Raw genomic sequence first — 54,134 nt, forward strand, 5'->3', positions numbered from 1 at the left:
CGGCACCGCGGAGCGCCTCGAGCGGCGAGACCGCGAGCACGTCCCGGGTCGCGAGCCATGCCGAGAGCACGGCGGCCGCTGCGACGGCGAGCGCGGGCACGGTCGCCCAGGGCTCGACCATCGGCATGTCCCGCAGGTCGAAGCGCTCGCCCAGGAGCGAGATGAGCTCGCCAGCGCCTCGCGCCGCGAGCAGGCCGAGCAGCCAGCCGACCAGCGCGCCCGCGAGTCCGACGACGACGAAGCCGCGCAGCACGCGTCGCCGCTCGGTGCGGGACGAGGCGCCGAGGAGGCGGCGCAGGGCGATCTCACCCCGCAGATCCTCGACCGCGCCGGTGAAGGCCTGCCGGGCGACGATGGCGCCGACGACGACCGAGACACCGATGAGCAGCAGGGCCGCGATCGCGAGCATGATGCGCGCGGTCGCGCTGCCGGCGATCATCGCCTCGCCGTAGAGCGCGAGGGCGGCGTGCTCCATGAGCGTCGCGAGGGCCGTGCCGAACGCGGCGGCGAGGATGGACACGGCCAGCGCGAGGCCGAGGCCGGTGCGGGAGGCGCCATCGGTGCGGTGCCGGGGCGAGGTGGCAGCGGCTGCGCCGGCTGCGGGCGGGGCGGCGGCGCTCGTCGACGGCGCGCTCATCGGGCTGCCGCCGCGAGCATGCGCTGAGCGATCGTCGCCGCGTCGGTCGCGGGGAGGTCGCCGTCGATGTGGCCGTCGCGCAGCAGCACCACGCGCTCGGCGCGCGCGGCGACTGCAGGATCGTGGGTCACGACGACGATCGCCTGTCCGGCGGCCGCCTGGCGCACGAGGATCTCCTGCACCTCGATCGACGTGACGGTGTCGAGCGCTCCCGTCGGCTCGTCGGCGAGCACGACGGCCGGTCGCTGCGCGAGCGCGCGGGCGATGGCGAAGCGCTGCTGCTGACCGCCGGAGAGCTCGTGTGGGCGTCGTCGCTCGAGCCCGTCGACACCGAGGTCGCGCAGCAGCTCGCCGATGCGGGCGCTGTCGGGCCGGCGGCCGGCGAGCAGCGAGGGCAGCTCGACGTTCTCGAGCGCGGTCAGGCTCGGCACCAGGTTGAAGGACTGGAACACGACGCCGACGCGGTCTCGCCGCAGCGACGTCAGCGCGTCGTCGTCGAGACCGACGACGGAGGTGCCGCCGATCACGACGTCACCGGAGCTCGGCACGTCGAGGCCAGCGGCGAGGTGCAGCAGGGTCGACTTGCCGGAGCCGGAGGGCCCCATGATCGCGGTGAGGGTGCCCGGAGCGATCTCCAGGTCGATGCCGTCGAGCGCGGTGACGGCGGCGCCGCCCGAGCCGTAGCGCTTGGTGGCGCCGCGGAGCGCCAGCGCTGGAGTCGTGAGCGCCGGGGCCGATGCGGCGTGCGGAGGCAGTGCGTTGGTGTGCATGCTCCCAGTCAACGGATGCGCGGCCTCGCGATCGTCACGCTGCGGTCGGAACGGCGTCATCCGAGCGGATGAGCCGGACCGGAGCCGCCGTCGCGCGCAGCCAGTCGCTGCTCGAGGATCAGGGCGAGCAGCCCTGGCTGCTGCAACGGCAGCCCATGGCCGACGCCGTCCACTCGCAGCAGCTCACTGCCCGCGCGGCTGCCATGCAGCACCGTCGCGGAATCGCGCATGACGGCGCGCTCCTCGCTCCCCACGACCACCAGCGCGGTCGGCGGCGCATCGGCGGCCTCCGGCGCGCGAGCCCACCCCTCCGGCACCCTGAAGCGCAGGTTCTCGCCCACGCTCGCCACGAGCGTCGCCCTCGAGATGGCAGCGCTGCCCTCGAGGTAGTCCGCCAGCAGCTCGTCGGGCACGAACAGCTCCTTGGCCTGGAGCCGCGCGAAGCGTCGCCACTTCGCGAGCGGCGCAGCCGCGGCGAGCATCGCGAGCGTCACCTGCGGCATCGCGATGCTCTTCGCCTGGGCGCTCACCACGACCGCGTCGGTGACCAGCTCCGGTCGCCGAGCGGTCAGCAGCACCGCCAGCTGCGCACCGAGGGAGAAGCCGAGCACGGTCGCTCCACCGGGCGCGCGCTCCTCGAGCACGCGCTCGAGCGCGTCGGCGGCGCCCTCGTGCGACGCGTAGTCGGTGGATGCGCTGCCCCCATGACCGGGCAAGTCCGGCACGATCGCACGAACGCGGTTCCCGAGGCGCTCGAGCAGGGGCTGCCACATCCACCCGGCGACTCCGCCGCCGTGCAAGAGCAGCAGCGGCGGCGCGTCGGCGGGGCCGGACTCGAGGACCTGCATGGCTCGAGCGATCAGGCGCGCTCGCCCGTGAGCCCGTGCTCGTAGGCGAACACGACCAGCTGCACGCGGTCGCGCAGCCCCAGCTTCGTCAGGATCCGCGAGATGTGCGTCTTCACCGTCGCCTCGGAGACGAACTCGGCGCGCGCGATCTCGGTGTTGGAGAGCCCCTTCGCGGCGAGCCCGAAGATCTGCCGCTCGCGGTCGGTGAGCTCGGCGAACGCGAGCGGTGCGGCGCGACGCTGGGCGCCGAAGGCCTTGAACAGCTCTCGCGTCGCGCTCGCCGCGATCACCTCGTTGCCGGCGTGCACCGTCCGGATCGACGCCAGCACGAGCTCAGGCTCCGCGTCCTTCAGGATGAAGCCGGATGCGCCGGCGCGGATCGCGCGCGCGGCCGCCTCGTCGAGGTCGAAGGTCGTCAGCACGACGACGCGGCTGCGCGGCTGCGCGGCGACGATGCGCGCCGTCGCGCCGATCCCGTCGAGCACAGGCATGCGCACGTCCATCAGCACCACGTCGGGCTGCTGCTCCTGCGCGAGCCGCACGGCCTGCGCCCCGTCGGCCGCCTCGCCGACGCACGTCATGTCCGCCTGCGACTCCACGAGCATCCGGATGCCGCCGCGGAACAGCGCTTGGTCGTCGACGATGAGCACCCGGATCATGCGGCGCCCGCCGGGAAGGAGGCGCGCACGCGGAACCAGCCGTCCTCGATGCCCGTCCACGCGTCACCACCGGCGAGCCGCGCGCGCTCGTGCATGCCGCGCACGCCGTGGCCGGGGTCGCCCGGGGCGGCCTGGAGTCGATTGTGCACGTCGACCACGATGCCACCGACGCCACCTGGGAGGGTGACGCCGCGCAGGCGCACGAGCACGGGCTGCGCGCGGTCGCCGTGCCGGAGGGCGTTGGTGAGCGCCTCCTGCAGGATCCGGTAGGCGGCGATGTCGGCCGTGCGCGGCAGCGGTGCCGCGGTGCCCTCGTGCGTGACGCGGACGTCGAGGCCGCTGCCGCGCATCCGCTCGATCAACGAGTCGACGTCGGACATCGATGCGACGGGGTCGGGCGCCTCGGAGTGGCGCAGCTGCGCCAGCAGCAGCCGGACGTCGCCGAGCGCGGCCTTCGCCGTGCCGGCGATCGATTCGAGCGAGGCGTCCTTCGCCGCGGGATCCTGCGTGTAGCGCGCGCCGTTCGCCTGCGCGATGACGACCGCCAGCGAGTGCGCCACGACATCGTGCATGTCGCGGGCGAGGGCGGCGCGCTCCTCCTCCTGGTCGGCGCGCTGCAGCGAGACCTGCGCCACCTCGGTCGCGGCGGTGCTGCGGTCGACGGCGGCGACGCCCCAGCCGGTGAGGATCGCGACGCTGAACAGGAGCATCGGCGGGATCCAGAGGAAGACCATCACGTCGAGCGCACCGAGCACCGTGTCGACGCCCTGCGTGGAGGTCTCGACCGCGAGCCAGTAGGCCGCGAGCAGCGAGGCGACGAACGCGAGGCCGAAGCCGGCGAGCCTGCCGGGCCAGCGGCTGAAGCGGCCGACGGAGTAGAGCACGACGAGCACGCCGAACCAGACCGGGAACATCCACGCGTGAATGGCCACGTGCACGACGGCCAGCGCGGTCAGCGCGGCGAGCGCGAGCACCGGGCGCGTGCGACGCAGCAGGATCGCACCGGCGATCGCGACGGTCACGACGGTCGAGATCGCCCACTGCCCGCCCCCGTCGACCAGCACGACCATCAGCAGCAGCGTCGGGATGGCGAGCACGAGCAGCGTGACGCCCGCGAGGATGGCATCGGCGCGCAGGGCGCCCCGGTCGATCCACGGGCGGCGCGGAGGGCGCTCGCCGACGGGCTCGACGGTGTCGGTCGCGAGGTCGGGCATGCCTGTCAGGCTATGGGGCCGAGGCGCCATGGGATCGGGAACGCGGGGTGAATCATCCGCTGGATGGAGTGCACGCTGCGTGGGTCTCGTGACGCGTGCGCCTGCGGCGCGCGCTCCTCGACCAGCGGGGGTGCGCCTGCGGCGCGCGCTCCTCGACCAGCGGGCGTGCACCTGCGGCGCGCGCTCCTCGACCAGCGGGGGTGCACCTGCGGCGCGCGCTCCTCGACCAGCGGGGGTGCGCTCAGAAGCCGAAGCGGCCGAGCTGCTTCGGGTCGCCCTGCCACTCCTTCGCGACCTTCACGCGCAGGTCGAGGTGCACCTGCGTGCCGAGCACGCGCTCGATCTCGGCACGCGCATCCGCCCCGACCTGGCGCAGCCGCGAGCCACCCTTGCCGATGATGATGCCCTTCTGGCTGTCGCGCTCGACCCACAGGTTGGCGTAGACGTCGGTGAGGTCGCGGCCCTCGCGGGGCACGATGTCGTCGATCGTCACCATGATCGAGTGCGGCAGCTCGTCGCGCACGCCCTCGAGCGAAGCCTCGCGGATCAGCTCGGCGATGCGGACCGAGATCGACTCCTCTGTGGTCGTCTCGGCCTCGTAGAGCGGCGGCCCCACCGGGAGCAGCTCGATGAGCTGATCGACGAGCACGTCGAGCTGAGTGCCGGCGACCGAGGAGAGCGGCACGATCGCATCCCACTCGCGCAGCTCGGAGACCGCGAGCAGCTGCGTCGCGACCGCCTGCTTCGATGCCAGGTCGGTCTTCGTCACGACCGCGATCTTCTTGGCCCGCGGGAAGCCCTCGAGCTGCTGGTCGATGAAGCGGTCGCCGGTGCCCATCGCCTCGTTGGCGGGGATGCACAGGCAGATGACGTCGACGTCGCCGAGCGTCGCCTTGACGACGGAGTTCAGGCGCTGACCGAGCAGCGTGCGCGGCTTGTGCATGCCCGGGGTGTCGACGATCACGAGCTGCGCGTCGTCGCGGTGTACGACGCCGCGGATCGCGTGGCGCGTGGTCTGCGGCTTCGACGAGGTGATCGCGATCTTCTCGCCGACGATCGCGTTCATCAGCGTCGACTTGCCGGCGTTCGGGCGACCGACGAAGGTCACGAAGCCGCTGCGGTGCCGCTCGGCGCGCTCCGCGGCCTCCTGGGCGGCGCGGCCGCTGTCGTGCTGGTCGTCGTGCATCATGCTGCCCCCTCGGCATCGGCGAGCGCTGCCGGCTCTGCGATGCGCTGCACCGCCATCTCGCCCGCGTTGCGGCCACGGCCATCGATCGAGCGCACCTCGATGCGCAGCCCCTCGTGGGTGACGATGTCGCCCACCTCGGCGATGCGGCCGAGCTCCTTCTGCATGAGACCGCCGACCGTGTCGACATCCTCGTCGTCGAGGCTCAACCCGAACAGGTCGCCCAGCTCGTCGATCTGCAGGCGTGCGGAGACGTGCCAGACGCCGCCCCCCGCCTCGACGGCCGCGAGCGCACCGCGATCGTGCTCGTCGTGGATCTCGCCCACGAGCTCCTCCACGAGGTCCTCGAGCGTCACGAGCCCGGCGATGCCGCCGTACTCATCCACGACCATCGCCACGTGCACGCGCTCGGACTGCATGAGCGCGAGGGTGTCGTCGGCCTTCTTCGACTCGGGCACGAGGATCGCGGGCCGCGCGAGATCCGCAGCCGTCTCGCTCGCGTCCGGCCGCCAGGTGCTGCTGCGCACCACGTCGCGCAGGTAGAGGATGCCGTCGATCTCGTCGGTGGACTCCCCCACGACCGGCATGCGCGACAGTCCGTTGTCGAGGAACTGCCGCAGCGCATCCTTCGCGGTCGTCTCGCGCTCGACCACGATCATGTCGGGGCGCGGCACCATGACCTCGCGCACGAGTGTCGCGTTGAACTCGAAGATCGAGTGGATCAGCTCGCGGTCGTCGTCCTGGAGCACCGAGCTCTCGGCAGCGGCGTCGACCATCGACAGCAGCTGCGCCTCGGTGCCGAAGGCCGTCTCGCGCTGTCGACCCGGCGTCACCTTGTCGCCGACCGTGACGACGAGCGAGGCGATGGGGCCCGTGAGCACCCGCCAGAAGCGGATGAAGCCGGCGGATGCGCGGAGCAGGCCGATCGCGTGCGCCCGGCCCACGGCGCGAGGGCTCGAGCCGACCAGCACGAACGAGATGACGATCATCGCGCCGCCGGCGACGAGCAGGGTGATCCACCACTCGACCACGAGCGAGTCGACCGCGAGCGTGATGAGCACCGCCGCGACGGTCTCGCACATGATGCGGCCGAACTGCAGCGTCATGATGTGGCTGCGCAGGTCGTCGGCGATGGACAGCATCGCGCGGCCGCGGCGGGACTGCTTCGCCGCCTCCTGCAGCTCGGCGCGCGAGACGACTCCGAGCGCCGCGTCGCACGCGGCCAGCCAGGCGCCGAACGCGACGAGCAGCGCAGCGACGATGAAGAGGACGGTCTCGAACATCAGCGCGCCTCGGTGCCGCTGCCGCCGTGCGCCACGAAGGCGGCGAGCAGCTTGTCCTGCAGCGCGAACATCTCGTCGCGCTCGGCGGCCTCGGCGTGGTCGAAGCCCAGCAGGTGCAGCAGGCCGTGCGTCGTCAGCAGGCGGAGCTCGGTCATGACGTCGTGCCCAGCCTCGCGAGCCTGCTCTGCCGCGACCTCCGGGCACAGCACGATGTCGCCGAGCAGTCCGGCCGGCGCCATGCGATCGGGCGAGCCGGGGCGCAGCTCGTCCATCGGGAAGGAGAGCACGTCCGTCGGGCCGGGCTCATCCATCCACTGCACGTGCAGCTGCTCCATCGTCGCGACGTCGACGAGTGCGATCGACACCTCGGCGTCGGGGTGCACGAAGAGCTTCTCGAGGTCGAAGGCGACCAGGCGCAGGAGCTGCGCCTCGTCGACCTCGGCGCCCGACTCGTTCAGCAGGTCGATCGCCATCAGCTGCGCCGTCCGCGGCCGCTGCGCTGCTGCGGGTGCGGCTTTCGCGCCTCGCGGGCCATCTGCCGCTGGTCGTGCTCGGTGTAGGCGTCGACGATGGCGCCCACCAGCGTGTGGCGCACGACGTCGGCGCTCGTGAGGGTGGCGAAGTGGATGTCGTCGATGCGGCCGAGCACCTGGCTCGCCACCTGCAGGCCGGAGGTGCCCGCCGGCAGGTCGACCTGCGTCGAGTCCCCCGTCACGACCATCTTCGAACCGAAGCCGAGGCGGGTGAGGAACATCTTCATCTGCTCGGGGCTCGTGTTCTGCGCCTCGTCGAGCACGATGAAGGAGTCGTTGAGGGTGCGCCCGCGCATGTACGCGAGCGGCGCCACCTCGACGACGCCGGTCGCGAGCAGCTTCGGGAGCAGCTCGGGATCCATCATCTCGTTGAGCGCGTCGAAGAGCGGCCGCAGGTAGGGGTCGATCTTGTCGGTGAGCGTGCCGGGGAGGAAGCCCAGCCGCTCGCCCGCCTCCACCGCGGGCCTGGTGAGGATGATGCGGCTGACCTCCTTGCGGTGCAGCGCCTGCACTGCCTTCGCCATCGCCAGGTAGGTCTTGCCGGTGCCTGCCGGGCCGATGCCGAAGACGATCGTGTGCTCCTCGATCGCCTCGACGTAGGAGCGCTGCCCCTCGGTCTTGGCGCGGATCGACTTGCCCTTCGAGGTCAGGATCACCTCGCCGATCGCGTCGGCGAGGCTGCGCGAGGGGTCCTGGCGCAGGATGCGCGAGCCCTCTCCGACCTCGGAGCCGGTCAGGTCGGTGCCCTGCCGCACCAGGTCGACGAGCTCCTGCACGAGGCGCGTCGCGACCGCGACCTCCTCCTCCGGGCCCGTCAGGGTCACGAGGTTGCCGCGCACCGCCACCCGGACCTCCGGATGCTCGTGCTCGAGGCGCGTGAGCAGCCGATCCTGCGGCCCCAGCAGCCGCACCATCTCGATGCCGTCGATCTCGATCGACTGCGTGTCGTCAGGCAAGCGAACCCTCTCCGAGCGATCCCGCGAGCACGTGGGCGTGCGCGTGGAACACGGTCTGTCCGGCGAGCTCGCCGGTGTTGAACACGAGGCGGAAGTCGCCGTCGGCGCGCTCACGAGCGATCGCGCGCGCCGCCTGGACCATCTCGGCCAGCAGGTCCGGGTCGCCGGCGCTCAGCTCGACGACGTCGCGGTACTGCGGCGTCTTCGGCACCACCAGCACGTGCATGGGCGCCTGCGGGTGGATGTCGGTGAACGCGATGATGCGATCGTTCTCGAGCACGATCTCCGCAGGGATCTCGCGCGCGATGATCTTCTCGAACACTGTCGTGTCAGCCATGCCGCTCAGCCTACCTTCGCGCCGCTCGACGGCGGCTGCCGCGAGTGCCGGTCACCAGCGTCCGAGCCGCACCGAGAGCGCGGCGATACCCGCCGGGCCCGCGGTCGAGGTGCGCAGCACGTGGTCGCCCATCCGCACCTGCATGGCACCGGCGGCGGCGAGCGCCTCGAGCTCTGCCGCCTCGATGCCACCCTCCGGCCCGACGACCAGCAGCACGTCGCGCTCGACCGCGATCTCGGCGATGGTGACGGATGCGGCGGGATCGAGGACGACCAGCTGCCACTCCTCCGCCAGGGCCGCGAGCCCTGCGGCGTCGACGACGTCGCCCACCTCGGGCAGGTGGGGGCGGATCGCCTGCTTGCCGGCCTCGCGCACCACCTTGCGCCAGCGCTCGAGCGACTTCTCGCGCCGATCGGCCTTCCACTGCACGACGCTGCGCCGCGCCTGCCACGGCACGATCGCGTCGATGCCGAGCTCGGTCGACGCCTGCACGGCCAGCTCGGCGCGGTCACCCTTGGCGAGCGCCTGCGCGAGGCCGATGCGTGGCGTGGGCGCCGGCACCTCCTGCACGTGCTGCAGCACGACGTCGACCCCGTCGCGCTCTGCGCGGTCGATCACGCCCTCGGCGAGCACGCCCCTGCCGTCACTGACGAGGACTCGCTCCCCACGTCGCATCCGCGACACGACGGCCGCGTGGTGCGCCTCGTCGCCCGTGAGCGTCACGAGGTCGCCGGGGGTCGCGCCCTCGAGCGCGTCGTGCCAGTAGCAGTGCGCCATCAGAGGCGGAAGCGGTCGCGCATCTTGGCGAAGAGGCCCTGCTTGAACTGCGAGAGCTGAGGCCCGGGCGCCTTGGTGCGCTCGCGGAGCTCGCGCAGCAGCTCCTCGGTGCGGCGGTCGGTCTTCGTCGGCGTCAGCACCTGCACGCCGAGCTTCAGGTCGCCACGGCCGGCGCCGCGCAGCCGCGTGACGCCGCGCTCGCCGACGGTGATGACGTCGCCCGACTGCGTGCCGGCGCGCACCTCGACCTCGACGGGGCCGTCGATGCTCTCGACGGTCGCGCGGGCGCCGAGCGCCGCGTCCGGCATCGACACCTCGAGCGTGCCGAGGATGTCGTCACCATCGCGGCTGAAGACGTCGTGGTGCCGCACGTTCACCTCGAGGTAGAGCGTGCCAGCGGGGCCGCCGCCCTCGCCGACCTCGCCCTGACCGGGCAGCTGGATGCGCAGACCGGTGTCGACGCCGGCCGGGATGTCGACGGGGATGGTGCGCTCGGAGCGCACCCGGCCGTGGCCCGCGCACGTGTGGCAGGGCTGCGGGATGACGGTGCCGTAGCCCTGGCAGACGCCGCAGGGCTGGCTCGTGACGACGTTGCCGAGCAGCGAGCGCACCTGTCGCTGCACGTGGCCGGAGCCGCCGCACTGCAGGCAGCGCTCCGGGCTCGTGCCGGGCTCGGTGGCCGCGCCCTGGCAGGTCTGGCAGAGCACCGCGGTCTGCACGCGCAGCTCGCGGTGCACGCCGAAGACGACGTCGGCGAGGTCGAGGTCGACGCGCAGCAGGCTGTCCTGCCCGGGCTGCCTGCGCGAGCGCGGTCCGCTCGAGCGGCCGCCACCACCCCCGAAGAACTGCTCGAAGATGTCGCCGAACCCGAAGGCGCCGGCACCGGCCGCGGGTCCGCGGTCGTACTCCGCGCGCGACTGCGGGTCGCCGAGCACGTCGTAGGCGTGCGTGACGTCCTTGAAGCGCTCGGAGGCATCCTCGCTCGGATTCACATCCGGGTGCAGCTCGCGAGCCAGTCGGCGATAGGCCTTCTTGATCTCGTCCTGACCGGCGTCGCGCGCGACGCCGAGGGTCTCGTAGTGATCTGTCACTCAGTCCTCGCTCAGCAGCCGCGTGAGGTAGCGCGCCACTGCGCGCACCGCGGCCATGTTTCCTGCGTAGTCCATGCGGGTCGGGCCCAGCACGCCGATGTGGCCCTCGGAGCCTCCGGTGCTGTAGGTCGAGGCCACCACGGCCGTCTCCCCCAGCGGGCCGGTGAGCTCGCGGCCGATCCGGGTCGCGATCTCGCCCTCCACGCCCATCTCGTCGAAGAGGCGCAGCAGCGTCACCTGCTCCTCGATCGCGTCGAGCACCGGTGTCACCGTGCCGTGGAAGTCGCGCTCCTCGCGCACGAGGTGCGAGGCGCCCGCCATCACGATCCGGTCGCCGCCGCCGGCCTGCAGCATCTCGGTGAGCGCCTGCGCGACGGCACCGGTCGCTGCGCGCAGCGAGCCGGGGGCGGATCCGGTGGCACCGGCGAGGCGCTTGAGTGCGTCTGCGGGCGCGAGCTCGCCGATGGTCTCGGTGTAGGCACGGCCGAGCGCGGTGGCTTGGTCGGGGTCGATGCGCTGCTGCGCGTCGAGCACTCGCTGCTCGACCCGACCGGAGTCGAGGATCAGCACGGCGAGCAGCCGGTGCTCGGCGACCGCGACGAGCTCGACGCGGCGCACGACGGCGTGGCGGCGGATCGGCACCTGCACGAGGGCGACCTGGTTGGTCAGCTGCGAGAGCAGCCGCGCGGTGCGATCGAGCACGTCGTCGCGGTCGATCGAGTCATCGAGGAAGCGCGAGATCGCGACGCGCTGCGCGTGCGTCAGCGGCTGCATGCGCTGGAGGCGGTCGACGAAGACGCGGTAGCCCTTGTCGGTGGGGACCCGACCGGAGGACGTGTGCGGAGCCGCGATGAGCTCCTCCTCCTCGAGCAGGGCCATGTCGTTGCGGATGGTCGCCGCGGAGACGCCGAACGCGTGGCGCTCGACGATCGACTTCGAGCCCACCGGCTCGCGCATGGCGACGTAGTCCTGCACGATCGCGCGGAGGACCTCGAGGCCGCGATCCGAGACCATCCGCGCTCCTCTCCTCCGCAGGCGATCGGGGTCCCGATCCCCCTGGCACTCTCGACTGCTGACTGCCAATCCTACCGCTCGTCGTCACGATCATGCGATGCACAGCCGGATGGGCGCAGAATGGTGCCAGCAGCGCGACCCGGGTGCGCTGCGATGACCATCGATGAGAGGCACGCCATGTCTGATCCCAACGCCCCCCGCGCAGAGGGCAGCGATCCCGCTGAGCAGTCGAGCAACGCTGAGCTGTCGAGCAACGGTGAGCGGCCGGCCAGCACCGAGCCGCCCGTCGACGGCTTCGCCGTGACCGACGAGCAGCACGCGGCGCCGAGCGCACCCGCTGCGCCGGGCGTCGGTGAGCCCGCGCAGTCGTTCTCCTCCCCCGCCGTCGACCCGGCCGCGCCCGCGCAGTTCGGCTCGGCCGGCGATGCCGGGCCCACGGCGCCCGGCCAGCCCGCGTTCGGCTCGATCGATGGAGCGCAGTCGTGGCAGCGGCCCGCAGCCGGCCAGTTCGGTGCCGGCGAGCCCGGTTCGCCCGGCCAGGCGCCCGCCTCCGGCCAGGGCGGCAGCGCGCCCTCCTACGGCCAGCCGGGCAGCGCGCCCTCCTACGGCCAGCCGGGCAGCGCGCCCTCCTACGGCCAGCCCGGGCCTTCGGGCTACGCCCAGCCCGGTCACGGCGCTCCCGGCGCCGGTCCGCAGCAGCCCTTCGGCCAGCCTGGCCAGCCCGGCCAGCCCGGCCAGCCTGGCCAGCCTCCCTACGGCCAGCCCGGCCAGCAGCAGTACGGTCAGCCGCAGTACGGCGCTCCCGGTCAGCCGCAGTACCCCGCGTCGGTGCCGATGTCGCCCACCGACGAGAAGAACGCCGGCATGTGGGGGCACCTCTCCGGCCTGTCGACGATCGTCACCGGCGGCTACGGCGGCTGGATCGGCCCGCTGATCGTCTTCCTGATCTACAAGGACCGCAGCGCCTTCGCACGGCAGGAGTCCAAGGAGGCCCTGAACTTCGGCATCCTGATGACGATCGCGACGCTCGGCCTGCTCGTCCTCGGCACGATCCTCAGCATCGTCGGGATCGGGTTCATCCTGCTGGCGCTCTGGTGGGTGCCGGGCCTGCTGCAGGTGATCTTCTCGATCATCGGCGCCATGCGCGTCAACGCCGGCGGCTCCTACCGCTACCCGTTCAACTGGCGGATCGTGCAGTAGCCCTAGGGAAGCAGCCGGCGCACCACCGCGTCGGCGAGGAGCCGCCCTCGCAGCGTCGGGATCACCCGGCCGGCGAGGGCGGCTCTTCCGTCCACCAGGCCATCGGCGACGAGGCCGGCCACGGCGACGCGCCCCTCGCGCTCGAGCGCCTCGACCGGCAGCCCCTCGGCGATGCGCGACTCAAGCAGCACGCGCTCCACGCGGCGCGTCTCGTCGTCGAGCACCTCGCGCGCGAGCGCTGGCGATGCTCCGGCGATCAGGCGGTCGCGGTACGCCGCCGGATGCTTGACGTTCCACCAGCGCACGCCGCCGACGTGGCTGTGCGCGCCCGGACCGAAGCCCCACCAGTCGTGCCCGCGCCAGTAGGCGAGGTTGTGCCGCGCGACGCGGTCGCCGCGGGACCAGTTGGACACCTCGTACCAGGAGTAGCCCGCTCGGCCGAGCGTCGCATCCGCGGCCTCGTACATCGCCGCCTGCAGGTCGTCGTCGGGCATGGCCAGCTCACCGCGGCGGATGCGCCGGGCGAGCGCCGTGCCGTCCTCGACGATGAGGGCGTAGGCGGAGACGTGATCCGGCTGCATCGCCACCACGGCGTCGAGCGATCGCTGCCAGTCCCCGAGCGACTCCCCCGGAGCGCCGTAGATGAGGTCGAGGCTGACCTCGAGCCCGGCCTCGCGCGCCCACTCGACGACGAGCGGCACGCGCTCAGGATCGTGCGTGCGGTCGAGCGCCGCGAGCACGTGCGGCACCGCGGACTGCATGCCGAAGGAGACGCGCGTGATGCCGCCCTCGCGCAGCTGCCGCAGGCCCGCGGCGTCGATCGAGTCGGGGTTCGCCTCGGTGGTGACCTCCGCGCCCTCGGCCAGGCCGAAGGCATCCGTCACCGCGCCGAGCATGGCGACCAGGTCGCCCGCGGGCAGCAGCGTCGGGGTGCCGCCGCCGAAGAAGACCGTCTGCATCGGGCGCAGCGGCCCGAGCTCGCCGAGCACGCCGGCAGCGAGCGCGATCTCGGCGGCGACATCGGCCGGGTAGCCCGCCCTGGTCGCGCCGCGCAGCTCGTCGGCCGTGTAAGTGTTGAAGTCGCAGTAGCCGCAGCGCACCGAGCAGAACGGCACGTGGATGTAGGCGCCGAACGGCGCATCGCTCCGCGTGCCGGCCGGCAGGCGGCCGTCGGCGGGTGCGGCGTCGCCCTCAGGCAGCCGTCCCACGGTCAGCGGACGTCGATGGACCGGAGCGAATCCATGAACCGGTCGTGGTAGCGGCGCCGCAGCGCCCGCGCGAAGGGGGCGCCGAGCTTGGCCCACCAGGCGTCCTGCCGCACGATGGCCCGGAAGTGCAGGAAGACCGTCTCGTCCTCTGCGATCTCGACCGTGAAGCGCTCCTCGCCCGCGAGCGGGTGGCCGTCGAGCGAGCCGATGATCACGCCGTGCGTGCTCTCCTCCTCCTCGACCGCGATGACGCGCATCGGCGCGTGCACCTGGACGCCGGCGACCCGGATGCGCTGGTCGATCGAGTCGCCCGGCTGCAGGAAGGGCTCGCCGTCGGGGCCGAAGTCCTGCAGCGGCTCGATGCTCGCGGCCCTCGTGGCCTCCGTGCCCTCGAAGCCGACCGGGCGGTAGACCGTGCCCTCCTCGGTGCCGACCACGTCGACCTCGATGCCGGCGAGGCGCTGGATCTTCCAGGTGCGCAGCGCCGCGACCGCTGCGTCGTAGCGGGGCCGGCCGTGGCCGATGCGGCTGCGCAGCTGCACGACCTCGAAGCCCTTCGGCGGGAAGCGGTGGAAGTCGAAGTGCGCGGTCGCACCCACGGAGCCGTAGTTGGTCGCGCGGTCGCGCAGGGGCTTGGTCACTTCGCGTCCTTCTTCGTCTCGCCGCTCGAGAGGGCGGCGATGAACGCCTCCTGGGGCACTTCCACGCGGCCGACCATCTTCATGCGCTTCTTGCCCTCCTTCTGCTTCTCGAGCAGCTTGCGCTTGCGGGTGATGTCACCGCCGTAGCACTTGGCGAGCACATCCTTGCGGATCGCTCGGATCGTCTCTCGCGCGATGATGCGCGCGCCGATCGCGGCCTGGATGGGCACCTCGAACTGCTGGCGCGGGATGAGGTCCTTGAGCTTGCCGGCCATCAGCACCCCGTAGGCGTAGGCCTTCTCGCGGTGCACGATCGCGCTGAAGGCGTCGACCTGCTCGCCCTGCAGCAGGATGTCGACCTTCACCAGGTCGCCCTCCTCCTCGCCGTCGACCTCGTAGTCGAGGGAGGCGTAGCCCTGCGTGCGCGACTTCAGGTGGTCGAAGAAGTCGAAGACGATCTCGCCCAGCGGCAGCCGGTAGCGCAGCTCGACCCGATCCTCCGAGAGGTACTCCATGCCGTTGAGCGTGCCGCGCCGCGTCTGGCAGAGCTCCATGATCGCGCCGACGTAGTCTTTGGGCGCGAGGATCGTGGCGCGCACCATGGGCTCCACGATCGACGAGATCTTGCCGTCGGGGAACTCGCTCGGGTTCGTGACGATGTGCAGCGAGCGATCCTCGGTGCGCACCTGGTAGACCACGCTCGGCGCGGTGGCGATGAGGTCGAGGTCGAACTCGCGGCGCAGGCGCTCGCTGATGATCTCGAGGTGGAGCAGGCCGAGGAACCCGCAGCGGAAGCCGAAGCCGAGCGCCACCGAGGTCTCGGGCTCGTAGACGAGCGCGGCATCCGAGAGCTTGAGCTTGTCGAGCGCCTCGCGCAGCACCGGGTAGTCGCTGCCGTCGATCGGGTAGATCCCCGAGAAGACCATCGGCTTCGGGTCGGCGTAGCCCTGCAGCGCGGTGGTCGCTGGCCCCCGCACCGAGGTCACGGTGTCGCCGACCTTCGACAGGCGCACGTCCTTCACGCCCGTGATGAGGTAGCCCACCTCGCCGACCGCGAGGCCCTTGGAGGGCTTCGGCTCGGGGCTCGAGACGCCGATCTCCAGCGCCTCGTGCTTGGAGCCGGTCGACATCATCATGACCTGCTCGCGCGGCGACAGCTTGCCGTCGATCATGCGGACGTAGGTGACCACGCCGCGGTAGGAGTCGTAGACGGAGTCGAAGATCATCGCGCGGGCGGGGCCGTCGACGTCGCCGACCGGCGCGGGGACCGTGCGCACCACTCGGTCGAGCAGCGCATCCACGCCCTCGCCCGTCTTGCCGCTGACGCGCAGCACGTCAGCGGGGTCGCCGCCGATGAGGCCGGCGATCTCGGCCGCGTACTTCTCGGGGTCGGCTGCCGGCAGGTCGATCTTGTTGAGCACCGGGATGATCTCGAGGTCGTTCTCCATCGCCAGGTAGAGGTTGGCGAGGGTCTGGGCCTCGATGCCCTGCGCGGCGTCGACCAGCAGGATCGCGCCCTCGCAGGCGGCGAGCGAGCGGCTGACCTCGTAGGTGAAGTCGACGTGGCCGGGGGTGTCGATCATGTTCAGCGCGAAGGTCTCGCCGTCGAGCTCCCACGGCATGCGCACGGCCTGCGACTTGATCGTGATGCCGCGCTCGCGCTCGATGTCCATCCGGTCGAGGTACTGGGCGCGCATCGAGCGGTCATCGACGACGCCCGTCAGCTGCAGCATCCGGTCGGCCAGCGTCGACTTGCCGTGGTCGATGTGCGCGATGATGCAGAAGTTGCGGATCTGCGCCGGGTCGGTCGCGGCAGGCTCGAGTGCCTTGGTCGCTCGGGGGCTCACGGGTCCTTCTCATCTGGAGGCTCGGCGGGGCCGCGAAGTGCGCGCGGTGTGGAAGGTCCCATTCTTCCACAGCGGATGCGGTGGCTCGCGTTGCGAGGGGCGTCCGGGCGCTGGTAGCATCGTTCGTTGGCTTCCCCTTCTTCTGCGCGTCCTGCGCGCGAGGGCGGGTCGCGGCGGGCTCTGGTGAGCAGAAGCCGCCGCCAATCACTCGTACGAACCAGAACAGGACACCATGGCGAACATCAAGTCGCAGATCAAGCGCATTCTGACGAACCAGAAGGCCACCGACCGCAACCGCGCGATCAAGAGCGAGCTCCGCACCGCTGTGCGCGAGGCGAAGAAGGCCATCGCCGCTGGCGATGCAGCCGTGGCGCAGGAGAAGGTCTCGGTCGCCGCCCGCAAGCTCGACAAGGCCGTCTCCAAGGGCGTCATCCACAAGAAGCAGGCCGCGAACCGCAAGTCGGCCATCGCGAAGCAGGTCGCCGCGCTCTGATCTGAGCCGCGCGCGCTGAGGGGACCCCGCGAGGGGTCCCCTCTTCTGCGCTTCGCCCCGAGCGGCACCTTGCCTGCGCCCCCGATTGGCGCCTCCCGCAGGTGATTGGCGCCTCCCGCAGGTGAGTGGCGCCTCCCGCAGGTGAGTGGCGCCTCCCGCAGGTGAGTGGCGCCTCCCGCAGGTGAGCGGCGCCTCCCGCAGGTGAGCGGCGCCTCCCGCAGGTGAGCGGCGGCTCCGACACGTGGCCGGGCTCGCTAACTGCATGCGGACCGCCGCCCGATGCCGAGATGGCGTAGAGGCCCGTCCTCACGCGATGGTGACACTCGACGTCTCGAACCGCCTCTCGATGACGGGAGCCGCCACTCAGGCGCAGGAAGCGCCACTCAAGCGCGGGAAGCGCCACTCAGGCGCGGGAAGCGCCACTCAAGCGCCGGAAGCGCCACTCAAGCGCAGGAAGCGCCACTCAGGTGCGGGAAGCGCCACTCAGGTGCAGGAAGCGCCACTCAGGCGCAGGAAGCGCCACTCAGGTGCAGGAAACGCCACTCAGGCGTGGAGCGCGCCGCGCCGTGGTGGGAGACGGGGTGTCGGCGGCGAGCGGGGGTCGGCGGCGATCAGGCCGCGCTGCGCGACGCCACCTGGCGCACGAGGCGCTCGACCGCGTAGTGCGCGTCGCGCTCGGCGCCCTTCACCGCGTGGTCGGCGTGCGCGATCGCCTCGATCGCGTCGCACAGGCTCGCGTCGCTGAAGTGCTGCAGGTCGCGGCGGGCGTTCGTCAGCTGCCAGTCCTGCATGCCCAGCTGCCGCGCGGCCTGCGGCCCGCCGCCTGAGACGCCCGAGACCTTCGCCAGCTGCCGGAAGCGCATCGCGAACGCCGCGACGATCGGCACGGGATCCGCACCGGTGGCGATGGCCTGCCGCAGCGTCACGAGCGCCTTCGCCGTGTCGCGGGCGATCACCTCGTCGACCACCGCGAAGGCCGTCGTCTCGACGCGGCCCGCGTAGTAGGTGCGCACGACCTGCTCGGTCACCGGGCCCTCGGTGTCGAGCGCCACCTGCCGGATGGCGTTCGCGAGCTCGGCGACGTCGGAGTGGAAGGCGTCGACGAGCGCCGCGACGGCGCCCTGCGTCGCCTCGCGCTCGAGCAGGCGCAGCTCGTTGCGCGCGAAGGGCAGCATGTCTCCCCTGCCGAGCGGCTGGCAGATCACCTCGATCGCGCCGGGCATCGCCCGGATCGCGTCGAGCAGCTTCTTGCCGCGCACGGTCGAGCCGTCGTGGCGGATGACGAGGGTCGTGCCGTCGACGGGCTGCTGCAGGTAGCGGAGCGCATCGGCGATGAACGCATCCGTCGCCTTCACGGCGTTCTCGACGCGGACGAGCCGCGGCTCGTCGAACAGCGACGGGCTCGCGATCAGCTCGAGCGCGCCATCGGTGTACTGCCCGGCGTCGAGGTCGGAGACCTCGAGCTCTGGATCCTCCAAGACGAGGAGCGACCGCAGCCGCTGGAGGGCACGGTCGGCGAGGAACGACTCCTTGCCGAACACCAGCACGACGGGGGCAGGCGACACCTGCTCCCAGCTGATCTTCGGGATGCTCGCTGCCATGCCACCAGCCTAGGGCGGGCCGCCCACCCCGCCGGACTCCGCGGCAGACGATCCTGAGCGCTCCGACCACATCCGCACACCGTCCTCGTCGACGGCGAGCGCGATCGTGCCGCGCTCGTCGGTGCGCAGCGGCACACCGCCGGTCTCCTGCACGAGTCGCAGCGCCGCATCCGTGGGGTGGCCGTAGTCGTTCTCACCCACGCCGATGAGGCCGACCGAGGCGCCGATGCGCCGATAGAGCGCAGGCAGCTGATCGGCCGAGCCGTGGTGCGCCACGACGACCGCCGCCGCCGCAGGCACTCCCGCCCGCAGCAGCCGCGACTGCGACTGCGCACCCAGGTCGCCGAGCACCACGAGCTCGATCGCGTCGGCAGCACCCGCCTCGCCGGGCCAGTCGACCGAGACCGCGACGCTCGCGTCGTTGCCCGGCTCGGCCTCGCCCACGGGCCACAGCGCCTCGATGCGCATGCCGCCGACCTGCCAGGCGTCGCCGCGCCGCGCCTCGTGCGCCGAGGCGCCGGCTGCCACCAGCTCGTCGACCACCGGGCCGGCGCGGTCGTCGAGCGGTCCGTGCACGAGCAGCCCCGTACGACCGACCAGCGCGGGCGAGCCGCCCGCGTGATCCACGTCGAAGTGCGTCAGCACCAGCATGTCGACGCGCTGCACGCCCAGCATGCTTAGGCACCGCTGCACGAGCGCCGGGTCCTCGCCCGTGTCTATGAGCACGGTCGCACCCTCGTGCCGCACGAGCGTCGCGCTCCCCTGCCCGACGTCGCACTGCGCCACGCGCCAGTCGGCGAGCGAGCCGAGCCTGATGCCCGGCCACGCTGCTCCGAGCCCCACCGCGGCGCCGAGCACGAGCGCCGCCGCGATGCCGCGCGCGAGCCGTGCGCGTGCATGCCCGAGCGTGACGAGGGCGAGCATCGCGGATGCGGCGAGCACGCCCCAGGGCGGGCTCGGCCACGGGATCTGCGCGGCTGGGAGCTGCTGGGCGAGCATCGCGACCTCGGCGATCCACGCCGCGGGGATCCAGGCGACCCACGCGAGGCCGATCGCGACAGCGGGCGCGAGCGGCGCGGCCAGGCACGCGGCCAGGCCCACGATCGTGACGATGGGGGCCGCTGGGCCGGCCAGCAGGTTCGCGAGCACCGAGACCAGGCTGACCCGCGCATCGAGTCCGACGAGCACCGGCATGCACCACAGCTGCGCGGCGATGGGCACCGAGACGAGCGCCGCGATCGGCGTCGGCAGCGCCCGCGAGAGCACTGCGGCGATGGGCCGCGCGTGCACGATGAGGCCGCACGTCGCCAGGGCCGAGAGCGCGAAGCCGGCGCTGGTCGCGAGGTGCGGCTGCAGCAGCAGCACGACGAGCACCGCGAGCGAGAGCAGCGCAACCGCGCCGGCGCGGCGCCCGGTGACGATGCCGAGCAGCCCGATCGACGCCATCGCACCGGCGCGCACGACGGAGGGCTCCGGCGTCACGAGCACGACGAACGCGGCGAGCGCGACCGCCGCGACGAGCACCCGCACCGGGCGGCGCGCGCCGAGCGCCGCCGCACCCTGGAACGCCGCACCCACGACGATGACGCAGTTCGCACCCGAGACCGCGGTCAGGTGCGATAGCCCGGTGTCCAGCATCGCCGTGCGCAGCTGCGGGCTCACCCGCCGCTCGTCGCCGATCGAGAGGCCCGGCAGCAGCTCGCCGCCAACACCCGGCAGCTGTGCAGAGGCCTGCAGCAGCCCGTCGCGCAGCGGTCCTGCCCAGGCTGCCCACGCCGCCGGCTCGGTCAGCTCGAGCTCGCTGCAGGTGAGCAGCCAGCGGGAGCCGTCGAGCCAGGCGTCGCAGGGACCCCTCGCCGTGCCGCCGATCGTGAGCGGCGCATCCGGCCCCCGCAGCAGCATCGCGCTGCGCAGCGCGTGCCGCTCTGCACCATCGGCCGCGCACCCGGTCACCACCACCTCCGTCGGCGCCGCCTGACCGAGCAGCAGCAGCGTCAGCTCGTCGCACGCCTCGAAGCCGCTCGCCACGACGCCGTCGCCGGCGAAGAGCAGCGGGCACGCGAGGCCCATGCCGAGCGCGAGCGTGCGCAGGACGTCGACGGCGAAGCTCGGCAGCCGCCGGCGAGCGACGTGCGCGACCACCAAGCACGCCACCGCGGCTCCCCCGGTGACCGCGGCCGCGGCACCCAGCAGCGCGGCATGCGCGCTGAGGACGGCCAGCACGGCCCACGCGATCGCGACGGGCAGGGCGAGCCGCAGGTCGCGCATCAGCCGCGCCCGCCCGTCACAGCGTCACCAGCGGCGTGAGCGTCGCCAGCAGCGCGGGACCGATGCCCGAGACGTCGTCGAGCTGCGCGATGTCGGTGAAGGGACCCTGCTCGTCGCGGTGCGCGATGATCGCCATCGCGAGCGAGGGGCCCACCCGGGGCAGCGCTTCGAGCGCCGCCTGATCGGCGCGGTTGATCGAGACCAGACCGCCCGGCCCTGTCCCGACACCCGAGGTGCCGCCGCCCGCGGCAGCCGCCTCGGACGCCGCCGCCTGCTCGTCGAGCGTCGGCACGATGAGCTGCTCGCCGTCGACGAGCGTCCGCGCGAGGTTCAGCGCGCCGGCTGCCGCGTCGTCACCGGTGCCGCCAGCCCTCGCCAGCGCGTCCAGCACGCGCGAGCCCTGCGGCAGCCGATAGACGCCGGGCCGATCGACGGCGCCCTGCACGTCGACGACGAGGTCGGCGGTGGCGGTCGCGACGGGCGAGGGCAGCATCGCGTCGGGCTGCGCGTCCGCCACCATCCGCTGCGCGACACCGCCGGCGACCGCGCCGAGCACGAGCAGCACGGCGGCCCCGGCCCCCAGCCGCCAGCGCGCATCCGTTCCGGCCATCCGGGCACGGTAGGGCGGATGCGGCGGGCCGCGTCAGTGCGCCGGGCGCGCCTGTGGACGGCGGGCTTCGACACGGTCAGCGCTCGGAGGGCGCGGACCGGCTCAGCCGACAGGGACGCCCGGAGGGCGCGGACCGGCTCAGCCGACAGGGACGCCCGGAGGGCGCGGACCGGCGGATCCTGAGCCGGTGCGCGCCGCAGGCGCACACCGAGTCGAAGGGCAGCCGGCGGAAGTGGCTAGATGACGAGGTTGACGAGCCTCGGCGCGCGCACGATGACCGTGCGGATCTCGGCGTCGCCGACAGCTCGCTGCACGCCCGCGAGCTCGCGCGCCGCGGCCTCGAGCTCCGCATCCGTGATGTCTGCAGCCACGTCGATGCGGTCGCGCACCTTGCCGTTCACCTGCACGACTGCCGTGACCGTCTGCTCCTTGATGAGCGAGCGATCGGCCTCGCGCCACCCCGCGTTCGCGACCGAGGGCTCGTGGCCGAGGTTCGCCCACATGTCCTCCGCCGTGTACGGCGCGAAGAGCGAGAGGCCGAGCGCGATCGTCTCGACCGCCTCTCGCACCGCGGGGTCCGCGGCACCGGGACCCGAGTCGACCGCCTTGCGGGTCGCGTTCGTCAGCTCCATCAGGCGAGCGACGACGACGTTGAACTTCAGCGCCTCGACGAGGCCCGGCGCATCCGCCAAGAACTTGTGCGTCTCGCGCCGCAGTGCACGGTCGCCGGGCTTCGGGTCGGTCCCGGGCTTCGCGAGCTGCTCGATCGAGAGCCGCCACGCGCGCGCCAGGAACTTCTGCGAGCCGGTCGGGCTGACGTCCTTCCAGTCGATGTCGTCCTCCGGCGGGCCGGCGAACGACATCGTCAAGCGCACCGCGTCCACGCCGAACTGCTCGAGCTCCTCCGAGAGCGTGACGAGGTTGCCCTTCGACTTCGACATCTTCGAGCCGTCGAGGATCACCATGCCCTGGTTGAGCAGCGACTCGAAGGGCTCGGTGAAGGGCACGTGCCCCAGGTCGAAGAGCACCTTCGTGATGAAGCGCGCGTAGAGCAGGTGCAGGATCGCGTGCTCGACGCCGCCCACGTAGCGGTCGACGGGGGCCCAGCGCTCGACCTGCGCGCGGTCGAACGGCTGCGTGTCGTCGGTCGGGTTGAGGAACCGCAGGTAGTACCAGGACGAGTCGACGAAGGTGTCCATCGTGTCGGCGTCGCGCTTGGCGGGGCTGCCGTCGATCGGCGAGGGCACGTTCACCCAGTCCTCGGCCGCGCCGAGCGGGCTCGTGCCCTTCGGCTTCAGGTCGAGCCCGTCGGAGTCGGGCAGCGTGACGGGCAGCTGCTCGAGCGGCACCGGCACCTCCTGCCCGTCTGCGGTGTGGATGATCGGGATGGGCGTGCCCCAGTAGCGCTGACGGCTCACGAGCCAGTCGCGCAGGCGGTAGGTCTTCGCGGCGCGACCGACACCGCGCTGCTCGAGCAGCTGCACCATCCGGCTGATGGCGTGCGCCTTCGACATGCCGTCGAGCTCACCCGAGTTGATCATGCGGCCGTCACCGGTGAGCGCCTCACCGGTCGACTTCGGGTCGAGCGGCGGCTGCTCCTCCGGCCAGACGGCGTTGCCCTCGTCGTCGAGCGGGATCTGCGGCATGACGCCCGTGACGGGGGCGTTCGTGTCGACGACGACGCGCACCGGCAGGTCGAAGGCGCGCGCGAAGTCGAGGTCGCGCTGGTCGTGCGCGGGCACGCCCATGACCGCGCCGTGGCCGTAGTCGGCCAGCACGTAGTCGGCGGCCCACACGGGCATCCGCTCGCCCGTCAGCGGATGGGTCGCGAAGCGCCCGAGGTCGACGCCCGTCTTGACGCGCTCGGTGCTCTGGCGGTCGATCTCCGTCATCCGGCCGACGTCGTCCAGGTAGGCCTGGAAGCGCATCCGCACCGCCGGGTCAGCACCCGCAGCCAGCTCTGCCGCTAGGTCGGAGTCGGGCGCGACGACCAGGAAGGTGGCGCCGTAGAGCGTGTCGGGCCGGGTCGTGAAGACGGGCACGCGACCCGCGTGGCCCTCGATCTCGAACTCGACCTCAGCGCCCTCGGAGCGCCCGATCCAGTTGCGCTGCATGCGCAGCACCTTCTCGGGCCAGCGGCCCTCGAGCTGGTTCAGGTCGTCGAGCAGGCGGTCGGCGTAGTCGGTGATCTTGAAGTACCACTGCGTCAGCTTCTTCTTGACGACGGGGGTGCCGCAGCGCTCGCAGGCACCGTCGACGACCTGCTCGTTCGCGAGCACCGTCTGATCCTTCGGGCACCAGTTGACGTTGGAGGGCTTGCGATACGCGAGGCCGGCCTTGTAGAGCTCGAGGAACAGCCACTGGTTCCATTTGTAGTACTGGGGGTCGCTGGTGTGCAGGATGCGGTCCCAGTCGAACGCCGTCGCGTACTTGCGCATCGAGCGCTTGTGCTGCTCGATGTTCGCCGCTGTCCAGGCCTTCGGGTCGATGCCGCGCTGGATCGCCGCGTTCTCGGCGGGGAGGCCGAAGGAGTCCCATCCGATCGGGTGCAGCACGTTGAAGCCCTGCTGTCGCCAGTAGCGCGCGAGCACGTCGCCGTAGGCGTAGGACTCGGCGTGACCCATGTGGAGGTCGCCCGAGGGGTACGGGAACATGTCGAGCACGTACTTGCGCGGGCGCGCGTCGGTCTCGTCGTCCGTGGCGAAGGGTCGCAGGGCCTCCCACACGGGCAGCCAGCGCTGCTCGATGCGGGCGAAGTCGTAGGTCTCGTCGGTCACTGATGCTCCTGGGTGGGGTCAGCCGTCGGCGGCTGCACCGGCTCTCCAGTCTAGGCGCGACCAGCCAGGCGCGCGTCGTGCCACAATCGTCGAGGAGCGTCGAGGAGGTGTGCGTGCCGGAGTTCGAGAACCCGCCTGCGACGGTCGACGTACCCGCATCGCGCGTGACGCGCATCGTCTCGGTGGATGCGCCGGTCGCGACCGTGTGGCGATGCCTGGTGGAGCCAGACCTGCTCGCGCAGTGGCTCGGCGACATCGCCGCCTTCCCCGAAGGCGTCGCTCCCGGCGCGCTCGGCCGCTTCGCCTGGACGGGCGAGGTCGTGCTCGCCGCCCGCGTCCTCGACGTCGAGCCCCAGCGGCGCTTCGCCTTCGAGTGGGCCGAGGGCATCCTCTCGGGCCGTGCCTCGTCGGTCGAGATCACGCTCGCGGAGATCGACGGGTGCGCGCAGGTGCACCTGGTGGAGTCGGGCTTCCCGCTCGAGGGCGACGACTCGACGCGCCGGGAGGCGCTGCGCTCCCTCGCCGCCGGCTGGACGGTCGAGCTCGACGAGCTCGTCGAGCTCGCGGAGGGCCTGCAGGCCTGATCCTGCCGCGCCACCGCGCGGTGGTGGGCGATGCACTCGCCGGCGCTCAGCGCGGCACGAGCGCGGCGAGCACGGCTGCGGCCTTCACGTGCAGCTCCTCCACCTCGAACGTCGCATCCGACAGCGCCGTCACGCCGCCGCCGACCCCGATGTGCGTGCCGTGCCCGTCGGCGACGACGCTCCTGATGACCATCGCTAGGTGGCACGTGTCCCCCGCGACCAGTCCGAAGCATCCGCTGTAGACGCCCCGCGGCGCGCCCTCGAGCGCCCGCAGCAGCTCGACCGTGCGGCGCTTCGGCGCCCCCGTCATCGAACCGGCGGGGAACAGCGCCCGCACGGCGTCGAGCGGGCCGAGACCCGGCAGGAGTCGCCCGCGCACGGTCGACACGAGCTGATGCACCGTGGGGTAGGTCTCAACCTCGAGCAGGCTCGTCACCTCGACCGAGCCGGGCTCGCTCACGCGCTGCAGGTCGTTGCGGCACAGGTCGACGATCATGACGTTCTCGGCGCGCTCCTTCTCGCTCTCGAAGAGCTCGAGCGCGAGCGCCGCGTCATCGGCGCCGCCGACCACGCCGGCCGCGTCGCCCCGGCGCCGCGTGCCCTTGATGGGGCGGGTGGTCGCCACGCCTCCCTCGACGTGCAGGAAGGTCTCGGGGCTCGCGCTCGAGACCGTGACGCCGGCGATCCGCAGCAGGCCGCCGTGGTGCACGGGGCTGGCGGCCCGCAGCCTCGCGTGCGTCGCGATCGCGTCGATCGGCGGCCCCTCGATCGCGGTCGTCAGGCACAGGACGTAGGAGTCGCCCTCGCGGATGTGCTCGCGGCAGCGCTCGACCTTCTCGGCGTACGCGGCATCCTCGTCGCGCCAGCGCAGCAGCTCGGCGTCGATGCGGTCCTCGGCCCGCAGCTCCCCGCGCACCGTGGCCTCCGGCGCACGCGCGAGCTCCCAGGGCTGTCCCTCGCGCGACTGCAGCTGCGCGCTGCCGTCCACCGACACCACCCAGCGATCGAGCAGCAGCCACGCCGCCTCGGGGAACCGACCCGCTCCCGCGTCGTCCGGCTCGGCCGCGACCCCCAGCATCCGCACCCCCGACTCGTAGCCGAACCAGCCCACCCAAGCGCCCGGAAGCCGCGTGCGGGCGTGCTCGAGCGCGGCCACGGCGTCACCCTCGACCGGCTCGCCGTCGAGCGTCGCGCGGCCGCCGCGCACCACGAGCGAGTGCGCGCCGACGCCGATGACGTGCGCGCCGCTCGACGAGGAGTCGAGCCAGACGACGTCGCCGCCGCGGGCCTCGAGCGCGGCGAAGGCAGCCTCGGGGGTGGCCTCGACCGGCGTCGCCCAGCGGGCGCCGAGGTGCGGCAGGAGCAGCACAGAGGTCGCTGGCATAGGGTCGATCCTATGAGCGGGACCGAGGCTGTGCGGGACCGGGGGCGGCCCGCTCCGCCGGCGCTCGCGGCCGCTGAGGCACCCGTCTCGCTCGCGTGGACGCCGTCGGGGTTCTCGCCCAGTGCAGCGCCCATCGCCGCGACCTCGGCGGCCGACTCCTGGCTCGTCGACGACGGCCGGGTGCTCGCCCTCGAGCGGCACCATCGGCGGTTCGCGGATGCCGTGGCAGCGGCAGGCGGCGACGGTCACGACGCCCTGGTGGCGGCCGCGGCCGCGGCACAGCACGTGCCGGCGCTCGGCCGCTGGTCTCCGCGACTCGACCTCGCTCCGGACGGCATCCGACTGCGGATCAGGACGCCTCCTGCACCGTCGATGCGCGTCACCGCCGTGACAGCGGGGCGTGACCCGCGCACGCTGCCGCAGCGGAAGGGCCCGGACCTCGTCGCGCTCGCCGCTCTGCAGGCCGAGGAGGTGGCCCGCATCGGCCTCGAGGCGGAGCCGATCATCACCGTCGGCGGGCTCGTCGCCGAGGGCACCTGGTCGGCGCTGCTGTGGTGGCGTGGCGACGTGCTGTGCGTGCCCGCCGGCAGCGTCCCGCTGCTGCCGTCGGTGACGGCGGCTGTGCTCATCGAGATCGCTGCCAGCGAGGGCATCGAGGTGCGCGAGGAGCGCGCGACGCCCGCTGAGCTGGAGGGGTGCGAGGTCTGGCTCGCGAACGCGCTTCGGGGCATCCGTGCCGTCACGAGCTGGATCGACGGCCCGCGACTCGCGCTCCCCACCCGCGCCGAGCAGTGGCAGCGCGAGCTCGACGAGAGGCGCGCGGCGCCGAGCGTGAGCCAGCGGTGATCGACGACATCATCGGCGGCTTCCTCGACGCCGTCGCCTCGATCGATCCGCTGCTGCGCACCATCGTCGCCGGGATCGCGATGATGCTCGAGACGAGCGTGCTGCTCGGGCTCGTCGTGCCCGGCGACACGATCGTGATCGTCGCGGCGCTCGCAGTGGAGGCCTGGCCCTGGTGGCTCGCGCTCATCGGCGCCGTGGTGGTGGGCGCCCTGGCCGGCGAGTCGATCGGCTTCGCCATCGGGCACTGGCTCGGGCCGAAGATCGACACCTGGCTCGCGCGACGGTGGCCGAAGGCATCCGCGCAGTGGCGTCGCACGGAGCGCTATCTGGCGCGCCGCGGCGGACCAGCCATCTTCCTGTCGCGCTTCCTGCCGGTCGCGCACTCCCTCGTGCCGCTCATCGTCGGCGCCTCCGCGATGCCGTACCGACGGTTCCTCGCCTGGACGATCCCGGCATGCGTCGTGTGGGCGGCCGCCTACGCCTCCGCCGGGTGGCTCGCGGGCGGCACCTATCGCGAGCTGGCCGATCAGCTGCATGGCGCCGGCTACATCATGGTCGCGGTCGTCGCCGCGTTCATCCTGCTGGTGTGGGCGGCCAAGCGCGTGATCGGGCGCTTCGAGGCGCGCCACATGGTCGACGACGATGACGAGGACGCCGCCAGCTGACGATCAGCGCTGGGCGGTCGCCGGTCGCTCGGTGGGGAAGAGCTCGCCGATCTGCGCCTGCGCGAGCTGCACGCCCATCTGGAGGTAGCGAGGATCGCCGTCTGCATCGTGCAGGAAGGCGTAGGTGACGAGCGCGTCGAGCCCGCCGATGCCGAGCTCGAGGCGCTGCCGCTGCTCGGCGTCGGTCTCGATCCCCCAGCGCTCCTGCAGGTACTCGACCATGTCGTCGACGAACAGCGGGGCCACGGCCTCGCGGTGCTGAGGCCCGAGGTCGAGCCCCTCGCCCGTGCGGAGCATGCGGAACGACGGCACCTCGCGGAACGTCTCCACCATCGCGCCGACGATCGCGTCCATCGCCTCCGGCCACGACGGGTGGTCGACGATGAGCACACGCTCGATCGCGAGCCGCATGCGCTCCAGGTTGCGCTCCGCGAGCGCCACGAGCACCGCGACCCGATCGGGGAAGTAGCGGTAGACCGTGCCGATCGAGGCGCCGGCACGCTCGGCGACCAGCGCGGTCGTGAGGTGCTCGATGCCGTGCTCGACCACGACGGCCGCAGCGGCATCCAGCAGGGCTTCGATCCGGTGGGCGGCGCGCGCCTGCACCGGCTCGTTCCGCACGGTCACCGAGGGCGCCGGGGAGCTTCGATCGTTCATGTCGCCATCCTGTCGCATCCGGCACCGATCGGTGGGAGCATCGCGGGTATGTGTGGACGGTACGTGATGGCGAGCCCTGCGAGCGACCTGGTCGCGCTGTTCGAGATCGATGAGACGGGCGCCGATCTGCCCGAGCCGAGCTGGAACATCCCACCGACCTCGTCGGTGCCGATCGTGGTGGAGCCGCAGCCGCGCGACGATGCACCGCCGACGCGGCGGCTCGAGGCTGCGCGCTGGGGCCTCGTGCCCGCCTGGGCCGACGACGTCTCGGTCGGCGCGCGCGCCTTCAACGCCCGGAGCGAGACGGCGGCGTCGAAGCCGATGTTCCGCGACGCCGTGCGCGAGCGGCGAGCCCTCGTGCCCGCCGACGGGTGGTTCGAGTGGCAGAAGCACGACGATGCGAAGACCCCGCACTACATCCACGGCGAGCAGCCGATCTCGTTCGCGGGCCTGTACGCCTGGTGGAAGCGGCCCGACGGCGCCTGGCTGCTGTCGACCTCGATCCTCACGACCGCGTCTGCAGGCGAGCTCTCCGCGATCCACGAGCGCATGCCGGTGGTCGTCTCGCCCGAGATGCGGGATGCGTGGCTCGACCCGACGGAGGACGGCGAGGCCGCCCTCGAGGCGGTCGTGGCCGAGGCCGCGGATGCGGTGGCGGGCCTCAGCGTGCACGTCGTCGGGTCGCGGGTCGGCAACGTGCGCGAGCAGGGCGTCGAGCTCATCGCGCCGCTCAACCCCGCATAGCGGACAGCCAGTAGGGTCGAGGGGCGTCCACGGCTCGGGAGGTCACGCATGGAGGAGCTCGATCCGCTCTCGCGCATCCCCGAACCCATCAAGCACACCGCTGCGCGCATCGAGGACTGGGTGCACGAGCACCGTGAGGCGAACGCGCTGCGCGCCGGCCGTCTGCCCGCGATCGTCGCCTACCCCGGGTACGGCGGCGACGGCTGGGTGCGGGTGCTCGCCCGCGTGCTGCTCGTGCAGCCCGGCAAGGAGCAGAGCGTGCACTACGAGAACGTGCGCGGCTGGCGCTCGTTCACCTCGATCGCGCTCAACCACATCGATGTGACCCTCGAGGCCAATGGCGAGCGCCACGTCGTGATCGCCGACCGCGGCGGTCTGGTCGACGCCATCGTGCCGTTCCGCCTCGAGCCGGGCTGGCAGGAGGTCACGCTCAGCGTCGCCGGCTCCGTGCCGGTCGTCGCCCCCGTCTTCGTGGTCGACCCGACGACCCGCTTCGGCGTCGTCAGCGACATCGACGACACCGTGATGGTCACCTCGCTCCCCCGCCCGCTGCTCGCCGCCTGGAACGCGTTCGTGCTCGACGAGCACGGTCGTCAGCCGGTGCCCGGCATGGCCGTGCTCTACGAGCGCATCGCCAACGAGCATCCGAACAGCCCCTTCGTCTACCTCTCCACCGGTGCGTGGAACGCGGCCCCGACGCTCAGCCGCTTCCTCTCGCGGAACCTCTACCCGTCCGGCAGCATGCTGCTGACCGACTGGGGGCCGACCCACGACCGCTTCTTCCGCTCAGGTCAGGATCACAAGCGGCAGCAGCTGCGGCGGCTCGCCAAGGAGTTCCCCGACATCACGTGGCTGCTCGTCGGCGACGACGGCCAGCACGACGAGGCGATCTACGGCGAGTTCGCGAACGCGCATCCGACCTCGGTGCACGCGGTCGCGATCCGCGAGCTCTCGCCGCAGGAGGCCGTGCTCGCCGGTGGACGCAAGCACGCGGAGACGCGCTCGATGCACCCGTGGGTGTGGTCGTCGAACGGCGGCGGGCTCGCGAAGGAGCTCGCGGCGATCCCCGGCCTCGACGTGCTGTGACGGCTCCCCGTGCCGCAGCGTCGTGACGTGAGCCGACACCGGTGAGCGCCCGCCACATCGCGATCGCGGTCATCCTGCGAGCTGACGGCGCGATGCTCGTGACGAGCGCGGTCGAGCCCGGCTCCGCTGGGGCCGGCCGTCCTCGCACGCTGGTGCGGCCGCCGGGCGGCGGCATCGATGAGGGCGAGGCTGCGTCGGATGCCGTGGCGCGCGAGCTGCGGGAGGAGCTCGGAGCCGATGCGCTCGAGGTGGCACCGCTCGGCACCCTCGAGCACCGCCTGCGATTCGCCGGCCGCGAGCTGCACGAGCTGGTGCACGTCTTCACCGCTCGACTGTCGACGGATGCGGCGCTGCCGTCGGCGACGGACGCCGGGCACCCGGTCTGGTGGCTCGCCTCCGAGCGGTTCGAAGACCCCGAGCTCGAGATCGTGCCTGCGGGCCTGCTGCAGCTGATCGAGCGCGCGCGACCCTGACCCTTCCCATACTGTGCATCGCAAGGTATGGTGCCTGACATGGTGAGCGGCGAAGGTTCTTCCGCGGCGCCGCAGCTGCGCAAGGGCGTGCTCGGGCCGGTCGTGCTGGCGCTGCTCGAATCGCGCGACCGCTACGGGCTCGAGATCGTGCGCGAGCTCTCGGCGCTCGAGCTCGTCGCGAGCGAGGGCACCGTCTACCCGTTGCTGACGCGCTTGCAGGATTCAGGCGCCGTCGAGAGCACCTGGGTGGTCTCCGACACGGAGCGCCCACGCCGCTACTACCGGCTCACCGCCACCGGCCGCGAGGAGCTCGCGGCCTTCCGCGTCGACTGGGCGGCCTTCACGAGCGCCGTCCACTCGATCCTGCACCCGAGCGAGGGATGATCATGCACCAACCCACTCCGCTGCCCCTCGAGGCGCAGCGCTACCTCGAGCAGCTCGATCTGGAGGCGGCGATGCTGCCGCAGCCGCGCAGAGCGCAGCTCGTCAGCCAGATCCGCGAGCACCTGCACGACGCCGTCGAGGATCGCGCGGAGATCCGTGCCGTGCTCGCCCGGCTCGGCACGCCGCGCGAGCTCGTCGCGGAGGCGCAGCCCGAGGTGAACTCTGAGCGCCCGCCGCAGTCTCGGTCGCCGTGGCCGCTCATGCTCGCGATCGCTGTCCTGGCGATCGGCGTCCTCCTGCTGCTCATCGGCGGCACCGTGTTCTCCATGTCCGGTCGCGGCCGATGGCTCGTGCTCGCCCTCCCGGGGTTCGTCTTCGCTGGCGTCGGCGCCGTGCTGCTCAGCAGAGAGCGCCGTCGAAGCCGAGAGGATCCCGCCGCGCGCTCCGCGGCACGGCGCGCCGTGCGATGGCTCGCGATCTCCGGCCTCGCTGTGGGCGTGCTGATGCTCGCGCTCGCCGGCGTGCTGTTCGCGATGACGGGCCGCTGGCGCTCAGTCCTGTTCGCGCTTCCCGGCATCCTGCTCGCCCTGGCCTGCGCCATCGCGCTGCTGCGAGGCGCGGCGCTTTCGAAGCGAGCGGCCCTCGCGAAGGAGCGAGCCGCCCTCTAGCGGGCGAGCACCTCGCCTGCGCGACCCGAGGCGCGCATCCAGCCGCCGGCCTCGGTCACGCGCACCGGCGCATCCCCCAGGAACCGCATCGCCACGAGCGCCGCAGCCTGGCCCGCGGTCAGGCCGCTCGGGTCGACGGCGCGACCCCAGACGGCGCGCTCGGCCCTGCGCCGCACAGCCTCGCCCGGCGAGCGCGGCAGCGCCGCCTCGACGTCGGCGGCCGCCTGCGTCGCGAGCTCACGCACCCGCGCTGGCTCGACGTCGCCGGTGTGCGCCCAACCGCCCTGCGGCGGCGAGACCGCGGCCCAAGCGGGCCGCGCCACCGCATCCGGCACCTCGATGTCTGCACCCTCGCGCAGCGCGTCGCGCAGTGGGGGCAGCGCCACCACCCCGTCGAAGCTCGCAGGCTCGCGCATGCGGGATGCGCGTGCGACGAGCACCGTCGGGCCGGTGTCGAGCAAGCCGGCGGATGCGGTCATGGGCGTCGTGAGCAGCGCGACCGGCCCGTCGGCGGCGAGCCGCACGGTGCCGTCGCCGAAGACGGCGGCGCGGTCGAGCAGGAGGACGAGGTCGGCGCGGGCGCGCTCGTCGAGGGAGAGGATGGAGTGCATGCGATCTCTAGACTAGAGCGGCCCCCGTGGCTCGAGCTTCGTCGAGAGGACCGTCGTGACCGAGAGCATCCGCATCCTGCTGGAGACCCTGTCGCTCGTCGACACGGGTGCCCGCACCTCCGAGGACATCTTCACCGGCGCGAGCCACCCGATGCCCTACGGGCGGATCTTCGGCGGCCAGGTCATGGCGCAGGCCGTCGTCGCCGCGCAGCGCACCGTCGAGCCCGACCGCAGCATCCACTCCGTGCACGGCTACTTCGTGCGACCGGGTGATGTCGAGCACCCGATCACGCTGTCGGTGGAGCGCATCCACGACGGCCGCTCGTTCTCGACGCGTCGCGTGCAGGCCTACCAGCGTGGCGTGCCGATCATGTCGATGATCTCGTCGTTCCAGGATCTCGACGAGGGCCCCAGCTCGCAGCACCCGATGCCGCAGGGGCTGCCATCGCCCGACGAGCTGCCGAGCTCTGAGGAGCTGCTCGCCGCCTACGCCGGCCACCCGCAGGCCCGGGCCGTCATCGCGCGTCCGTTCGACATCCGCCACGTCGAGGGACCCATCTACCTGCCGGATCCCGAGCGGCCGCGGCACGGCAACCAGCACGTCTGGATCCGGGCCAAGGACCGGCTGCCCGACGACGACGCGCTGCATCGCGCGGCGCTCGCCTACCTCTCGGACTACGCGATGCTCGAGCCGATCGTGCGCATGCACGGCGCCGCGTGGACGACGCCGGGGCTGAAGGCCGCGAGCCTCGACCACGCGCTCTGGTGGCATCGGCCGGTGCGCGTCGACGAGTGGCTGCTGCTCGAGCTGGAGACCAGCTCGTCGGGTGGCGGGCGCGGGCTCGGCCGGGCGCACATCTATGCCGCCGACGGCACGCACGTCGCCACCGTCGCCCAGGAGGGCATGGTGCGGGTGCCGCAGGAGCCGAGCGCCTCGTGAGCGAGCGCCCCGCGAAGGTGCAGCCGATCGCGCCCGCGGCGGGGATGCGCGCGGTGCGCGAGGCGCTGCCGCTGCGCACCGAGCGGCTCGTGCTGCGGACGCTCGCGCCCTCCGACATCGATGCGGTCCGCGGCTATCGCAACGCGCCCGGCCAGCGCCGCTGGACCTACAGCCGTGACCAGACCGAGGCAGAGCTCATGGCGTGGACGGCAGGCGGCGCGCCCGTCTTCCTGCGCGACGGCGATGCCGTGCAGCTCGGCATCGAGCACGAGGGCAGGCTCATCGGCGACATCATGGTGCGCATCACGAGCCTCGCCGCCCGGCAGGTTGAGCTCGGCTGGATGGTCGCGCTCGAGGCGCAGGGCAAGGGCTTCGCGACCGAGGCCGCTGCGGCCGCGCTCGAGCTCGCGCTCGCCATCGGCGCGCACCGGGTGACGGCGCAGCTCGACGATGAGAACGTCGCGTCCCGCCGGGTCGCGGAGCGCATCGGCATGTCGGTGGAAGGCCGGTTCGTCGACGACGACATCAACCCCGCCACCGGGACCTTCGGCACGTCGCTCTTCATGGCGCTGCGCCGGGCCGAGCACTGACGCTGCTGCGTCGGCTCGGCCCGGCGGGCACGCTCGTGCGGGTGCCGGATGCGCCCGCCTAGTTCTGCGGGAACCCGAGGTTGAGCCCGCCGTGGCTCGGGTCGAGCCAGCGGCTGGTGACGACCTTCTCGCGCGTGTAGAACTCGAAGGCGTGCTTGCCGTAGGCCTTGCCCTGCCCGAAGATCGAGCGCTTCCAGCCGCCGAACGAGTGGTAGCCGACCGGCACGGGGATCGGCACGTTGATGCCGACCATCCCCACCTGCACCTCGTTCTGGAAGCGCCGAGCGGCGCCCCCGTCGTTCGTGAAGATCGCGGTGCCGTTGCCGTAGGGGTTCGCGTTGATGAGCTCGAGCCCCTCCTCGTAGCTGGCGACGCGGACGATCGAGAGCACCGGCCCGAAGATCTCCTCCTTGTAGGCGGTGGAGTCGGTGGGCACGTTGTCGATCAGCGTCGGCTTCAGCCAGAAGCCGTTCGGGTCGCCGTCCACCTCGGGGTCGCGGCCATCGACCAGCACGTCGGCGCCGTCGTCGGACGCGGTCTGGATGTAGCCGGCGACCTTGTCTCGGTGCTGGCCGGTGATCAGCGGTCCCATGTCGTTGTCGCGCGTGCCGTCGCCCGTGCGGATGCCGCCCATCCGCTCGGCGATCTTGGCCGCGAGCTCGTCGGCGATCGAGTCGACCGCCACGACGACCGAGATCGCCATGCAGCGCTCGCCCGCCGAGCCGAAGCCGGCGTTGACCGCTGCGTCCGCGGTCACGTCGAGGTCGGCATCCGGCAGCACCAGCATGTGGTTCTTCGCGCCGCCGAGCGCCTGCACCCGCTTCCCGTGCTCGGAGCCGGTCCTGTAGACGTACTCCGCGATCGGCGTCGACCCGACGAACGAGATCGCCTCGACGTCAGGATGCGTCAGAAGCGTGTCGACCGCCTCCTTGTCACCGTGCACGACCGTGAGCACGCCGTCGGGCAGACCGGCCTCCTGGAAGAGCTCGGCGATGAACACCGCAGCAGATGGGTCCTTCTCGCTCGGCTTGACGACCACGGTGTTGCCCGCTGCCAGCGCGACGGGCGCGAACCACAGCGGGATCATGGCGGGGAAGTTGAAGGGGCTGATGATGCCGACGACACCGAGCGGCTGGCGCAGCGAGTAGACGTCGACGCCCGAGGAGGCGTTCTCCGAGTACTCCCCCTTCGTCAGCAGCGGGAACGCGGTCGCGAGCTCCGCGACCTCGATGCCGCGGGCGATCTCGCCCAGCGCGTCGGAGTGGACCTTGCCGTGCTCGCGCGTCACGATCGTCGCCAGCTCGTCCTTGCGCTGCACGATCAGCTCGCGGAAGCGGAACATGATCGCCTGACGCTTCGCGATCGAGAGGTCGCGCCAGGCCGGGAAGGCGGCCCTCGCGTGCGCGATCGCCTCGCTCACCTCATCGGCGCTCGCGAGGCCCACCTCGGAGACCACCGTGCCGAGCGCGGGGTTGTAGACCGGCGCGGTGCGGCCGCTGCCCTCGCGGCGGGCGCCCGCGATCCAGTGCGGGATGGCGGTCGGGCCGGACTGCTCGGTGGATTCGACGACGGTGTCGGTCATGGGGAGCTCCTCGCTGAGGGGTGGCGTCGTTGCTCCTCAAGCCTAGCCAGTGCGCTCGCGCGAGGTCCTACCGGTCGCCGCCCCGCCGGAACGCGATCGGCTCCTCGAGGAACGGCTCCCACGCCGCCCGCTCCCCCGCCGAGAGGCGGCGCGGGGTGCCCGTGGACGCATCCAGCATCACCACCGTCGTCTGCGCTCGGGCGTACACCGTCGACTGGTCGGGCGAGAGCACCTCGTAGCAGACGTCCATCGATGCGCCGCCCATCCGGCCGATCCACATGTCGACGACGATCGGCTCGCGATGGTGCGGGATCTGCGCCAGGTACTCGGCCTCCTGGCGCGCGATCACGGTCACGCTCGTCGCACCGGGGCCGGCGTCGATGATCGCGGTCGTCGGCGATCCCTCTGGCCCCCCGGCCCAGAAGGCCGTGACGCGAGCCTCTTCGAGCAGGGTGAGGAGCGCCGCGTTGTTCACGTGCCCGTACGCGTCCAGATCCGACCAGCGGACCCGCACGGGCACCGGCAGTCGCATCAGTCCCTCGTGAGCTTGCGGTACGCGGAGCGGTGCGGCTTCGCGGCGTCGGGGCCGAGGCGCTCGACCTTGTTCTCCTCGTACGCCTCGAAGTTGCCCTCGAACCAGTGCCAGTAGGCCGGGGTCTCCTCCGTGCCCTCGTAGGCGAGGATGTGCGTGGCGATGCGGTCGAGGAACCACCGGTCGTGCGTGATGACGACGGCGCAGCCGGGGAACTCGAGCAGCGCGTTCTCGAGACTCGAGAGGGTGTCGATGTCGAGGTCGTTCGTCGGCTCGTCGAGGAGCAGCAGGTTGCCGCCCTGCTTGAGCGTCATCGCAAGGTTGAGCCGGTTGCGCTCCCCGCCGGAGAGGACACCGGCCTTCTTCTGCTGGTCGGGACCCTTGAAGCCGAACTTGCTGACGTAGGCGCGCGAGGGGATCTCGACGTTGCCGACCTGGATGTAGTCGAGCCCGTCGGACACGACCTCCCAGAGGTTCTTGTTCGGGTCGATGTTCGAGCGGCCCTGGTCGACGTAGCTGAGCTTGACCGTGTCGCCGATCTTCAGGTCGCCACCGTCGAGCGGCTCGAGCCCCACGATGGTCTTGAAGAGCGTGGTCTTGCCGACACCGTTCGGGCCGATGACGCCGACGATGCCGTTGCGCGGCAGCGTGAACGAGAGACCCTCGATGAGCTGACGGTCGTCGAAGCCCTTCTCGATGCCCTTGGCCTCGAGCACGATCGACCCGAGGCGAGGGCCGGCCGGGATCTGGATCTCGTCGAACTCCAGCTTCTTGGTGCGCTCGGCCTCGGTCGCCATCTCCTCGTAGCGGGCGAGGCGTGCCTTCGACTTCGCCTGGCGGCCCTTCGTGTTGGAGCGCACCCAGTCGAGCTCCTCGGAGAGGCGCTTCGCGAGCTTCTGATCCTTCTTGCCCTGGATCTGGAGGCGCTCGGCCTTCTTCTCGAGGTAGGTCGAGTAGTTGCCCTCGTAGGGGTAGAGGCGGCCGCGGTCGACCTCGCAGATCCAGCCCGCGACGTGGTCGAGGAAGTACCGATCGTGCGTGACGGCCATGACGGCGCCGGGGTACTTCGCCAGGTGCTGCTCGAGCCACAGCACGCTCTCGGCGTCGAGGTGGTTGGTGGGCTCGTCGAGCAGCAGCAGGTCGGGCTTCTCGAGCAGCAGCTTGCACAGCGCCACGCGGCGGCGCTCACCACCGGAGAGGTTCGTGACGGGCCAGTCTCCGGGCGGGCAGCGCAGGGCATCCATCGCCTGCTCGAGCTGGGAGTCGAGATCCCACGCGTCAGCCGCGTCGATCTCCTCCTGCAGCGTGCCCATCTCAGCCATGAGCGCATCGAAGTCTGCGTCGGGATCGGCCATCTCGGCCGAGATCTCGTTGAAGCGCTCGATCTTCGCCGTGAGGTGGCCGAACGCACCCTGCACGTTCTCGAGCACCGTCTTCGACTCGTCGAGCTCAGGCTCCTGCATCAGGATGCCGACGGAGTAGCCGGGCGAGAGCTTGGCGTCGCCGTTCGACGGGGTGTCGAGCCCCGCGATGATCTTCAGGATCGTCGACTTGCCTGCACCGTTCGGCCCGACGACGCCGATCTTGGCGCCGGGCATGATCGCGGTCGTGACGTCGTCGAGGATCACCTTGTCGCCCACGGTCTTGCGGGCGCGGACCATCGAAAAAATGTACTCGGCCATGCCCTCAGTCTAGGGCGATCACGTCACCGACGAGACACCGCCCGCCGCCCAGCACCGCCGTGCGCACGGCCGACGACTCGCCATCGCCGACCTGGCCGACGAGGCACGCATCCTCCAGGCGCACGGCGATCTCCAGGAACGTCACGGGGGCGCCCAGCGAATCGACCTCCCGCGTGCGCTCGATGGCGGATCGCTCGAAGCCCGCGCCCTCGACCGCGTTGACGAGCGAGTCGGGATCGAGCGGGGTGTGCCCGATGAGCGAGGCTCGGAAGGCGTCGAGCTCGGGATCGGGCTGCCCCGGCTCGCCCGGCTCGCCGGGGGCAGTCGTGGTAGGCGCCGCTGACGTCGGGCCGTCCGCTTCGCCCGAGGGGCCGGGCTGCGGTGCGGCCGAGCAGCCGGCGAGGACGAGCGATGCGAGCACGGCGAGCGCTGCGATCCGGCGCACGCGCCCTCCTTCACCGACCGACAGGGACCCCTCCAGCCTAGGTCCCGTATCCCGCCATCGTGCCCGAGCCGCTCGTGATGGAGGTCGACCACGTCGGCTCGCCGCGCTCGTGGTCGTGCTCTGCGTGGCCGTCCTCCGGTGGCAGGTAGGCGGAGTCGGCGCTCTCGACCGGCTTCGGCTTGCGCTGCCGCAGGGCCGGCCCGACCCTCAGCGAGTGCCCGACGTGCTCGGCCCGGATCTTCACGCTCGTGCCGCGCTTCTCGCCCGCCTCCCACTGGTCGATCTTGAGCCTGCCGAGCACCATGACGAGGTCGCCCTTCTGCAACGACGCGCCGACGTGCTCGGCGAAGCCGCCCCACGCCTCCACGGAGTACCAGTTGGTGTGCGCGTCGACCCAGCTGTCGCCATCCTTGCGGCGGCTCGTGCAGGCCAGGCGGAACTCGGCGACCCTGTCGCCGTTGATGGACTTCAGCGTCGGGTCAGCTCCCAGCTGCCCGACGACGGTGATTGCATCGTTCATGCCCCGGAGGATGCCGCGCGACGTCGACGACGGGGGCTGCGACCCTCGCCCCCTGTGGAGAACTCGCCCCGCAGCCAGAGCACGGCCCGAACGGCTCCTGCTCGACCGCGTCGCGGGAGGACGCCGCCGAGGGTGCTGCGCCAGTCCGGTCGCGTGTGGGTGGCCGGCCGTAGCGTCGCAGGTGCAGGACGACAGCACCACTCTCCGAAGAAGGGATCGCGATGGCCATCATGACCACCAGCCAGCGACGCGCGGCGCCGTCGGCGGCGCACGTGACGACCCGTCGGGTGCGCGACGACCTCTGGCGCGTGACCAGCGCATCCGGTCTCGCCCTCGGCTACATCGCCCGCGCAGACTCGGCGACCGGCTCGGCCTTCGAGGCGCGCCGGCTGCTGCCCGGTGGCACGACGATGCTTCCGATCGGCACCTTCTGGGCGCTCGAGGATGCCTTCGCCTGCTTCACCGGGCCCTGATCCTCATCCGCCACGAACGCCGAAGGGGCCGGGGCGCTCGCCCCGACCCCGCTCGTGCTGCCGTCAGCTCAGACGGTGACGGGAGCCTGCTGGATCGCAGAGATCTCGATCTCGACGTCGATGTCGTCGGAGAGCATGACGCCACCGGTCTCGATCGCGACGTTCCAGGTGATGCCGAAGTCGCTGCGCTTGATGCGCGTGCGGGCCGAAGCGCCGGCGCGGGTGTTGCCCCACGTGTCGGGGCCGATGCCGCCGAACTCGACGAGCATCGAGACGCGCTGCGTCACGCCGCGGAGCATCAGGTCTCCGTCGATGAACAGGTCGTCGCCCTCGGCGCGGGCGCCGGTCGACACGAAGGTCCACTCGGGGTGCTCGTCGATCGCGAAGAAGTCGTTCGAGCGCAGATGCGTGTCGCGGTCGGCGTTCTTGGTGTTGATGGTCGACGGGTCGACGGTCGCGGTGATCGTCGAGGCCTCGGGGTCCTCGCCGAGCACGATCGTGCCCTCGAGGCCCTCGATCTCGCCGCGCACCTTGGCGACCATCATGTGGCGCACCGAGAAGGTGACGTTGGAGTGCGAGCCGTCGATGACGTAGGTGCCGGGCTGGTAGCCGGGGATGTTCTGCAGCATGGGGAAGGGCCTTTCGGGTCCGTCGGAAGTCGTTCGGAATTGAACAACCCCGCGCCGCCGACCGGCATTCCCGATCTCTCGAGAAAACTTCTGCGCCGTCACTCCCCGTGGAACAGGTGCTTGCCCTCTGCCGTGTTCAGCCGCATGCGTCGCACGACCCAGATCACCAGCACCAGGACCACCGCACCGATGACGAGCCACTGCAGCCCCTCCATGTAGGGCTCGATGATGTGGAAGTTCATGCCGAGGGTGAAGCCGATCATGATGAAGATCGTGTTCCAGATCGCCGAGCCGAGAGTCGTGAGGCCCAGGAAGAGCAGGACCGGCATCTTCTCGATGCCCGCGGGGATGGAGATCAAGCTGCGGAAGATCGGCAGGAAGCGGCCGAAGAGCACGGTCTTCCAGCCGTGCTTCGCGAACCACGCGGTCGTCTTGTCGATGTCGCTCGCGCGCACGAGCGGCATCTTGCGCGCGATGGCCGCGAGCCGCTCGTGGCCGAGCAGGCGGCCGAGCAGGTAGAGCGCGAGCGCACCGACGACGGAGCCGATCGTCGTCCAGATGATCGCCTCGGCGACGGTGAAGCTGCCCTGCGCCGCGGAGAAGCCCGCGAGCGGCAGGATGATCTCGCTCGGGATCGGCGGGAACAGGTTCTCGGCCGCGATCGCGACGGCCGCGCCCGGCGCACCGATGGCATCCATCAGCCCCACCGCCCAGCCGGCGACGCCGGTGAGCTCTTCGGATCCGCCGGCGGTCTGCGTCAGGGTACGGAGCATCCGACCAGCCTACGATCGTTCGCTGGGCTCAGTCGGTAGCATCGACCTGTGGCGCCGCGTGCCCCCGTAGCTCAGCGGATAGAGCAGGAGCCTTCTAATCTCTTGGTCGCAGGTTCGACTCCTGCCGGGGGCGCGTCCGCACACGCGTGCCGTGATGCGTCTCTCATCGCCATGGCAGGCTGAGCGCATGACCGGCGCACTCCTGTTCGACATGGACGGCACCCTGATCGACTCGGAGTCGATCTGGCACGAGGAGATGCGCGCCTTCGCCCGGCAGCACCGCATCGACTGGACCGCGGCCGATGCGCACTGGACGACGGGGCGCCCGATGGCCGAATGGGCTGCGCGGATGCGCGACCGGGGCGCGCAGGTCTCGAGCGAGACGATCATCGCGACCGTCGCTGCGGCCGTCGCCGAGCGAGTGCGGCAGGACGTGCCGTGGCTGCCGGGCAGCCTCGCCCTCCTCGAGCGCGTCGCCGCCGACGGCATCCCCGCCGCCCTCGTCACCAACGCGACGCGCCTGAACGCGCAGGCGCTCCTGGACGCGGCACCCGCCGGTGCGCTTAGGTTTGCCATCACGCGCGACGACGTCACGCGAGACAAGCCCGACCCGGAGCCGTACGGCACCGCGATCGCGCGACTCGAGGCCGAGGCCTCCGCGAGCATCGCCTTCGAGGATTCGCACCCCGGTGCCCGCTCGGTCATCGCGGCCGGCGCTCGCCTGTGGTTCCTCACCACGCAGCTCGTCGAGGCGCCCGAGCCCGCCGAGCGCACGATCGGCACGCTCGCCGACGTCGACGCTGACGAGCTCTTCGCCGCGCTGGGCCGGCCCGGCGCATAGACTCGCCCCGTGGCTGTGAGTGATCGGATCGTCTGGATCGACTGCGAGATGACGGGCCTCGACCCCACGGTCGATGAGCTGGTCGAGATCGCGGTCGTCGTCACCGACTTCGAGCTCGAGGTGCTCGATGCGGGACTGCAGATCGTGATCAAGCCCTCCGACGCCGCCCTCGCGCAGATGGGCGACTTCGTGCGGCAGATGCATGCGACGAGCGGCCTCGACCTGGAGCTGGCCGGCGGCGTGAGCCTCGCAGAGGCCGAGCTCGAGGTGCTGGAGTACGTGCAGCGCTTCGTGCCCCTCGAGCGCTCTGCACCGCTCGGAGGCAACACCATCGGCACCGACCGCATGTTCCTGGCGCGCTACATGCCGGCGCTCGATGGCTTCCTGCACTACCGCTCGATCGACGTGTCGAGCATCAAGGAGCTCTCGCGCCGCTGGTTCCCGCGCGCCTACTTCCAGGCACCGGCGAAGGCGGGCGGCCACCGAGCGCTCGCCGACATCCTCGAGTCGATCCGCGAGCTGCGCTACTACCGCCAGGCGGTGTTCACGGATGCGCCGGGTCGCGCGAGCGAGGAGCTCCAGCAGATCTCGGCGCAGGTCGTGGAGGGATTCGGCTCGCAGCTGCCCGAGTGACACCAGCGACGCCCGATGCGGCATTTGGTCGCAGGATGTCGTACACTTTCCTGGTTGCGCTTCGAGCGCACATGGTGGGTATAGCTCAGTTGGTAGAGCGCCGCCTTGTGGTGGCGGATGTCGCGGGTTCAAGTCCCGTTACTCACCCAGAAGAAGGCCCGGAGGATCTCCTCCGGGCCTTCTCTCGTGTCGCGGCGCTGTCGCGGCGCTGCTCAGTCGACGCCGGGCGCCCGATCGTCGCCGCTCGTGCGGCCGATGCGGATGGGTCCGCGTGCGAGCGCGGGATCGGTCGGCTCGCCGCGCTGCGTGACGACCACCTCGCCCCGCGCGACCAGTCGGGCAGCGGCGGCGCGCGCGTCGTCCATCAGCGGGCGCCAGGCTGCTGGATCCTGGCCACCGACCCGACGAGCGGCGTCGCTCGGGCAGATCGTGGCGCCCGCGCGGCGGGTGGCGAGCAGCTCGAGGATCGCGGCCTCCATCGCGGCCCCGGCCGCGGCATCCGCACTGCCCTCCGACGACTCGCCCGCCACGGCGCTCACCCCTCGGGCGGCAGCACGACGCCGATCGGCTCGCGCTTCTCTGCCTGGAACCGGTCCTCGGTGCGGCCCTGCGCCCAGTACCCGGAGAGCGAGACCTGCGCGCGCTCGAGGCCGCGCCGCTTGAACAGCTCGTCGCGCATCGCCTTCATCGACTCGCGCTCGCCGTGCACGAACGCGTGCACGCGGCCCTCGGGCCACTCGAGCGCTGCGACCGTCTCGGCGAGCAGGCCGATGGTCTCCTCGCGCGGCTCGCCGCGATGCAGCCAGCGCAGCTCGACGCCCGCGGGCGTGGCGATCGCGACCTCCTCCGAGGCGTCTCGCACCTCGACGACGGCGATGCCCCGCGCCTCCGCCGACAGAGACTCGATCGCGCGCGCGATCGCCGGCAGCGCCGACTCGTCGCCCGCGAAGAGGTGCCAGTCGGCGGTCTCATCAGGGGCGTAGGCGCCGCCGGGGCCGTGGAACGCGATCGTGTCGCCGGGCAGCGCGCCCGCCGCCCAAGGCCCGGCGAAGCCCTCGTCGCCGTGCACCACGAAGTCGAGCGTGATCCCGTCGTCGTGCACCTCGCGCACCGAGTAGGTGCGGGTGACAGGGAGATCCTCAGGGGCGAGCGTCTCGCGCAGGGTCACCAGGTCGTAGGGCGGCTGCAGCCCGAGCTCCGGCTTGACGAAGATGAGCTTCACGTAGGCGTCGGTCCACTCGTTCGGCGCGAAGGTCGCGTAGCCGGGCCCCCCGAGGCGCACGCGCACCATGCTCGGCGCGATCCGCTCGCTCGCGAGCACCTCCAGGACGTGCTGCGGGCGGGACGGGCGCGGTGGGCGAGGATCGGTAGCCATATGCTCTCGACGCTACCACCGGGTTAGGCTTGCCTCACTTCCGGGTCCGGGGCCCCGCGTGCGGGAGGATGGAGCCGTGGAGATGCAGCACGACGACTTCGAGCAGCTGGTGACCTCGGTGCTCGACGAGCTGCCCGATGAGATGGTCGAGGGGCTCGAGAACGTGGTCTTCCTCGTCGAGGACGAGCATCCCGACGAGGACCTGCTCGGCCTCTACGAGGGCGTCGCGATCACCGAGCGCGGGAACTACGGCCTCGGTGAGCTGCCCGACCGCATCATGGTCTACCGCCTGCCGCACGTCGAGACGGCGGAGACGCTCGAGGAGCTGCGCGGCGAGGTGCGCACGACGCTCGTGCACGAGATCGCCCACTTCTACGGCATCGACGACGAGCAGCTGCACCGCCTCGGCTGGGCCTGAGGGCCCGGCCGAGGCCGCGCGCCTGCTACTCGGTGGCCACGGCCTCCTGCTCGGCGAAGGTCGCGGTGTCGATGACGAACCGGAACCGCACGTCGCCCGCGACCACGCGGTCATAGGCCTCGTCGACCTCCGTCACGCCGATGGTCTCGATCACCGCACCGATGCCGTGCGCCGCGCAGAAGTCGAGCATCTCCTGCGTCTGGCGGATGCCGCCGATGTTCGAGCCGGCGAGCACCTTGCCGCCGCCGATCAGCGAGCCGATCTTGATCGACTGCGCCGCGGGCGGCAGGCCGACGTTCACCATGGCCCCGTGCGGCTTCAGCAGCCGCAGGTGGCGGTCGAGGTCGAGGTCGGCGCTCACAGTGTTCAGGATGACGTCGAAGGTGCCCCGCAGCTCCGCGTCCCAGTCCTCCTCGCCTGTCGCGACCGTGCGAGTCGCACCCAGCTCGGCGGCGAGCGCCTCCTTCGCGAGCGAGCGCGACAGGACCGTCACGTCTGCGCCCTTCGCGGCGGCGAGCTGCACGCCCATGTGGCCGAGGCCGCCGAGGCCGATGACCGCGACGCGCGTGCCCTCGCCGACGCCCCAGCGGTCGATCGGCGAGTAGAGGGTGATTCCGGCGCACAGCAGCGGTGCGGCGACATCGAGCTCGATCCCCTCCGGGATCGAGAGCACGAAGCGCTCGTCGACGACGATCGTCTCGGCGTACCCGCCCTGCGTGACGGTGCCGTCGCGGTCGACCGAGGCGTAGGTGCCGACCTGGCCGTTCAGGCAGTCCTGCTCCTGGTCGGCCAGGCACTGCTCGCACTCGCCGCACGAGTCGACCATGCAGCCCACGCCCACGCGGTCGCCCACGGCGTGCCGCGTCACCGCGTCGCCGACCGCCTCGACGATGCCGGCGATCTCGTGACCCACGGTGAGCGGGAACGGCGCGCTCCCCCACTCGTCGCGGATGGTGTGGATGTCGCTGTGGCAGATGCCCGCCGCCTTGATGGCGATGACGACGTCGTGCGGGCGCGGATCGCGCCGCTCGATCTGAGCGACCCGGTAGGGCTGGTCGGGTGCGGTCTTCTGCAGCGCCTTGGTCAGGATGGGCACGGTGCCTCCTCGAGCTCTCGGGCACCGGTGCGATGCCGGCCGCCAGCCTACGGCCTGCGCTCGTGGGCTCCTGCTCAGGCGGTCGTGCGCACCTCGTCGGCCAGCGCTGCGGGCGCGTTCGCGAGGATGTGCGCGTCCTCCTGCTCGCGCCACAGCTGCCACCACGAGTCGTCGCCGTCGCGGTCGAGCGCACGCGATCGCCGCACTGCCTCTGGCGCCTCGAGCCAGATCGCCCGGTCGGCATGGCGTCGGCTCTCGATGGTCAGCGAGCCGCAGCCCTCGACGATGAGCTGCTCGCCAGGCATCGCCGACTGCGTTGCGCCCCAGTCGCCCGCCGCCCAGTCCCACTGGCGCCAGGTCGCCCGCTCACCGACGGAGAGGGGTGTGAGGATGCCTCGCTCGAGCAGGCGCGAGCCGGTGGCCAGGCCGTGCCAGCCCGCGTAGAGGTCGTCCATGTGGATGACGCGCGCACCGGTCTCGGCAGCCAGGCGCGCCGCGAGCTGGGTCTTGCCGGAGCCGGAGCGCCCGTCGACGATCGTGATCACCACGCCCCCTGCCAGACGGGCCGGAACGCCCCGGTCGCGAGCGAGACGCCGATCGCGAGCGCGGTGACGACGACCACGAGCAGCAGGAGTGCGGCGTCGGCCCTGCCGACGGTCGAGGGCCGAGCCCAGGTGCGCTCGGGGCCCCCGAAGCCGCGCGCCTCCATCGCGGTCGCGAGCGTGCCGCCCCGCCGCAGGGCGACGACGAGCAGCGCGAACGCGGATTGCAGCGCGCGCCGGATCGCGCCGGTGTCGCCGAGACCGCGCGCTCGGCGGGCCAGGGAGATCTGGCGCCAGTCCTCGCCCAGCACGCCGAAGAGCCGCACGCCCGCGAGCGCGGCCAGCACGAAGCGGTGGGGCAGCCGCGCGACCTGCGCGAGGCCGTCCGCGAGGCGCGTCGGGTCGACGCCAACGAGCGCGACGAGGATCGGCATGCCGATGGCGAGCACGCGCAGCACGATCGCGAGCGCGAGCTCGATCGACTGGTCGCTGATGATCGCGATCCAGATCTGCGCGTGGATGCGCCCGCCGGGCTCGGCGTAGAGCAGCATGCTCACCCCCGACAGCGGCGCGGCGATGAGCAGCGGCCACGTGCGGCGCAGCACCGTGCGCGGTCGGATGCCGGCGAGCGCGAGCACGACGAGCCAGGCGCCGAGCGCGATCGCTGCGGACACCACGTCGATGGTCAGCAGCATCGGGATGGAGTAGACGACGGCCGCGAGGAACGGCGTGACCGGGTTGACGCGCTCGAGCGCGGTCGGTCGCTGGAGGGTGGCCGTCATGCCGCCCCCAGCCGCAGCGTGCGGTCGCCGAGCACGCGCACCACGTCGGCGTCGTGCGTCACCGCCACGACCGCGCAGCCCTGCACGTCGACGAGCGATGCGATGAGCCGCACGAGCTCCTGCCAGGTGCGGCGATCCTGCCCGAAGGTGGGCTCGTCGAGCACCATCACCCTCGGGGCGGGGGCGAGGACGGTCGCGACGGAGAGCCGCCGCTGCTCGCCTCCCGACAGCGTGAAGGGGTTGGCGTCCGCGAGCGCGTCGAGCCGCAGCGCGGCCAGCAAGCCGTCGACGCGCCGCTCGATGGCGGGCCCCGGCTGCCCGAGGGCGCGGAGACCCGCGGCGATCTCATCGCGCACCCTGGCTGCGACGAACTGGTGCTCGGGCTGCTGGAAGACCGTGCCGATGCGCGTCGCGAGCTGCCGGGGACGCCAACGGATCGGCGCAACCTCGCGGAGCGGCTGGCGCTGCGAGGCGGCGCCGCGCGCATCGTCCGGCAGGTCCGCTGCACGCGCGTCTGCCTCTCGGAGCGCGCCGGTCGCCCAGACGTGCCCTTCGACGGCAGGCATCAGCCCCGCGAGCGTGAGCGCGAGGGTCGACTTGCCCGCGCCGTTCGGCCCGGTGATCACGAGCGACTCCCCCGCCCGGATCTCGCGCGAGACCGCCTCGTGCACCGGCACGCCGCCGCGACCGGAGCGGACGCCGTCGAGCTCGAGCAGTGCCGGCCCAGCTCGACGCTCGCCGCGCGCGACCTGCACCGGCAGTCCCGGCACCCAGACGCCGTCGTCGGCGAGCTGCTCCCGGTGCGCGTCGAGCACGCTCGTCGGCGAGCCGTCGGCCACCGCTCCACCGCCAGCAGCGAGCACGACGACGCGGTCGACGACCGGCAGCCAGGTCTCGACGCGGTGCTCGACGACCACGAGCGTCGCGCCGGTCTGCGCGGCGACGCGCGCCACCGCATCCCGCACCTCGACGACCCCGGCGGGGTCGAGGTTCGCGGTCGGCTCGTCGAGCAGGATCAACCCCGGCCGCATGGCGATGACGCCCGCGAGCGCGAGGCGCTGGCGCTGGCCGCCGGAGAGCGCAGCGGTCGATCGATCGAGCGCCACGTCGAGCCCGACGGCCTCGAGCGCATCGTGCACGCGCCGCCAGATCTCGTCGCGCTGCACCGCGAGGTTCTCGCAGCCGAAGGCGACGTCGTCGCCGACGCGGGACATGATCGTGTTCGCCTGCGGATCCTGCAGCACCAGCCCCGCGAGGCCGCGACGGCTCGCGGGGTGGGCGCCATCGACGCTCAGCTCACCCGACTCGTCGCCCTCCTCGTCGCCGCCGAGCACGCCGGCGAGCGCCGCCAGCAGCGTCGACTTGCCCGCGCCCGAGGGCCCGAGCAGCAGCACGCGCTCGCCGGGCTCGACGTCGAGGTCGAGCCCGGCGAGCGCCGGCGCGCTGCGGCCGGCATGCTGCCAGCCCCAGGCGCGCGCACGGATGCGCGATCCGGTCACGCGCGCCGCGACCGTCCCGAGGCGAATCGGTCGAGCACGCCGGTGGCGGCGAGCGCGCGGGTGAGCAACCAGCCCACGAGGCCGGCGAGGAGCGCGCCGGAGACGACGAGGCACCCGAGGTAGATCGCGAGGAACTCGCCGCTCATGGCGAGGTTGCCGGAGGTGAACAGCTCGAGGGTCCAGGCTGCGATAGCAGCGCCGATGCCCGCGAGCATCGCGACGACGACGCCGAAGCGGCGGTAGGCGAAGAGCAGGAAGATGAGCTCCGCGCCCAGGCCCTGCGCGATGCCCGCGTAGACGGTCTCGATCGCCCACTGGCTGCCGAGCAGCATCGAGACGGTCGAGGCGAGCAGCTCGACGAAGAGCGCCGCCCCGGGCTTGCGGATGATGAGCCCGCCGAGCACGCCGCCGATGAGCCAGATGCCCACGGCGAGACCGCCGAAGCCGGGCGTCAAGGCGTCCATCGCGCCGAACCAGGCGCCGCCGACGCCGTTCCAGAGCACGAACAGGAGGCCGGTGGCGACGCCGAGCACGGCGGCGACGACGATGTCGACGACCCGCCAGCGGCTGGTGCGCTTGGGGCGCGCGGTGGATGTGGTGGGTGCAGTGGTTGCAGACATGCTGTGCCTTTCACGTGGAGGTGATGGCACGGGTGAAGTGTCTCCCTGCGCTGGCATGATCCAGATCAGGTGTGACGGTCGAAGACTGCGGTCTTCCTCTCAGCCCGGCGCACCGGACTCCCGTGTCATCCCACACCCTAGTCGACGCGCTCGCGAGCGTAGGCTGGCTCGGTGCAGGAGATCCATTCGTTCGTCGCGGTCGGCGACAGCTTCACCGAGGGCGTCGGCGACGAGCTGCCGGACGGCTCGGTGCGCGGCTGGGCCGACTTCGTCGCGGCGGGGCTCGCGACCTCCCAGGGCCGGCCAGTGCGCTACGCCAACCTCGCGATCCGCGGCCGCAAGCTCGCGGGGATCCTGCACGAGCAGCTCGACGCGGCCATCGCGATGCGGCCGGACGCCATCTCGATCAACGGCGGCGGCAACGACATCCTGCGGCCGCGCGTCTCGATCGACCACGTGGGCGCCCGCTTGGCGGAGGCCGCACGACGGATCGCCGCCCAGGGCATCCGCCCGATCCTGCTCTCGGGCGGCAACCCGAGCGAGGTGATGCCGATCGGCGCGGTGATGCAGCGGCGCGGCGACGCCCTCTCGCGCGCCTTCCGCGCGCACGTCGGCGATCTCGACGCCCCCTACGTCGACAACTGGGCCGACCCCGAGCTGCGCAGCCCGCGCTTCTGGTCGGTCGACCGGCTGCACCTCAACGCCGCTGGGCACGCGCACGTCGCGCGCAACGTGCTGCGATCGCTCGGCCATGACGCGCCGGAGAGCTGGCGCGACCTCGCCGCGGCGACGACGGCCGAGGGGCGGCGCGACCTGCGCTACTACCGCGAGTTCGTGCTGCCGTGGCTCGGGCGGCGGTTCACCGGGCGATCGTCGGGCGATGGGCGCGACCCGAAGCTGGGGGCGTTCACCGAGGTGGCGCCGATCGGGTAGCTGGTCTCGTGACGCGTCGCGCTGCGCGCGGCGCTCCTCGACCGACAGCTGCGTCGCGCTGCGCGCGGCGCTCCTCGACCGACAGCCGCGTCGCGTTGCGCGCGGCGCTCCTCGACCGACAGCCGCGTCGCGCTGCGCGCGGCGCTCCTCGACCGGCGGCTGCGTCGCGCTGCGCGCGGCGCTCCTCGACCGGCGGCGTGCCTACGGCGCCGTCACGAAGTCGATGAGCTCCTCGACGCGGCCCAGCAGCTCCGGCTCCAGGTCGTTCCAGTCGCGCACGCGCGAGCGGATGCGCTGCCACGCCCGACCGACGTCCTCCTGGCTCTCGTGCGGCATCCCGAGCCTGCGCAGCGTGCCGCGCTTCCAGTCCTCCCCCTTCGGCACATCCGGCCACCCCGCGATGCCCAGGCGCGCGGGCTTGATCGACTGCCAGATGTCGATGTACGGATGCCCGACGATGCGCACGTGCGCACCGTGCGGTCCGCTCGTCACGGCCCCGGCGATCCGCGACTCCTTCGAGCCCGGCACGAGGTGGTCGAGCAGGATGCCGAGCCGACGCTGCCGCGTCGGCGCGAACTCGGCGACGATGGCTGCGAGGTCGTCGGCACCGTGCAGCGGTTCGACGACGACGCCCTCGACCCGCAGGTCGTGGCCCCACACCTGCTCGACGAGCTCCGCGTCGTGCACGCCCTCGACGAGGATCCGACTGGGGAGGGCGACGCGGGCCTTCAGCCCCTGGACGGCACGTGAGCCGGAGGCGGTGCGCGTCGGCCCCGCCTGCTTCGCAGCGGCCGGCACGAGCTCGACCTCGACGCCGTCGATGAAGAAGCCGCGGCCGAGCGGGAACGCCCGCACCGCGCCGCGCCGATCCTCGAGGTGCACGCTGCCGGACTCGACCCGCACGACCGCGCCGACGTAGCCGTCGTGGCGCTCGACGACGAGCCCGCGCTCCGCCGGCACGCGCTTCGGGGGCACGGGAGCCCTGGCTGCCTTCGCCTCCGCGGAGAGCACGTCGCCGCCCCAGCTGTCCCAGTCGATCTGCACCGGACGATCGTACGGACCGCCCGGCGCACGGCCTGCCTGCAACGCCGAGGAGCCCGCGCAGCGCGCAGGCTTCAGCCCCGCAGCTGCGCGACCGCGCGGAGCGCGTGGATGTCGCCCTGCACCAGGATGCGGGTGACGACCGACTCCTCCCAGCGAGCGAGGCCGTCGCGCACCCGCTCGACCGGCCCGACGAGCCCGATCTCGTCGATGAGTCGCATGGGCACCGCAGCGATGGCGTCCGACTTGCGCCCGGCGAGGTAGTGCTCCTGGATCTGCAGGCACTCCGCCTCGAAGCCCAGCCGCGCGACGGCGTCGAAGTGGAAGTTCGCACCCTTCGCGCCCATGCCGCCCACGTAGAGCGCGATCATCGGGCGCAGTCGGTCGGCGGCGGCATCGACGTCGTCGTCGACGACGATCGGCACGGGCACCGACACCTCGAAGCCCTCGGCGCTCGGCAGGGCGGCGTCGCGCTTGGCGAAGCCCTCGGCGAGCAGCGCCCTCGCGTCGGCGTCGTTCGACGGCGCGAAGAGGAACGGCAGCCAGCCGTCGGCGATCTCGGCGGCGAGCGCGGTGTTGCGCGGCCCCTCGGCGGCGAGGTGGATGGGGATGTGCTCGCGCACCGGGTGCAGCGTCGACATGAGCGGCTTGCCCAGCCCCGTCGTGCCCTCGCCCGTGCGAGGCAGCGGCAGCTGCGGCCCGGCCGCCTCGACCGGCGCCTGCCGGGCCATGATGCTGCGCAGGATCGCGACGTACTCGCGCGTGCGCGCGAGCGGCTTCGGGAACGGCTGGCCGTACCAGCCCTCGACGACCTGGGGGCCGCTGATGCCGAGCCCGAGGATCACCCGGCCGCCGGAGAGGTGGTCGAGCGTCATCGCCGTCATGGCGGTCGATGCCGGTGTGCGCGCCGAGAGCTGCGCGATGCCGGTCGCGAGCCTGATGGTCGACGTCGCCGCGCCCCACCACGCCAGCGGCGTGAACGCATCCGAGCCGTAGGCCTCTGCCGTCCACACCGAGTCGAAGCCGAGGCGCTCGGCCTCCTGCACCGCGTCGAGCGCACCGGCGGGCGGGCCGGCCTTCCAGTAGCCGAGCATGTAGCCGTAGTCCATGCGCCGATGGTGGCACCTCGACGGTCGCGACGCGCGCGGCTTGTCGGTGATCCACGACACGGGTGCGATGCGGCGCGCGCTCCTTAGGCTGGGGGCATGGACTTCCGCATCTTCACCGAGCCCCAGCAGGGCGCCTCCTACGATGAGCTGCTCGCGATCGCGCTGCGCGCCGAGCAGCTCGGCTTCGACGGCTTCTTCCGCTCCGACCACTACCTGCGCATGGGCGACGGCGACCCCGGCTACGGCCCGACGGATGCGTGGACCTCGTTGGCAGGACTGGCGCGCGACACGCAGACGATCCGGCTCGGCACGCTCGTCTCCTCCGTCACGTATCGACTCCCCGGCATCCTCGCGGTGCAGGTCGCGAACGTGGACGCGATGTCTGGCGGCCGCATCGAGCTGGGCCTCGGCACCGGCTGGTTCGAGCAGGAGCACACCGCGTTCGGCATCCCCTTCCCGGAGCGACGCTTCGACCTGCTCGAGGAGCAGCTCGCGATCGTCACGGGGCTGTGGGAGACGCCTGCTGGCGCTCGATTCTCCTTCGCGGGCGACCACTACTCGCTCGAGGACTCCCCCGCCCTGCCGAAGCCGGTGCAGGAGCGGATCCCGGTGATCGTCGGGGGTCTCGGCGCGAAGCGCACCCCGCGGCTCGCGGCCGAGTTCGCCGACGAGCACAACCTCTCCTTCCCGGCCTTCGACCGCATCCGGCCCCTGTTCGCGGCGCTCGACGAAGCCATCGAGCGCGCGGAGCGGACGCGGCCGGTCGTGCGATCGGTCGCCCTGGTCGCGTGCGTGGGCGCCGACGAGGCCGCGTTCGCCCGGCGCGCCGCAGCGATCGGGCGCGAGCCGGCGGAGCTGCGCGAGCACGGCATCGCCGGCACCCGCGCAGAGGTCGAGGACCGGCTGGGCACGCTGGCGGCCGACGGCGTGGAGCGCGTGTACCTGCAGACGCTCGACATGGGCGATCTCGAGCACCTCGACGAGCTCGCGGCGATCGCGGGCGTGCGGGCGAACCAGTAGTCGCGCCGGGCCGCTCGGTCACGCGCGTCCCCCGGACACGCAGAAGGGCCGCCCTCTCGGGCGGCCCTCCTTTGGCTGCTGCCGAACGTCAGGCGTTCGTGCGGCCGCGGTTCTTGGTGATCAGACCCCAGATCAGCAGGACGATGATCGAGCCGCCGATGGCGAGGAGCCAGGTCTGGATCGAGAAGAAGTCCTCGAGCGGAGCGTTGAACAGCACCGATCCGAGGAACCCCCCGAGCAGTGCGCCGACGACGCCCAGGATCAGGGTGACGATCCAGCCGCCGCCCTGCTTGCCGGGGAGGATGAGCTTTGCGATGGCCCCCGCGAGGAGGCCGAGAACGATCCAACCGAGAATGCCCATGTGTGTGGTCCCTTCTCTCATGCAGCGGTGCAAGGGTTTACTCCGCTGGGCCCCCACGGTGGCGGAAGCCGGGGTCAAGCCTACGCGCATTCATGGGAGATTCCTGGGAGCGCCCGATTCAGCTGCTTGCGCGCTCGAGGACGATCTCCCGCACGCGTGCCGCGTCGGCCTGGCCGCGCATCGCCTTCATCACCGCGCCGATGACCGCTCCCGCCGCCTGCACCTTGCCGTCGCGGATCTTCTCGAGCACGTCGTGCTGCGCTGCGAGCGCCTCGTCGACGGCCGCGACCAGCGCTGACTCGTCCGTGACGACCTTGAGGCCGCGCGCCTCGGCGACCTCTGCCGGGCTGCCCTCGCCCGCCACGACGCCCTCGAGCGCCTGCCGCGCCAGCCGGTCGGTGAGCGTCCCCTCATCGATCAGGCGCTGCAGCTCGGCGACGTGCACGGGCTCGACGAGCGTCGACGCCTCGACACCGCGCTCGTTGGCGACCCTGGCGATCTCTCCCGTCCACCACTTGCGCGCCGACTGGGGCGTGGCACCCGCGGCGACCGTCGCATCCACGAGGTGCAGCATGTCGCCGTTGACGACGTCCTGGAACTCGAGGTCGGTGAAGCCCCACTCCGCCTTCAGGCGGCGGCGGCGGGCGACAGGCTGCTCGGGCAGCTGCGCGCGCAGCTCCTCGACGAGCTCGCGGCTCGGCGCGACCGGCAGCAGGTCGGGCTCTGGGAAGTAGCGGTAGTCGTCGGCATCCGACTTGGGCCGGCCAGGGCTCGTCGCACCGGTGTCCTCGTGCCAGTGGCGCGTCTCCTGCGTGATCGTGCCGCCGTCGGCGAGGATCGCCGCCTGCCGCTGGATCTCGTAGCGCACCGCGCGCTCCACCGAGCGCATCGAGTTCACGTTCTTCGTCTCGGTGCGCGTGCCGAGCTTCTCCTGGCCACGCGGCCGCAGCGACACGTTCGCGTCGCAGCGCAGGTTGCCGCGCTCCATGCGCGCTTCGGAGATGCCGAGCGAGAGCACGATGTCGCGGATCGCCGCGACGTAGGCCTTCGCGACCTCCGGGGCGTCGTGCTCCGCGCCGAAGATCGGCTTCGTGACGATCTCGACGAGCGGGACGCCAGCGCGGTTGTAGTCGACGAGCGAGTACTCGGCGCCCTGGATGCGGCCGGTCGAGCCGCCGACGTGCGTCAGCTTGCCCGCATCCTCCTCCATGTGCGCGCGCTCGATCGGCACGGTGATCTGCCGACCGCTCGCGAGCTCGATCTCGACCTGACCCTCGAAGGCGATGGGCTCGTCGTACTGCGAGATCTGGTAGTTCTTCGGCACGTCGGGGTAGAAGTAGTTCTTGCGAGCGAACCGGCACGACTCGGCGATCTCGCAGCCGAGCGCGAGCCCGAGCGAGACGGAGTAGCGCACCGCGAGCTCGTTCGTCACCGGCAGGCTGCCGGGCAGGCCGAGGCTCAGCGGATCGATGAGCGTGTTCGGCTCCACGTCGTGGAAGTCGGGGTGCGCCGGGTTCGGCGCGGCCGAGAACATCTTGGTCCTCGTGCCCAGCTCGACGTGCACCTCGAAGCCGAGCACCGGCTCGAACATCTCGAGCGCCTCGTCGAAGTCCATCAGCTTGGCCTTCATCGTGCTGCTCCGTTCT

60 protein-coding genes, 2 tRNA genes and 1 riboswitch (2 of these 63 cut by a window edge) are annotated in these 54,134 nt (G+C 72.1%); of the genes, 20 read left to right on the forward strand and 42 right to left on the reverse strand.

What is annotated here, in order from left to right; genetic code table 11:
* The 13 genes from BQ6202_RS06885 to hrcA all read right to left on the reverse strand — a co-directional run.
* Positions 1-637 carry the 5' portion of an ABC transporter permease gene (locus BQ6202_RS06885; protein WP_072313694.1) on the reverse strand. 827 nt of this gene lie to the left of the window's left edge, so the window shows 637 of its 1,464 coding nt (coding positions 1-637); its start codon is at positions 635-637; its stop codon lies beyond the left edge, outside the window.
* Complete coding sequence (locus BQ6202_RS06890) at positions 634-1,407, reverse strand: ABC transporter ATP-binding protein (RefSeq protein WP_072313695.1); 774 nt, start codon at positions 1,405-1,407, stop codon at positions 634-636. The genes BQ6202_RS06885 and BQ6202_RS06890 overlap by 4 nt, the downstream gene beginning before the upstream one ends.
* 56 nt (positions 1,408-1,463) lie before the next feature.
* Positions 1,464-2,255, reverse strand: coding sequence for an alpha/beta fold hydrolase (locus BQ6202_RS06895; protein WP_072313696.1), 792 nt, complete (start codon positions 2,253-2,255; stop codon positions 1,464-1,466).
* Positions 2,256-2,266: 11 nt separating this feature from the next.
* The gene (locus tag BQ6202_RS06900; protein WP_072313697.1) at positions 2,267-2,914 is read right to left on the reverse strand and encodes a response regulator; all 648 of its coding nucleotides are present in this window, start codon (positions 2,912-2,914) and stop codon (positions 2,267-2,269) included.
* Positions 2,911-4,128, reverse strand: a complete 1,218-nt coding sequence (locus tag BQ6202_RS06905; RefSeq protein ID WP_072313698.1) for a sensor histidine kinase — start codon at positions 4,126-4,128, stop codon at positions 2,911-2,913. Before BQ6202_RS06905 ends, BQ6202_RS06900 begins: the two co-directional genes overlap by 4 nt.
* Positions 4,129-4,369: 241 nt before the next feature.
* Positions 4,370-5,314 (reverse strand): GTPase Era, encoded by a 945-nt coding sequence (gene era / locus BQ6202_RS06910; protein WP_083587124.1) that lies wholly within the window; start codon positions 5,312-5,314, stop codon positions 4,370-4,372.
* Positions 5,314-6,597, reverse strand: coding sequence for a hemolysin family protein (locus BQ6202_RS06915; RefSeq protein ID WP_072313699.1), 1,284 nt, complete (start codon positions 6,595-6,597; stop codon positions 5,314-5,316). Before BQ6202_RS06915 ends, era begins: the two co-directional genes overlap by 1 nt.
* Positions 6,597-7,070, reverse strand: coding sequence for an rRNA maturation RNase YbeY (ybeY, locus tag BQ6202_RS06920; RefSeq protein ID WP_072313700.1), 474 nt, complete (start codon positions 7,068-7,070; stop codon positions 6,597-6,599). Before ybeY ends, BQ6202_RS06915 begins: the two co-directional genes overlap by 1 nt.
* A complete protein-coding gene (locus tag BQ6202_RS06925; RefSeq protein WP_083587125.1) occupies positions 7,070-8,044 on the reverse strand; it encodes a PhoH family protein in 975 nt (324 codons plus the stop codon). Before BQ6202_RS06925 ends, ybeY begins: the two co-directional genes overlap by 1 nt.
* A gap of 34 nt (positions 8,045-8,078) precedes the next feature.
* On the reverse strand, positions 8,079-8,423 hold the full coding sequence (locus tag BQ6202_RS06930; protein WP_072313702.1) for an HIT domain-containing protein: 345 nt from the start codon (positions 8,421-8,423) through the stop codon (positions 8,079-8,081).
* 51 nt (positions 8,424-8,474) lie between these two features.
* Positions 8,475-9,200 (reverse strand): 16S rRNA (uracil(1498)-N(3))-methyltransferase, encoded by a 726-nt coding sequence (locus BQ6202_RS06935; protein ID WP_072313703.1) that lies wholly within the window; start codon positions 9,198-9,200, stop codon positions 8,475-8,477.
* Entirely contained in the window at positions 9,200-10,291 is a 1,092-nt protein-coding gene (dnaJ, locus tag BQ6202_RS06940) for a molecular chaperone DnaJ (RefSeq protein WP_072313704.1), read from the reverse strand. Before dnaJ ends, BQ6202_RS06935 begins: the two co-directional genes overlap by 1 nt.
* Positions 10,292-11,305 (reverse strand): heat-inducible transcriptional repressor HrcA, encoded by a 1,014-nt coding sequence (gene hrcA / locus BQ6202_RS06945; protein WP_072313705.1) that lies wholly within the window; start codon positions 11,303-11,305, stop codon positions 10,292-10,294.
* Between the two features lie 177 nt (positions 11,306-11,482).
* On the opposite strand from hrcA, the gene BQ6202_RS06950 reads away from it, so the two are divergent.
* Positions 11,483-12,505, forward strand: coding sequence for a DUF4870 domain-containing protein (locus BQ6202_RS06950; protein ID WP_143143665.1), 1,023 nt, complete (start codon positions 11,483-11,485; stop codon positions 12,503-12,505).
* 2 nt (positions 12,506-12,507) lie between these two features.
* Here the strand turns inward: BQ6202_RS06950 and hemW are convergent, their stop codons facing one another.
* Genes hemW through lepA form a run of 3 tightly spaced genes read right to left on the reverse strand, consistent with a single transcriptional unit; the run spans position 12,508 to position 16,201 of the window.
* Positions 12,508-13,713, reverse strand: a complete 1,206-nt coding sequence (gene hemW, locus BQ6202_RS06955; protein ID WP_072313707.1) for a radical SAM family heme chaperone HemW — start codon at positions 13,711-13,713, stop codon at positions 12,508-12,510.
* A 2-nt stretch (positions 13,714-13,715) separates the two neighbouring features.
* The gene (locus BQ6202_RS06960) at positions 13,716-14,354 is read right to left on the reverse strand and encodes a DUF1990 family protein (protein ID WP_072313708.1); all 639 of its coding nucleotides are present in this window, start codon (positions 14,352-14,354) and stop codon (positions 13,716-13,718) included.
* Positions 14,351-16,201 (reverse strand): translation elongation factor 4, encoded by a 1,851-nt coding sequence (lepA, locus tag BQ6202_RS06965; RefSeq protein ID WP_072313709.1) that lies wholly within the window; start codon positions 16,199-16,201, stop codon positions 14,351-14,353. The genes BQ6202_RS06960 and lepA overlap by 4 nt, the downstream gene beginning before the upstream one ends.
* A 232-nt stretch (positions 16,202-16,433) precedes the next feature.
* Between lepA and rpsT the strand changes: the two genes are divergently transcribed.
* Positions 16,434-16,694, forward strand: a complete 261-nt coding sequence (gene rpsT, locus BQ6202_RS06970) for a 30S ribosomal protein S20 (protein ID WP_072313710.1) — start codon at positions 16,434-16,436, stop codon at positions 16,692-16,694.
* A gap of 611 nt (positions 16,695-17,305) precedes the next feature.
* On the opposite strand, the gene holA is transcribed toward rpsT, so the two are convergent.
* The 4 genes from holA to leuS all read right to left on the reverse strand — a co-directional run bounded on the left by holA (position 17,306) and on the right by leuS (position 23,950).
* Positions 17,306-18,295: a DNA polymerase III subunit delta gene (gene holA / locus BQ6202_RS06975; RefSeq protein WP_072313711.1), complete on the reverse strand. Its 990-nt coding sequence runs from the start codon at positions 18,293-18,295 to the stop codon at positions 17,306-17,308.
* A gap of 9 nt (positions 18,296-18,304) precedes the next feature.
* Complete coding sequence (locus tag BQ6202_RS06980; protein ID WP_072313712.1) at positions 18,305-20,563, reverse strand: ComEC/Rec2 family competence protein; 2,259 nt, start codon at positions 20,561-20,563, stop codon at positions 18,305-18,307.
* Positions 20,564-20,579: 16 nt separating this feature from the next.
* Complete coding sequence (locus tag BQ6202_RS06985; protein WP_072313713.1) at positions 20,580-21,173, reverse strand: ComEA family DNA-binding protein; 594 nt, start codon at positions 21,171-21,173, stop codon at positions 20,580-20,582.
* A 236-nt stretch (positions 21,174-21,409) separates the two neighbouring features.
* On the reverse strand, positions 21,410-23,950 hold the full coding sequence (leuS, locus tag BQ6202_RS06990) for a leucine--tRNA ligase (protein ID WP_072313714.1): 2,541 nt from the start codon (positions 23,948-23,950) through the stop codon (positions 21,410-21,412).
* A gap of 113 nt (positions 23,951-24,063) precedes the next feature.
* Between leuS and BQ6202_RS06995 the strand changes: the two genes are divergently transcribed.
* Positions 24,064-24,534, forward strand: a complete 471-nt coding sequence (locus tag BQ6202_RS06995; protein ID WP_072313715.1) for an SRPBCC domain-containing protein — start codon at positions 24,064-24,066, stop codon at positions 24,532-24,534.
* Positions 24,535-24,580: 46 nt separating this feature from the next.
* Here BQ6202_RS06995 and BQ6202_RS07000 read toward each other — a convergent pair whose 3' ends face one another.
* Entirely contained in the window at positions 24,581-25,918 is a 1,338-nt protein-coding gene (locus tag BQ6202_RS07000; protein ID WP_083587064.1) for an anthranilate synthase component I family protein, read from the reverse strand.
* Between the two features lie 12 nt (positions 25,919-25,930).
* Between BQ6202_RS07000 and BQ6202_RS07005 the strand changes: the two genes are divergently transcribed.
* On the forward strand, positions 25,931-26,764 hold the full coding sequence (locus BQ6202_RS07005) for an aminotransferase class IV (RefSeq protein ID WP_083587065.1): 834 nt from the start codon (positions 25,931-25,933) through the stop codon (positions 26,762-26,764).
* Entirely contained in the window at positions 26,764-27,429 is a 666-nt protein-coding gene (locus BQ6202_RS07010) for a DedA family protein (protein WP_072313980.1), read from the forward strand. The genes BQ6202_RS07005 and BQ6202_RS07010 overlap by 1 nt, the downstream gene beginning before the upstream one ends.
* Before the next feature lie 3 nt (positions 27,430-27,432).
* Here the strand turns inward: BQ6202_RS07010 and BQ6202_RS07015 are convergent, their stop codons facing one another.
* Entirely contained in the window at positions 27,433-28,086 is a 654-nt protein-coding gene (locus BQ6202_RS07015; RefSeq protein WP_072313716.1) for a TetR/AcrR family transcriptional regulator, read from the reverse strand.
* 48 nt (positions 28,087-28,134) lie between these two features.
* Here BQ6202_RS07015 and BQ6202_RS07020 point away from each other — a divergent pair, with 48 nt between their 5' ends.
* From BQ6202_RS07020 to BQ6202_RS07040, 5 genes are read left to right on the forward strand one after another with little or no spacing between them, the layout of a single operon-like run.
* Positions 28,135-28,830 carry an SOS response-associated peptidase gene (locus BQ6202_RS07020; RefSeq protein ID WP_072313717.1) on the forward strand — a complete coding sequence of 232 codons (696 nt, stop codon included), beginning with the start codon at positions 28,135-28,137 and terminating at the stop codon, positions 28,828-28,830.
* A 48-nt stretch (positions 28,831-28,878) separates the two neighbouring features.
* The gene (locus tag BQ6202_RS07025) at positions 28,879-29,916 is read left to right on the forward strand and encodes an App1 family protein (RefSeq protein WP_072313718.1); all 1,038 of its coding nucleotides are present in this window, start codon (positions 28,879-28,881) and stop codon (positions 29,914-29,916) included.
* A 41-nt stretch (positions 29,917-29,957) separates the two neighbouring features.
* Positions 29,958-30,389, forward strand: a complete 432-nt coding sequence (locus tag BQ6202_RS07030) for an NUDIX domain-containing protein (protein WP_072313719.1) — start codon at positions 29,958-29,960, stop codon at positions 30,387-30,389.
* 39 nt (positions 30,390-30,428) lie between these two features.
* On the forward strand, positions 30,429-30,773 hold the full coding sequence (locus BQ6202_RS07035; RefSeq protein ID WP_072313720.1) for a PadR family transcriptional regulator: 345 nt from the start codon (positions 30,429-30,431) through the stop codon (positions 30,771-30,773).
* A 2-nt stretch (positions 30,774-30,775) separates the two neighbouring features.
* Positions 30,776-31,441: an HAAS signaling domain-containing protein gene (locus BQ6202_RS07040; protein WP_143143666.1), complete on the forward strand. Its 666-nt coding sequence runs from the start codon at positions 30,776-30,778 to the stop codon at positions 31,439-31,441.
* On the opposite strand, the gene BQ6202_RS07045 is transcribed toward BQ6202_RS07040, so the two are convergent.
* Entirely contained in the window at positions 31,438-32,052 is a 615-nt protein-coding gene (locus BQ6202_RS07045; protein WP_072313722.1) for a DUF8185 domain-containing protein, read from the reverse strand. The two genes, BQ6202_RS07040 and BQ6202_RS07045, sit on opposite strands and share 4 nt — an antisense overlap.
* A gap of 55 nt (positions 32,053-32,107) precedes the next feature.
* On the opposite strand from BQ6202_RS07045, the gene BQ6202_RS07050 reads away from it, so the two are divergent.
* Together BQ6202_RS07050 and BQ6202_RS07055 are read left to right on the forward strand one after the other, a co-directional pair.
* Positions 32,108-32,992, forward strand: a complete 885-nt coding sequence (locus BQ6202_RS07050) for an acyl-CoA thioesterase (RefSeq protein WP_072313723.1) — start codon at positions 32,108-32,110, stop codon at positions 32,990-32,992.
* Positions 32,989-33,582 (forward strand): GNAT family N-acetyltransferase, encoded by a 594-nt coding sequence (locus BQ6202_RS07055; RefSeq protein ID WP_083587067.1) that lies wholly within the window; start codon positions 32,989-32,991, stop codon positions 33,580-33,582. Before BQ6202_RS07050 ends, BQ6202_RS07055 begins: the two co-directional genes overlap by 4 nt.
* Positions 33,583-33,640: 58 nt before the next feature.
* Here BQ6202_RS07055 and BQ6202_RS07060 read toward each other — a convergent pair whose 3' ends face one another.
* The 5 genes from BQ6202_RS07060 to BQ6202_RS07080 form a co-directional block, all read right to left on the reverse strand.
* On the reverse strand, positions 33,641-35,164 hold the full coding sequence (locus tag BQ6202_RS07060; RefSeq protein WP_072313724.1) for a CoA-acylating methylmalonate-semialdehyde dehydrogenase: 1,524 nt from the start codon (positions 35,162-35,164) through the stop codon (positions 33,641-33,643).
* A gap of 67 nt (positions 35,165-35,231) precedes the next feature.
* Positions 35,232-35,696 (reverse strand): acyl-CoA thioesterase, encoded by a 465-nt coding sequence (locus tag BQ6202_RS07065; RefSeq protein ID WP_072313725.1) that lies wholly within the window; start codon positions 35,694-35,696, stop codon positions 35,232-35,234.
* A complete protein-coding gene (ettA, locus tag BQ6202_RS07070; RefSeq protein ID WP_072313726.1) occupies positions 35,696-37,378 on the reverse strand; it encodes an energy-dependent translational throttle protein EttA in 1,683 nt (560 codons plus the stop codon). The genes BQ6202_RS07065 and ettA overlap by 1 nt, the downstream gene beginning before the upstream one ends.
* Before the next feature lie 4 nt (positions 37,379-37,382).
* On the reverse strand, positions 37,383-37,823 hold the full coding sequence (locus BQ6202_RS07075; protein WP_072313727.1) for a DUF6993 domain-containing protein: 441 nt from the start codon (positions 37,821-37,823) through the stop codon (positions 37,383-37,385).
* Between the two features lie 37 nt (positions 37,824-37,860).
* Positions 37,861-38,343 (reverse strand): single-stranded DNA-binding protein, encoded by a 483-nt coding sequence (locus BQ6202_RS07080; protein ID WP_072313728.1) that lies wholly within the window; start codon positions 38,341-38,343, stop codon positions 37,861-37,863.
* A 221-nt stretch (positions 38,344-38,564) separates the two neighbouring features.
* Between BQ6202_RS07080 and BQ6202_RS07085 the strand changes: the two genes are divergently transcribed.
* Positions 38,565-38,816: a hypothetical protein gene (locus tag BQ6202_RS07085; RefSeq protein WP_083587068.1), complete on the forward strand. Its 252-nt coding sequence runs from the start codon at positions 38,565-38,567 to the stop codon at positions 38,814-38,816.
* A 68-nt stretch (positions 38,817-38,884) separates the two neighbouring features.
* On the opposite strand, the gene BQ6202_RS07090 is transcribed toward BQ6202_RS07085, so the two are convergent.
* Complete coding sequence (locus BQ6202_RS07090) at positions 38,885-39,445, reverse strand: YceI family protein (RefSeq protein WP_072313729.1); 561 nt, start codon at positions 39,443-39,445, stop codon at positions 38,885-38,887.
* A 98-nt stretch (positions 39,446-39,543) separates the two neighbouring features.
* Positions 39,544-40,218, reverse strand: a complete 675-nt coding sequence (locus tag BQ6202_RS07095) for a DedA family protein (RefSeq protein ID WP_072313730.1) — start codon at positions 40,216-40,218, stop codon at positions 39,544-39,546.
* A gap of 60 nt (positions 40,219-40,278) precedes the next feature.
* On the opposite strand from BQ6202_RS07095, the gene BQ6202_RS07100 reads away from it, so the two are divergent.
* The 4 genes from BQ6202_RS07100 (at position 40,279) to BQ6202_RS07115 (ending at position 41,839) form a co-directional block, all read left to right on the forward strand.
* Positions 40,279-40,351: transfer RNA gene (locus BQ6202_RS07100), tRNA-Arg, on the forward strand.
* 54 nt (positions 40,352-40,405) lie between these two features.
* Positions 40,406-41,059 carry an HAD family hydrolase gene (locus tag BQ6202_RS07105; protein WP_072313731.1) on the forward strand — a complete coding sequence of 218 codons (654 nt, stop codon included), beginning with the start codon at positions 40,406-40,408 and terminating at the stop codon, positions 41,057-41,059.
* A 48-nt stretch (positions 41,060-41,107) separates the two neighbouring features.
* On the forward strand, positions 41,108-41,692 hold the full coding sequence (orn, locus tag BQ6202_RS07110) for an oligoribonuclease (protein ID WP_072313983.1): 585 nt from the start codon (positions 41,108-41,110) through the stop codon (positions 41,690-41,692).
* A 74-nt stretch (positions 41,693-41,766) separates the two neighbouring features.
* A tRNA-His gene (locus tag BQ6202_RS07115) sits at positions 41,767-41,839 on the forward strand.
* A 65-nt stretch (positions 41,840-41,904) separates the two neighbouring features.
* Here the strand turns inward: BQ6202_RS07115 and BQ6202_RS07120 are convergent.
* Both BQ6202_RS07120 and BQ6202_RS07125 read right to left on the reverse strand, forming a co-directional pair.
* Positions 41,905-42,222: a DUF3253 domain-containing protein gene (locus BQ6202_RS07120; protein WP_327021583.1), complete on the reverse strand. Its 318-nt coding sequence runs from the start codon at positions 42,220-42,222 to the stop codon at positions 41,905-41,907.
* Positions 42,223-42,227: 5 nt separating this feature from the next.
* Positions 42,228-43,067 carry a siderophore-interacting protein gene (locus BQ6202_RS07125; protein ID WP_072313732.1) on the reverse strand — a complete coding sequence of 280 codons (840 nt, stop codon included), beginning with the start codon at positions 43,065-43,067 and terminating at the stop codon, positions 42,228-42,230.
* 82 nt (positions 43,068-43,149) lie between these two features.
* Here BQ6202_RS07125 and BQ6202_RS07130 point away from each other — a divergent pair, with 82 nt between their 5' ends.
* The gene (locus tag BQ6202_RS07130) at positions 43,150-43,485 is read left to right on the forward strand and encodes a metallopeptidase family protein (RefSeq protein ID WP_072313985.1); all 336 of its coding nucleotides are present in this window, start codon (positions 43,150-43,152) and stop codon (positions 43,483-43,485) included.
* 25 nt (positions 43,486-43,510) lie between these two features.
* Here BQ6202_RS07130 and BQ6202_RS07135 read toward each other — a convergent pair whose 3' ends face one another.
* The 5 genes from BQ6202_RS07135 to BQ6202_RS07155 all read right to left on the reverse strand — a co-directional run bounded on the left by BQ6202_RS07135 (position 43,511) and on the right by BQ6202_RS07155 (position 48,024).
* On the reverse strand, positions 43,511-44,581 hold the full coding sequence (locus BQ6202_RS07135; RefSeq protein ID WP_072313733.1) for an NAD(P)-dependent alcohol dehydrogenase: 1,071 nt from the start codon (positions 44,579-44,581) through the stop codon (positions 43,511-43,513).
* A gap of 74 nt (positions 44,582-44,655) precedes the next feature.
* Complete coding sequence (locus BQ6202_RS07140) at positions 44,656-45,126, reverse strand: nucleoside/nucleotide kinase family protein (RefSeq protein WP_083587070.1); 471 nt, start codon at positions 45,124-45,126, stop codon at positions 44,656-44,658.
* Positions 45,123-45,905 (reverse strand): energy-coupling factor transporter transmembrane component T family protein, encoded by a 783-nt coding sequence (locus BQ6202_RS07145; RefSeq protein WP_072313734.1) that lies wholly within the window; start codon positions 45,903-45,905, stop codon positions 45,123-45,125. Before BQ6202_RS07145 ends, BQ6202_RS07140 begins: the two co-directional genes overlap by 4 nt.
* The gene (locus tag BQ6202_RS07150; RefSeq protein WP_143143667.1) at positions 45,902-47,404 is read right to left on the reverse strand and encodes an ABC transporter ATP-binding protein; all 1,503 of its coding nucleotides are present in this window, start codon (positions 47,402-47,404) and stop codon (positions 45,902-45,904) included. Before BQ6202_RS07150 ends, BQ6202_RS07145 begins: the two co-directional genes overlap by 4 nt.
* Positions 47,401-48,024, reverse strand: a complete 624-nt coding sequence (locus tag BQ6202_RS07155) for an ECF transporter S component (RefSeq protein ID WP_072313735.1) — start codon at positions 48,022-48,024, stop codon at positions 47,401-47,403. The genes BQ6202_RS07150 and BQ6202_RS07155 overlap by 4 nt, the downstream gene beginning before the upstream one ends.
* A gap of 25 nt (positions 48,025-48,049) precedes the next feature.
* A riboswitch (TPP riboswitch) is annotated at positions 48,050-48,158 on the reverse strand.
* Positions 48,159-48,195: 37 nt separating this feature from the next.
* On the opposite strand from BQ6202_RS07155, the gene BQ6202_RS07160 reads away from it, so the two are divergent.
* Positions 48,196-48,957, forward strand: a complete 762-nt coding sequence (locus BQ6202_RS07160; RefSeq protein ID WP_072313736.1) for an SGNH/GDSL hydrolase family protein — start codon at positions 48,196-48,198, stop codon at positions 48,955-48,957.
* Between the two features lie 201 nt (positions 48,958-49,158).
* On the opposite strand, the gene BQ6202_RS07165 is transcribed toward BQ6202_RS07160, so the two are convergent.
* Together BQ6202_RS07165 and BQ6202_RS07170 are read right to left on the reverse strand one after the other, a co-directional pair.
* Positions 49,159-49,995: a DUF3097 domain-containing protein gene (locus tag BQ6202_RS07165; RefSeq protein ID WP_072313988.1), complete on the reverse strand. Its 837-nt coding sequence runs from the start codon at positions 49,993-49,995 to the stop codon at positions 49,159-49,161.
* Between the two features lie 77 nt (positions 49,996-50,072).
* Positions 50,073-51,107 (reverse strand): LLM class F420-dependent oxidoreductase, encoded by a 1,035-nt coding sequence (locus BQ6202_RS07170; protein ID WP_072313737.1) that lies wholly within the window; start codon positions 51,105-51,107, stop codon positions 50,073-50,075.
* Positions 51,108-51,203: 96 nt separating this feature from the next.
* Between BQ6202_RS07170 and BQ6202_RS07175 the strand changes: the two genes are divergently transcribed.
* A complete protein-coding gene (locus BQ6202_RS07175) occupies positions 51,204-52,127 on the forward strand; it encodes a TIGR03560 family F420-dependent LLM class oxidoreductase (protein ID WP_072313738.1) in 924 nt (307 codons plus the stop codon).
* A gap of 88 nt (positions 52,128-52,215) precedes the next feature.
* Here BQ6202_RS07175 and BQ6202_RS07180 read toward each other — a convergent pair whose 3' ends face one another.
* The 3 genes from BQ6202_RS07180 to gatA all read right to left on the reverse strand — a co-directional run.
* The gene (locus BQ6202_RS07180) at positions 52,216-52,488 is read right to left on the reverse strand and encodes a GlsB/YeaQ/YmgE family stress response membrane protein (RefSeq protein ID WP_072313739.1); all 273 of its coding nucleotides are present in this window, start codon (positions 52,486-52,488) and stop codon (positions 52,216-52,218) included.
* 118 nt (positions 52,489-52,606) lie between these two features.
* A complete protein-coding gene (gatB, locus tag BQ6202_RS07185; RefSeq protein WP_072313740.1) occupies positions 52,607-54,118 on the reverse strand; it encodes an Asp-tRNA(Asn)/Glu-tRNA(Gln) amidotransferase subunit GatB in 1,512 nt (503 codons plus the stop codon).
* Positions 54,115-54,134 carry the end of an Asp-tRNA(Asn)/Glu-tRNA(Gln) amidotransferase subunit GatA gene (gene gatA, locus BQ6202_RS07190; protein WP_072313741.1) on the reverse strand. Its footprint extends 1,504 nt past the window's final position, so 20 of the gene's 1,524 nt are visible here — the last part of the coding sequence; its start codon lies beyond the right edge, outside the window; its stop codon occupies positions 54,115-54,117. Before gatA ends, gatB begins: the two co-directional genes overlap by 4 nt.

The sequence above is a fragment of the Agrococcus sp. Marseille-P2731 genome (genome assembly GCF_900117395.1).
Classification (GTDB): domain Bacteria; phylum Actinomycetota; class Actinomycetes; order Actinomycetales; family Microbacteriaceae; genus Agrococcus.

Coding starts and splice junctions, on each gene's coding strand:
- BQ6202_RS07175 (WP_072313738.1), top strand. CDS start 51,204: ATGGACTTCCGCATCTTCACCGAGCCCCAGCAGGGCGCCTCCTACGAT.
- BQ6202_RS06985 (WP_072313713.1), bottom strand. CDS start 21,173: ATGGCCGGAACGGATGCGCGCTGGCGGCTGGGGGCCGGGGCCGCCGTG.
- BQ6202_RS06925 (WP_083587125.1), bottom strand. CDS start 8,044: ATGGTGCGGCTGCTGGGGCCGCAGGATCGGCTGCTCACGCGCCTCGAG.
- holA (WP_072313711.1), bottom strand. CDS start 18,295: ATGGCAGCGAGCATCCCGAAGATCAGCTGGGAGCAGGTGTCGCCTGCC.
- orn (WP_072313983.1), top strand. CDS start 41,108: ATGACGGGCCTCGACCCCACGGTCGATGAGCTGGTCGAGATCGCGGTC.
- BQ6202_RS07170 (WP_072313737.1), bottom strand. CDS start 51,107: ATGGACTACGGCTACATGCTCGGCTACTGGAAGGCCGGCCCGCCCGCC.
- BQ6202_RS06900 (WP_072313697.1), bottom strand. CDS start 2,914: ATGATCCGGGTGCTCATCGTCGACGACCAAGCGCTGTTCCGCGGCGGC.
- rpsT (WP_072313710.1), top strand. CDS start 16,434: ATGGCGAACATCAAGTCGCAGATCAAGCGCATTCTGACGAACCAGAAG.
- BQ6202_RS06980 (WP_072313712.1), bottom strand. CDS start 20,563: ATGCGCGACCTGCGGCTCGCCCTGCCCGTCGCGATCGCGTGGGCCGTG.
- era (WP_083587124.1), bottom strand. CDS start 5,314: ATGCACGACGACCAGCACGACAGCGGCCGCGCCGCCCAGGAGGCCGCG.
- BQ6202_RS07035 (WP_072313720.1), top strand. CDS start 30,429: ATGGTGAGCGGCGAAGGTTCTTCCGCGGCGCCGCAGCTGCGCAAGGGC.
- BQ6202_RS06890 (WP_072313695.1), bottom strand. CDS start 1,407: ATGCACACCAACGCACTGCCTCCGCACGCCGCATCGGCCCCGGCGCTC.
- gatB (WP_072313740.1), bottom strand. CDS start 54,118: ATGAAGGCCAAGCTGATGGACTTCGACGAGGCGCTCGAGATGTTCGAG.
- BQ6202_RS06930 (WP_072313702.1), bottom strand. CDS start 8,423: ATGGCTGACACGACAGTGTTCGAGAAGATCATCGCGCGCGAGATCCCT.
- BQ6202_RS06895 (WP_072313696.1), bottom strand. CDS start 2,255: ATGCAGGTCCTCGAGTCCGGCCCCGCCGACGCGCCGCCGCTGCTGCTC.
- BQ6202_RS07060 (WP_072313724.1), bottom strand. CDS start 35,164: ATGACCGACACCGTCGTCGAATCCACCGAGCAGTCCGGCCCGACCGCC.
- ybeY (WP_072313700.1), bottom strand. CDS start 7,070: ATGGCGATCGACCTGCTGAACGAGTCGGGCGCCGAGGTCGACGAGGCG.
- BQ6202_RS06915 (WP_072313699.1), bottom strand. CDS start 6,597: ATGTTCGAGACCGTCCTCTTCATCGTCGCTGCGCTGCTCGTCGCGTTC.
- BQ6202_RS07085 (WP_083587068.1), top strand. CDS start 38,565: ATGGCCATCATGACCACCAGCCAGCGACGCGCGGCGCCGTCGGCGGCG.
- BQ6202_RS07125 (WP_072313732.1), bottom strand. CDS start 43,067: ATGGCTACCGATCCTCGCCCACCGCGCCCGTCCCGCCCGCAGCACGTC.
- BQ6202_RS06935 (WP_072313703.1), bottom strand. CDS start 9,200: ATGGCGCACTGCTACTGGCACGACGCGCTCGAGGGCGCGACCCCCGGC.
- BQ6202_RS07020 (WP_072313717.1), top strand. CDS start 28,135: ATGTGTGGACGGTACGTGATGGCGAGCCCTGCGAGCGACCTGGTCGCG.
- BQ6202_RS07080 (WP_072313728.1), bottom strand. CDS start 38,343: ATGAACGATGCAATCACCGTCGTCGGGCAGCTGGGAGCTGACCCGACG.
- BQ6202_RS07090 (WP_072313729.1), bottom strand. CDS start 39,445: ATGCTGCAGAACATCCCCGGCTACCAGCCCGGCACCTACGTCATCGAC.
- BQ6202_RS07045 (WP_072313722.1), bottom strand. CDS start 32,052: ATGCACTCCATCCTCTCCCTCGACGAGCGCGCCCGCGCCGACCTCGTC.
- BQ6202_RS06950 (WP_143143665.1), top strand. CDS start 11,483: ATGTCTGATCCCAACGCCCCCCGCGCAGAGGGCAGCGATCCCGCTGAG.
- BQ6202_RS07180 (WP_072313739.1), bottom strand. CDS start 52,488: ATGGGCATTCTCGGTTGGATCGTTCTCGGCCTCCTCGCGGGGGCCATC.
- BQ6202_RS07065 (WP_072313725.1), bottom strand. CDS start 35,696: ATGCGACTGCCGGTGCCCGTGCGGGTCCGCTGGTCGGATCTGGACGCG.
- BQ6202_RS07025 (WP_072313718.1), top strand. CDS start 28,879: ATGGAGGAGCTCGATCCGCTCTCGCGCATCCCCGAACCCATCAAGCAC.
- BQ6202_RS07145 (WP_072313734.1), bottom strand. CDS start 45,905: ATGACGGCCACCCTCCAGCGACCGACCGCGCTCGAGCGCGTCAACCCG.
- ettA (WP_072313726.1), bottom strand. CDS start 37,378: ATGGCCGAGTACATTTTTTCGATGGTCCGCGCCCGCAAGACCGTGGGC.
- BQ6202_RS07130 (WP_072313985.1), top strand. CDS start 43,150: ATGCAGCACGACGACTTCGAGCAGCTGGTGACCTCGGTGCTCGACGAG.
- hrcA (WP_072313705.1), bottom strand. CDS start 11,305: ATGGTCTCGGATCGCGGCCTCGAGGTCCTCCGCGCGATCGTGCAGGAC.
- BQ6202_RS07095 (WP_072313730.1), bottom strand. CDS start 40,218: ATGCTCCGTACCCTGACGCAGACCGCCGGCGGATCCGAAGAGCTCACC.
- BQ6202_RS07155 (WP_072313735.1), bottom strand. CDS start 48,024: ATGTCTGCAACCACTGCACCCACCACATCCACCGCGCGCCCCAAGCGC.
- BQ6202_RS07040 (WP_143143666.1), top strand. CDS start 30,776: ATGCACCAACCCACTCCGCTGCCCCTCGAGGCGCAGCGCTACCTCGAG.
- BQ6202_RS07015 (WP_072313716.1), bottom strand. CDS start 28,086: ATGAACGATCGAAGCTCCCCGGCGCCCTCGGTGACCGTGCGGAACGAG.
- BQ6202_RS07000 (WP_083587064.1), bottom strand. CDS start 25,918: ATGCCAGCGACCTCTGTGCTGCTCCTGCCGCACCTCGGCGCCCGCTGG.
- BQ6202_RS06905 (WP_072313698.1), bottom strand. CDS start 4,128: ATGCCCGACCTCGCGACCGACACCGTCGAGCCCGTCGGCGAGCGCCCT.
- BQ6202_RS07105 (WP_072313731.1), top strand. CDS start 40,406: ATGACCGGCGCACTCCTGTTCGACATGGACGGCACCCTGATCGACTCG.
- BQ6202_RS07005 (WP_083587065.1), top strand. CDS start 25,931: ATGAGCGGGACCGAGGCTGTGCGGGACCGGGGGCGGCCCGCTCCGCCG.